Source organism: Streptomyces sp. NPDC001315 (genome assembly GCF_042896175.1).
Classification (GTDB): Bacteria; Actinomycetota; Actinomycetes; order Streptomycetales; family Streptomycetaceae; genus Streptomyces.
Genome location: NZ_JBIAWZ010000032.1, coordinates 1 through 57,401 on the forward strand (window position 1 = coordinate 1; position 57,401 = coordinate 57,401).

Consider the following 57,401-nt stretch of genomic DNA (forward strand, 5'->3'; position numbering starts at 1 on the left):
CGCCGTGTCCATCGCGCCGCACTGGCGCACCGCCCCTATCAACCCACCGACCAAGATCCCGTGAAGCTGAGACCCTTAAATCACTGGTATTGAGGTTAACCTGGGTCGTGCTATGTGTTACCTTCGCCCGCTGCAGGGAAATCCCCCGGCACTACCGTTTCGCCTGTTCCGTGCATCCGTACCAGTCGATGAAGACGCAGGGGCTTTCGCCCACCACCCACGCATCGTGGCCCGGCGGGACGCTCAGGAGGTCGCCTGGAGTGAAGTCCTGCTCTTCGCCGTCGTCCATGTGGATCCGCAGCGTGCCCGTGATGACGTAGCCGAGGTGGGGGACCTCACAACTGTCAGTGCCCATATGAGGCTTGACGTGTTTCGACCACTGCCAGCCGGGTTCGAGCGCGGCGCGCACCGCCGTCCCGGACTCGCTTTCGACGAAGTCAAGCCGGCCCATGTCCCCCGAAGCGCGGCGGACATCTTCCGGCGCGTCGAAACTCTTGCGGACGAGACCAGCCATGTCATCAACCTCATGGGGAAATGATCGAGTGCCGTTCCGGAACGCCTCAGGGAAATGCGAGAGGCCTCTCCATGTCACCGCAGTTCACGATCGGGCGGTTCTTACAGGAAAGCAGTACCGGTCGCGTGGATCAAGCAGAGACACGCGGGGGGGGGGGGGGGGGGAATTGCCGCCGATGCCTCACCATGGATTCACTGGCTTGAGGCTTGTGGATAGTTTCTCCGGAAACGAAGAAGTGCCTTGTGACCTGCAATGCCGGTGAGTTACCCTCAGTCTTTCTCGACGGTCCGCCGACGGATTCGGTGGACCGTGCGGCACGCTCCCTGTCGGTCAACCCGCCCTCATGCGCGTATCTCACGACACATTCACATAGCGCACCGGCCAGTCGGCCTGCAGCCGAACCGAGACGCATCCGACAAAGCTTTCACCGGACTTGGATCCCTGGTGGTGATCGTGGTGGTAGCGGCCAGCGCGGGCCCCGCGGCGGTGGCCAGGACCGCAGCCGCGACCACCACACCCCGGCGACCCTGGCAGTCCACCTTGCCGCAATACTTCTACGCAGGACCCGACCGAGGCGGCCTTGCCTGCGTCGGATTGCAGGCCCATCTCCGGTACCTTCAACACCGCATCTCGTCGAGCGCGCCCAGGAAATGCCGTGCAGAGCTTAGGGGCTGACATGTCGTTGATTCATCCCGCGTACAAGGTCGCCGCAGTTCAGGCGGCGCCGGAATTCCTCGATCTCGACGCCGGAATCGACAAGTCGATCGCCCTGATCGGTGAAGCGGCCCGTAACGGCGCGTCGCTGATCGGTTTTCCGGAGACCTTTCTCCCCGGGTATCCCTTTCACGTCTGGCTGGGGGCGCCGATCTGGAGTCTCCAGTTCACCCGGCGCTACTTCGACAACTCGCTTCACTACGACACACCCGAGGCGGATCGACTCGCCACTGCCGCGCGGGACAACAACATCGCCGTCGTCATGGGCATGAGTGAACGCGCCGGTGGGAGTCTCTACATGGCGCAGTGGCTCATCGGCCCCGACGGACAAACGATCGCCAAGCGCCGCAAGCTCAAGCCCACTCATGCTGAGCGCACCGTCTTCGGCGAGGGCGATGGATCGGATCTCGCTGTCCACGACACCCCGCTCGGTCGGCTGGGTGCCCTGAGTTGCTGGGAGCATCTGCAGCCGTTGTCGAAGTACGCCATGTACTCCCAGGACGAACAGATCCATGTCGGATCATGGCCGAGTTACTCGCTTTACCCCGGCACGGCTTACGCCCTGGGCGAGGAGGTCAACACCTCGGTCGGCCGGATCTATGCGGTCGAGGGAAGCTGCTTCGTCGTTGTGTCGTGCGCGACCACCTCCCAGGAGATGGTCGACCTGCTCTGCGCCGACGACACGCAGCGGTCGATGATCACGGCCGGTGGCGGCGGCGCCCGCATCTTCGGCCCGGACGGCCAGATGCTGGCCGATCCGCTGCAACCGGACGCTGAAGGCATCCTCTACGCCGACATTGACCTCGGTGCCATCGCGGTCGCCAAGGCCGCTGCCGATCCCGCCGGACACTACTCACGTCCGGATGTCACCCGCCTCTGGTTGGACAAGGCGCCGAAATCTCGCGTGATCACCGCTGGCAGCGCTCTGCCGCGCACCGAGTCGCCCGAGCTGGTCGATGACCCGTCGCTGGAGACCGGCGGTTTGTGACGAATCATCGGAGTCGAGCCGTCCCCGAGCAGCCGGCCTCGATCATTCAGCGGGGTCGCTGACCGTCTGAGGTGGTGGCTTCGCCCTGTTTGTGCCGTTGGTGGGCGAGCGGGGTCAGCTCACGGATCAGCAGCGTCATCACTCAGGCTTTACGCTTCCCGTTCCTGCACCCGCTCAAGAAGCAGTCGGGCCAGCGCCTCCGGATCGGTCAGCATGACGTCGTGCGCACCGTCAAGCGCCTGCGTCCGGTACCCGACGGCCTCGCCGAACCGGTCGAAGGGATAGGTCGTCGGCCTGCAGAAGATGGCCGTTCCGGGGATACGGTCCACGGCACCGCTCAAGCGCGTGGGCTCGGTGAACGTACGCAGTGGTTGGGGAAGCAGGCGCTCGGCCAGCCAGGCCGCGTCGTCGGCGTCGTCGACGCCGAACGAGGCCGGGGGCAGGGCCGGGATGCGCCCGTCACCACGCCTCCGTGCCGCGGCAACCATGGCGACGAATGCCTCGGGGGCCAGGCTGAACATGCTGTCGCCGTCCGATCCCGCCCATCCGTCCACAAGGACGACGTGGCCGACCACGTCGGGCCGTACATCGGCCGCTTCCCGTACCACCAGGGCCGCGTAACTGTGCCCGACGAGCACGAGGTCGTCCTCCTCCGCAACGGTGTCGAGGGCGGCGGCCACCACCTCGGCATGGTCGTGGAGGCCGCAGTCCCCGATGGCAGTGAGGTCGGGCGTGAGTGTGCCTGCCCCGGCCGCGTGCAGCAGCGGGACGACCCGATCCCATGCCCACGGGCCGTGCCAGGCGCCGTGGACGAGTACGAACGTCGTCATCGGTGATCCTCCGCGTGCAGCAACGGCAGAACTGGTCGGCGAACTCCTCAGTGCCGTTCCATAATGAACGCCTCGACGGACGTGACGCTGCTGTCGTTCGTGCTGAACAGGGCCCTCAGATCCCGGCCGCCAGTCACGTCCACCCCCGAAAGATGATCACTTGGGACCCAACCTACGCCCGGCCGGGGGTTGTTGGGGAACAGGCCTCATGCGAGCCGGCGTGCGGCGACGGTTTCCGGCCTTCCGGACTCAGTCCACTGGCCCGGACCTGCTGAAACACGGCCGCATGCCGCGAGGGATCCCGTGAATGAGGAACCAGTCTGCTCACACGGAGCGCTCGCAGAAGCCGTAGCCGCCGCAACTGACGCATGCCGCTGCGCGTCCAAGGGAGCGTGACCGCACCTTCCTGGCCGTACTGCGGGCTCGACGCCGCAGCGGACGGCGTCGGCTGTCAGGGGCGCAGCGTTGAGCCACACACCGCTTGCCTGGCCCATCTCAGCGACGCCGACCGCTCCGCCTACTTTGCAGGGCTTCGGCCCGGTGCTGACCTCGATCACAGCGGCACCCACTTCACCGAGGAACTGCTTGGCGAACTGCTCGCCGCTGTCATAGACCCGGCAACAGACTTGCCCTGGTTGGGCCAGGCCGTGTTCGTTAAGGCGCGATTCAGCGGCGACGCCCGGTTCGGCAGAGCTCAGATCGATGGCGACGCCCGGTTCGACGGAGCGCAGATTAGCGGCAACGCCCAGTTCTCCGGAGCGAAGATCAATGGCGATGCTCTCTTCCCCGAGGCGAAGATCCACGGCGAGTGCGCGTTCAACGACGCGGAGATCGGCTGCTTCACGAAGTTCGACGACGCGGAGATCGGCAGCCACGTCTTCTTCAACAACGCGAAGCTCGGCCACGTCCTCTTCCACAACGTGAAGATCGGCGGCAACGCCTACTTCTTCCGGGCGACGATCAGCGACGACGCCTGGTTTGAAATGATGGAGTTCGGCGGCGACGCCCGGTTCGACTGGGTGAATTTCGGCGGCAACCTCCGGTTCGTGAGAACAGTGTTCGCGCGCACTGCCCATGTGGGTCCGCTGGTGTGCGCGGGGGTGTTGGATGTTTCGGAGGCGGTATTCCAGGGTGCCGCGACGATAGAGGCGGCGGCTGTGGCCGTGGAGTGCTGGAGGACGCGGTGGGCCTCCACTGCCGCGCTGCGGCTACGCCACGCCGTCACGAATCTGAGCGACGCAGTCCTGGAATACCCGGTGAGCCTGGCCGCCCACGCACGGCCCTTCACCTTGCACGGAGTGCAGATGCTCGAGGCTGGTCTGACGGATCCCCGGGTACGAGTTGTATCGCTACGGGGGGTGGATGCGGCGCACCTGGTGCTCACCGATGTCGACCTGACTGCCTGTCTGTTTGCAGGGACCATTCACCTTGACCAGCTGCGCCTGGAGGGCCGATGCCTACTGGCCACCACGCCTTCGGGTCTGCGGCGGCGCGGAGTGTGGCCGGTGCGCTGGACGTCACGTCGGACGCTGGCTGAAGAACAGCACTGGCGGGCTGCGCGGTCCCAAGACACAGACGGGTGGATGCCAGTACCTGAGGGAGAGACGGCGCTGGAGCCAGCCGCACTGGCGCCTGTGTACCGACAGCTCCGCAAGGCCTTCGAGGACGGCAAGGACGAACCGGGAGCAGCCGACTTCTACTACGGCGAGATGGAGATGCGCCGCCACGACCACGGTGCTCCGCGCGCTGAGCGGGCCCTGCTCGCGGTGTACTGGGCCCTGTCCGGGTACGGACTGCGGGCCTCCCGTGCCCTGGGCTGGCTGCTTGCGGCCATGACCGCCACCGTGCTGGCGATGATGCTGTGGGGCCTTCCGCGGGACGCCCCGACCCCGAAGAGCGTCGGTACTCTCACCGGCCGCAGTATCACGATGACCACCGACACTCCCGATCCGGTGAACCCCAACGAGTCGTACGCTGTGCGCCTGTCGAGTGAGCGGTTCGAAGAATCCCTGCGGGTGGTCATCAATTCGGTGATCTTCCGCTCCTCCGGCCAGGAGCTGACCACCGCTGGCACCTATACCGAGATGGTCTCCCGCCTGGCGGAGCCAGTCCTGCTCGGCTTCGCCGTTCTTGCGATCCGCGGCCGGGTGAAACGGTAACTGCCCACACAGGCGCCAGCTGAACGTTGCCGGAGCGACCGCGCTGCCGCTGCTCCGTTGTGTCGCTTGCCCCTTCGTCCCGCAGTGGAAGCGGGGAGAATGGCCACTTCCTTTAAACGATCAAGATTTAGGGGGTTGCCGTGCCAGGTACACCAGATGACCCCGACTTCTCCAGCCTGGACGGGGGCGAGGACCAGCAGGCTGACGACATCGTGCGAGAGGTGGTGGGCTGGTACAACGCTCAGATCGTCGCGGAACGCCGCGCGCCGGTGCCCGACGATGAAGGGATTGAGGCGCTGAAGGCCGGCCGTGAGGCCGCGCTCGCTGACCAGGCGCAGCTGGCCACCGCCGATCCGGAGGAGGCGGCCCGGATCGCCGTCGTCTACGCGGCTCGGCTGAGGGAGCTCAAGGAGTTGTAGCCGGAGGTCTGCTGCCGTACGGGCAGGGGCCAGACGGGCGGGTGCGGCCGATCGATGCGTGCCGGCTGCATGTGGGGCAGCATCAGGGGCCGGGCGAGCGCGGCGATGTCGTCCAGTTCGCCGCGGTGGCGGGGCAGCGCCCGGCGCAGCGCGTGGTGGAGCTGGAGGAATGCCATGGCCTCCTGTTCGGTGTACGGGCGCAGCCGTTCCGCGGCGAGCGCCCACGATGCCCGGCCGGAGCCGTCGGCTTCGTGGCGCAGCAGGGCCTGCCCGTCACGGCGGATCACGGTGATGGCCGCGATCTGCGGGTGCCGCTCGGCGACGGCGAGGATATCGGCGAGCGTCCTAAGAATTCCTAATAGAATGCTGCAATTCACCTTGGAAGGTTGGCACCTGACGGGAGGTTAGCCTTCACATGAGAAGGGGTGAGCAGCTGCCGTGGATCGTGTCCGATGAGTTGTGGGCACGGATCGAGCCGTTGCTTCCGGTCGTACCGCGCCGCACGGATCACCCGGGGCGCAAGCGTCTGGACGACCGTAAGGTCCTGTCCGGCATCCTGTTCGTGCTGTACACGGGCATTCCGTGGGAGTTCCTGCCCCAGGAACTGGGGTTCACCGGATACGGCTCAGGGCTGGGCGTCCACCGATGGGTGGTCGAGCAGAGTTTCGCACTACTGCATTAGTTCCGCCGGTTACGCATCCGATGGGAGATCCGCGATGACATTTACGAAGCTTCCTCATGTCGACGACGGCGCAATTCCCCAGGGCTGAGTTCACGTAATTCCCCAGGGTCTGTCCGCTTCATCTGTCGACCGACCACGCTGTGTCGGCAGGTGGGGTGCCTGTGGTGAGGATGTGGTTGACGATCTGCAGTGCCTCTGCGAGAGGCACTGTGTCCTCGTCGGGATACTCGTCGTGCTGGCCGTTGGCGAGGATGAAGCCCTTGCTCCGGCCATCGGCATCGGGGGTGACGGCGTGCTCGCCGGGATCTTCTTCGTCTTCCAGCAGCATCACCATCGCGCGCTCGGTGTTGGTGATCACTGCGAGTGCGCGGCCTTGGGAGCTGGTCAGCCATGTCTCCAGCTGCCCGGCCGCGATTCGTTCGCGAAGCAGTGCCAGCGCCGCGGTGGGCGACGCCAGCACGGCGCCATCGCTGAAGGTCCAGGAGTCGATCACGCGTGTGACCTTCTCACACGCGCATGCGATCGGACTTGTCCGCTTCCGTTTCTGCCACCGCCCGTCGTCTCGCTGCTGCCGTGCTCGCGGCCGGCGCCCTGGTCTCGGTGGCGGCGCTGCCGGCGTCCGCGGCCGACCACGCCCGTGCGCAGCGCCCGAAGGTGGAGATCCCGGCCGTTCAGTACGACTCCTCGGGACGGGACGACCGCTCCAACGGCTCGCTGAACAGGGAGTGGGTGGAGCTGACCAACATCACGCGTCGGGCGGTCGACCTCGACGGCTGGACCCTCGAGGGCGAGTCCGGCCACACCTACACCTTCGACCACTACCGCCTGGACGGCCGCTCCACGGTGCGCATCCACACCGCTGAGGGCCGTGACACCCGCGCCGACCTCTACCAGGACCGCCGCAACTACGTTCGGAACAACGACCACGACACCGCCCCCTGCGCAACGACCGCGGCCGCCTCGTCGACCAGGAGTCCTGGGGCTACGACCGACACCGCCACGGCGACGCCCGCAGCTGAGGCTGCACGCCGCACGGGTGACTGAGCACGTCGTCCGCACACGCACATGAGACGGCGGCGCGCCCGGCCCCAAACGGCCCGGCGCGCCGCTGGCATGAGGTGTGACGGTCCAGTGTGAACCAAACGCCCAGGCGGTGTCACCGGCCGTCGGTAGCGTGACCGCCGTGATGGTGGGCACCGAAGAAACCCGGCTGGTCGTGCTGCGCGGCAACAGCGCCTCGGGCAAGTCGTCCGTCGCGGCCGGCCTGCGCGAGAAGTTCGGCCGCGGCCTGGCCCTGGTCGGCCAGGACAACCTCCGCCGCATCGTCCTGCGTGAACGCGACCGGCCAGGCGCGGCCAACATCGGTCTGATCGACCTGACCGCCCGCTACGCCCTCAACGCCGGATTTCACGTCGTGGTGGAAGGCATCCTGTACGCCGACCGCTACGGCGACATGCTCGCGCAGCTGCGCGCCGACCACGCCGGCCCGACCCACGGCTACTACCTGGATGTACCGTTCGACGAAACCCTCGCTCGGCACGCCACCAAGCCGATCGCCGACGACGTCAGCGACACGCAACTGCGGGACTGGTACCGGGAACGCGATCTGCTGCCCGGCGGCATCGAGACCGTCATCGGCCCCGACAGCACTCTCGTCGCGACCGTGGAGCGCATCATGCTCGACACCGGCCTGGCCGGCCTTCCGGCCCTGGACTGCTAACGCTCCCGGTCCGCATATCTCCAGGCGAGGTGCGCAGTGCGAGTGGTGCGCACCGCGGTGCGCACGATGTGGCGCAGCGTCCGACCCCAGCGCGCATCCGATGCGCGGCCACAGTGGGCGCGTGGGCGACCCGCACGGGCGCAGGGACCGCTACCCCGAGGCCTCCAGTCGCTAGGGCTGCGGACGGCCATAAGCGCGACACGGCCGTGCGAGTGGTGCCGATAAGGCCCGGCAAGGGGAAGGTCGGCTTCGCTCCCGTGGGGGTCGGGGATTCCCCAACTCGGGTCTCGGCGGGCCAGGATGCGTGGCATGACCAAGTTTGGGCGGCGATCGTTGCCGACGTCACCGTTGGTGTCTTCGGTATCGGTGGCGTCCTCGCTGGCATCGACGTCGGCCGCCGCCAGACCACTGACCAAGCCCACGTCGAACGCGGCCAGTGGCTACGCGAGCAATCGTCAAGAGTTGCGGATCAGTAGCGTCAGGGAGTGCTCCGGCGGTAGGTCCACATCTCGGCCATCTGACCGTCGAGGAGTCGGATCAGCCAGATGAGATGGCTGATGTACGCGCCGGGCCTGAGCAGCGGGTAGTCGGGCTGTCCTCACTCCCGGTGTGGGGGCCGCAATGGGCTGCCCGTACGCCGGCCCCGCCCAGGGACCTGAAGCCGGCCCTACAGCCACGAAGGGTGCGCGGTTGACACAGTCGTCGCATCCTCACGAGGCCGGCTCCGTGCCCGGGAGCGGCCCACGACCGCATGCCAAGGAGTGAACATGACTGACCTCGCCACCGCCACCGCGTCCCGCGGCCTTCTGATTGCGGGCAAGGACGTGCCCGCGCTGTCCGGACGTACCACCAACGACCTCAATCCCGTGACCGGCGAGGTCTACCTGACGGTGCCGGCGGCCGGCCCCGAGGACGTCACCCGGGCAGTCGACGCCGCGCACGCCGCCTTCCCGGGGTGGGCCGCCACCGCACCGTCGGTACGCCGCGGGTTGCTCCAGAAGGCTGCGGACCTGCTGGAGGCGAGGGTCGCCGAATTCACCGACATCATGATCAGTGAGACCGGCGGCACCCGGACCTGGGCCGCGTTCAACATCCGTATGTCCGTCGAGCTCATACGGCAGGCGGCGACCATGGCGACCCGGCCCACCGGTTCCCTGCTGGCCAGCGATGTCGCGGGCGAGTGGTCGGTGGCGATGCGCGAACCCGCGGGTGTCGTCGCCGCGTTCGTGCCGTGGAACGGCCCGCTGATCCTGTGCGCCAGGGCCATCGCGGTCGCCCTGGCCACCGGCAACCCGGTGGTGATCCGCCCCAGTGAGGACGCCCCCGTCACCTCCGGGTACTTCCTCGCCGACATCCTCGCCGAGGCGGGCGTGCCCGACGGCGTGGTCAACGTCGTGACCAATGAACGCGCCGACGCGCCCGCCGTGGTCGAAGCGCTCATCGCGGACAACCGGGTGCGCCGGGTCAATTTCACGGGCTCCACCCCGGTCGGCCGGATCGTCGGCCGGCTCGCCGGAGAGCACCTCAAGCCGGTCATCCTGGAACTCGGTGGCAAGAACCCGATCGTCGTACTGGACGACGCCGACCCCGCCTACGCGGCCTCCGGCGTCACCGTCGCCAAGTTCATGAACGCCGGTCAGATCTGTCTGTCCGTCGACCGGGTCATCCTCCAGCGCGGCATAGCGGACGCGTTCGTGGAGGCCTTCCTGGAGAAGGTCCGCACCCTCGGCCAGGGCGACCCGGAGGGCGAGCACACCCTCGTCGGCCCCATGATCAACACACGCGCCGCCGAACGTGTCGCCGCGCTGGTCGCCGACGCAGTCGAGAAGGGCGCGGCCGTGCTGTACGGCGGTGGGCCCGCCCAGGGCGCGTTCTATCCCGCGACCGTCCTCGACCACGTCACGCCCGACATGCGGATCTACTCCGAGGAGGTATTCGGCCCTGTCGCGACGATCTTCCGCGTCGACACCGTGGACCAGGCCGTGGACCTGGCCAACGACACCGCGTACGGCCTGTCCAGCGCGGTCTACACAGAGAACGCCAGTCTTGGTCTCGCCGTGGCCCGGCGGCTGCGGCACGGGAACGTCCACATCAACGACCACTCGGTCGCGGACGAGCCCCAGGCCCCGGTCGGCGGCGTCAAGGACAGCGGCTTCGGCCACTTCGGCAGCGACTGGGGCGTGGAGTTCTTCACGGAGACCCGCTGGGTCACCCTCGCCGACCGGCACTCCGTCTACCCGCTCTGACCCGGCCGACCGTCCGGCGCCACGAGGGTCCTCCCCGACCGTGTTGTGCCGGGAGGGCCCTCCCCCCGGTCGGCCGTTGCCCGTGTTCTCCGTCGCTCATCCCACGCCTCTGCGAGGAATTGGTCTCATGTCCCGCACGCACCCCTTGGGCACCGGCCCCGGGAGCAGGCCGGCGCTGCCGCCTCCCGTGAGTGAAATTCTCGTCCTGCACCCGATGCCCTCCCGGCACCGTAGCGCCACCATCGCCGCCGTCTGCACGGCCGCTCCCGTCCTCGCTGGGCAGGCACTGGGGCAGCCGGTCCTCGGGCTCGTCGCCAGTACGGGCTCCCTGGCCGCCCTGTACGGCGACCGCGGCACCCCCCGGCAGGAGGTCGACGCGGTGGCAGGCGCCGCCCTCGCGCTCGCCATGGGCATGGCGATCGGCAGCTCGCTCGCCGGGCACACCTGGCTCGCCGTGCTGGGCACCGCCCTGTGGGCCACCGTCGCCGCGCTGCTCTTCGCGCTCATCCAGGCCCGGCCGCCGGGCATCGTGATGCCGGTGCTGGTCTGCTCGGTCGGGACCGGGCTCCCGCCCGGACACACCGGGCTGCGGGTCCTGGCCGTGGCCGCAGTCGGCTGCGCCGCGACGGTGCTGTCCTGGCTCGTCGCCAAGTTCTCCGCTGCCGGCGGTTCCTCTCAACCGCCCTCGGCGGAAGACGAGTCGAGGAGCCGCTTGCTGGTGGCCCCGAAGTCCTTGCCGTTCTCTCCTCTGCCCTGGATGGCAGTCAGAACGGGAGCGGCCGTGGGCCTCGCCGGTGTCGCCTCCCTGCTGTGCCAGGTGGGGCGTCCGTACTGGGCCATGGCCGCCGCCGCAGCGGTCCTCGCGCGCGGCAGCCACGCCGTCAGCGCGAACTCCCGGGCCGTGCTGCGCGGCGTGGGAACCACCGTGGGCTGTCTACTCGCTGGCGCGCTGGCCGCGACCCATCCGAGAGGCCTCGCGATCGCCGTCCTGCTCGCCGCGCTCACGTTCGTCATCGAGCTGGTCGTGGCCCGCAACTACGCCATCGCCATGGTCTTCGTCACCCCTCTCTCGGTGCTCCTCGTGACCTCCGCGACCGGCGCGTCCGCGGTCCTCACCATCACCGCCGACCGTCTCCTGGAGACGGTGCTGGGCTGTGTCGCCGCTGCCGTGGCCGGTCAACTGGTGACCCGGCGCTGGGCCGTCCGGCACCGCCGGGAAGCCGTGACCGATGTGCTCACGGTGGCCGCCGGGCTGATCGAGGCCGGGCCCACGCCACGGCGCAGGACGGAACTGCGCGACGCGGTCGCCCTGCTCCGACTGGTGAGCGAGCGCACCGCGGGCGAGCGCCGTGGCGTGCGCGTCGCCGCGGCCGAGCTGGAGGAGGTGGCGGCGGCCACGCTGTCCCTGGCCGAACAGGTACTGGACCAGCCGGACGCCCTGCGCGCGGACGCCGCCGGCACGGCACATGCGCTACGGCGCCTGGCCGGGCTGGTGGACCGCTGCGAGCCGGCCTCCGCCGAGGGGGCCATCCCCGCCGACCGCTCCGCCCCCGCCGTTCCGCCGCCGCTGACCGAGCTGGCGCGGGCACTGGGCGACTGGCTGGCGGCGGACCGGACACCGGTGCCGCGCACCGAGCCGGGGTCCGGCGCGCTGCCGGGCGGGGCGCCGCGGTGAGCGGGGACGATGAGCGCTGCTGTTCCGTGGCCCGGCGCTAAAGCCCGTGACCGTACTCGCCGTCGTCGAGGACGTGCTGCGCCGCGAGGGGGCCGCGACCTGACCTACGGCATGCAGCCGCCCAGGACGGCCGTGACCACGTGGTCCAGACTGTGATCGGTCCGCTCCGGCGGCAGCAGGCCGTGCGGCTGCTCATGAGTAGCGCGTCCACTCCTCGACCGTGCGGAAGCCCAGGAACTCGTATACGGACAGACCCATGTCGGACGAGTGCAGAAAGGCCAGGCGCGCTCCCCGTTCCCGTTCGACGTCCAGGATCGTCGAGGTGAGGGCGGCGCCATAGCCCTGCCTGCGCCGCTCGCGAGGGACCGAGATGTTGAAGATGCCGACGCAGCCCTCGGCGCGCAGTGCCAGCCCCGTCGCCACCACGGTGCCGTCGCGGGAACTGCCAGCATCGGGTCCTCCAGGGCGCAGCGTTCCTGTGCTTTCCAGCAGCGGTGCGGAAGCGCCAGCGATGGGGCCCATCAAAGCGGTCGCCCATATATATGGGAAACACGTGACATCAATACCAGGGACCCGAGTGTATGTATCACGTACACTCGGCAAGTGATGTCTCAGCCCTATGCTCGACGCTCAGCGCGCCGCCGGTGGTCGCGGACGCCTGTTCGGAACTGAGGTAGACGACGACGGCGGTTACGTCGACGCCATCCTGCCCTGAGCCGAGCCGCCGGTACCAGGAGAAGCAGATGCCGGGCGGCCCAGGACGGTGCGGCCTGGTCTCGAACCGGTCGTCGCTGTGTGTCCTGAAAGTCCGCGGCGGTTGAGTAGAGGAGTTCCAGAGTGCAATCGATCCGCATGGTCCTGCCCGCCATCCTGGACAGCGTCTCGCAGGTCGTCTGGGTCGTCGATCACCGGGGGCGCATCCTCTACACCAATCCGGCGGGGGTGGCGGCGCTCGGCTATGACGACGCCGAGGAACTGGTGGGCCTGTCCAGCCATGAGACCCTGCACCCCTACCGTCCGGACGGCACCCCCTTCCCCGCCTCCGAGTGCCCGATGCTCCAGCCGGCGACCACGGGGGTGCCGGCACATGGCAACGACGAGTGGTTCAAGCGGCGTGACGGCTCCTTCTTCCCCGCCTCCTGGTGGGCCGCCCCCATCGATCTGCCGGAAGGACGGGGGGTCGTCTACTCCTTCTTCGACGCGACTGAGAACCGCGAACTGGAGCGCGCCCGCCGGGAGCGGGACGCGGCACGCATCCGCGCCGACGAGTCACGTGCCGCGCAGCGGCGGATCATGCAGAGCATCGAGTCGGTGCGCCGGCAGACGGCACGCGATCTGCACGACGGCGCACAGCAACGGCTGGTCAGCCTGCTGATCGGACTGCGCCTGACCCGCGACCTGCTGCCGGACTCCGCCGCCGACGCCGGGGCCCTCCTCGACCAGGCCATCACCGACGCCCAGCTCGCGATCGACGAGCTGCGCGAGCTGGCCTACGGCGTCTACCCCTCCGTACTCCAGGCCAAGGGGCTGATGGCGGCGGTGGAGTCGCTGGCCGAGCGCTGCGCGGTGCCGACGACCGTGGCGGGGGAGTACCCACACCGGCTGCCGGCCGAGGTCGAGTCGAACGCGTACTTCGTGATCGCGGAGGCACTGACCAACGCGGTGAAACACGCGAACGGCTCGCACATCCGGATAGCGATCGAGCTGAAGGAGGCCCTGCGCATCGAGGTCACCGACGACGGAATCGGAGGCGTGGCCCAGGACGCCGGCGGCAGTGGCCTCACCGGCCTCGGCGACCGGGTGAGCGCCTTTGACGGTGTTGTCGTCATCGAATCGCCGCCGGGCCGGGGCACGTCGGTGCGCGCGGAGATTCCCGTACTGGAATGAACCGCAAACCGTGGGGCAGCCCCTATGGTCCAGGCCGCGCGAACCGGGCATCCTGAATGGCATGTCCGTCAACATCGTGGTCGTCGACGATGACCCTGGCTTCCGGCGCATGGCGAAGACGCTGCTGACGGCGCGCGGTATGCACGTCGTCGCCGAGTCGGAGGACGGTGTTTCGGCCCTGGCGGCGGTACGCGAACATCGACCGGACGGTCTTCTGCTGGATCTGCATCTGCCCGATCACGACGGGGTGGCCGTCGCCCGCATGCTGCGCGTGGAACAACAGCCGCCGCGGATCGTGCTGACCTCCACCGAGCAGTCGTTCTGGTCCGCGGACGAACTGCGGCAGGCGGGAATCGAGTCCTTCATCGCCAAGGACCGGCTGTTCGACGCCGACCTCAAGGCGATCTTCGGCCCGACCGCCTGAGCCCCGGTTCAGGCGGCCCGAGCAGCTGCCGGGGTCCTACTGCTTGAGGTAGCGCAGCACGGCCAGCACCCGACGATGCTGGTCGGACGTCGCCTGGCTGAGACCGAGTTTCATGAAGATCCCCGTCACATGGCGTTCCACCGCGGGCACGGTCACCACGAGCTTGCGGGCGATGCCGGCGTTGGAGTGCCCCTCGGCCATCAGGGCCAGGACCTCCCGCTCCTTCGGCGTCAGCGCCGCCAGCGGATCCTCCTTGCGCTTGCGCCCGACGAGGGTGGAGATCACATCGGGGTCCAGAGCCGATCCGCCGGCGACCACCCGCTGCACGGCGTCGATCAGGACGTGCGGGCTCGCGACCTTCTCTTTGAGGAGATAGCCCACCCCGCTGGGATCGTCGCCGACCAGGTCCAGGGCGTAGGAGGCGTCGAGGAACTGAGAGAGCACGATGACGGCGGTCTTCGGCTGAGCGCTGCGGATCTCCTGCGCGGCCTGCAGGCCGTCCGCGGCCAGGTTGGGCGGCATCTGGATGTCGGTGATCACGACGTCCGGGCGCTCCTCGTTGGCGATGCGGACCAGGTCCACCGCGTTGTCCACCGCTGCGATCACGGTGATGCCGGCGTTGCGCAGGATGGTCGCGATACCCTCGCGCACAATGGCCTGGTCTTCTCCGAGCACTGCTCGCAGGGCTTCACTCATGACGGCATCCTAGTCCGTGGGTGGTTGAGCTGGTGAGAGTAAATATGGTGCACGAGGCGAAGTCATATGACATCAGCATCAGTCATGTCTACGCTCCGCCTGGATATCTTGCCATCCGTCCTCGACGCCCGTGTGGACACTCGGCGTTCGAGGGATCAAAGGCGGCGGTTCTGAAGGACCGTAAGTAAGTGACGTGAGTCATAGCAGGTGACGTACCTGTACATAAGCATCGACGGTGACGTACTAACGGCCAGCGCCATGTGTGTGTCTGCCCTGCATATTTTCCATCGGGTGACTCTCCGAGCCTGGTCGCATGGACAGCGTCACCCAACTCGGCCGCTTCCTGCGCTCCCGAAGCACTCTGACGCGTGTCCGCTTCCGGCGCCCCACTGTTGGGCCAACCCCACGCCGGCGCGTGGGTGGCCACATTCCTGCTCCCCGGTCTGCCCGATGGTGGGTGGAAAGTGCTCACGGAAGACTTGGCCGGGCACCGAGGGACTGGGCCCCTCCCGATCCCCTTGGTGCTGTTATCGATGCTCACATAATTCCGTTGGCATCGCTCGCACTGCGTGTTATCGTCGATCACGTCAAAGCGTCAATGGCGATGACGAAGCACGGCCCGCGTGCCGAGCAGCTGACACATCACTCGAAGGACTGGTCAACATGACGGACACCAACACCCGCGTCGCATTGGTCACCGGCGGCACCGGCGGCATCGGCCTCGCCGTGATCAACCGCCTCGCGAAGGACGGCTACGCCGTCGCCGTGCACTACGTGGGCAACAAGGCCAAGGCGGACGAAGCGGTGGCGGCCATCAAGGCCCAGGGTGGCAAGGCCATCGCCGTCAGCGGCGACGTGGCCGACGAGGAGGCCATGGCCGCGGCCTTCGACGCCACCGAGGCGGAGTTCGGCGGCATCGACGTCGTGATCAACACGGCGGGCATCATGCTCCTGTCGCCGATCGCCACGCTCAACCTGGACGACCTGGACCGCATGCACCGCACCAACATCCGCGGCACCTTCGTCGTCTCCCAGCAGGCGGCCCGGCGGCTGCGCCGCGGCGGCGCCCTGATCAACGTCTCCTCGTCCCTCACCCGGCTCCAGTTCCCCACCTACGGGGCCTACGCCGCGAGCAAGGGCGCGGTCGAGGCGATGACCCTGGTGCTCGCCCGCGAGATGCGCGGCAAGGACATCACCGTCAACGCGGTCTCGCCCGGCCCCACCGCCACCCCGCTGTTCCTGGAGGGCAAGGACCAGGCTGCGCTCGACAACCTCGCCAAGGCGGCCCCGTTGGAGCGCATCGGCACCCCCGAGGACATTGCCGAGGCCATCGTCTTCCTGGCCGGTCCGGCGCGCTGGATCAACGGCCAGACCATCTACGCCAACGGCGGCATCATCTGATCGCAGGGCCCCCTCGCCTGACGGACGGCACCCGCGGCTGAGTCGCCGGCACCTCGCCCGACGGACGCCGGCCCTCCGCGCCACTCTCGCCGGACTCGTCGGCCAACCACTGGCCGACCCACCCACCTGCCAAGACTCGCCGGCACCCGGCCACCCGGTCTGATCGACGCCGGCACCCGGCCACCCGGTCTGATCGACGCCGGCACCCTCGCCCGGCCGCCGGCAACCCCGCGGCCCACTCACCGGCATCGGGCTTCCGACCCTGCCGGCCCCCGGCCCCGCCCGATGGAAACTCCCGGCCGACCCCGCCGATCCCGCAGGCCCGGCCGATCCTCACTCTTCTTCCACCCTCACTCCCTCAGCAACCCGCCTTCGCGGTCAAGGAGATTCCCATGAGCAACATCGTCGTCATCACCGGTGCCTCCAGCGGCTTCGGCGCCCTCACAGCCCGCGCCCTCGCGGACGCCGGCAACACCGTCTACGCCGGTATGCGTGAGACCGCCGGCCGCAACGCGCCGCAGGTGCAGGCCGCGGCCGACTACGCCAAGGAACACGGAGTCGACCTGCGCTCCATCGAACTGGACGTCAACTCCGACGACTCCGTCGGCACGGCGATCAAGCAGGTGATCGAGGAGCACGGCCGTATCGACGTCGTGATCCACAATGCCGGCCACATGGTCACCGGGCCCGCCGAGGCCTTCACCCCGGAGCAGTTCGCCCAGCTCTACGACATCAACGTGCTCTCCACGCAGCGGGTCAACCGTGCCGTGCTGCCGCACCTGCGGAAGGCCGGCCGCGGCCTGGTCGTCTGGGTCTCCAGCTCCAGCGTCAAGGGCGGCACCCCGCCGTACCTCGCCCCGTACTTCGCCGCCAAGGCCGCGATGGACTCCCTCGCGGTCAGCTACGCCGGTGAGCTGGCCCGCTGGGGTGTGGAGACCTCGATCGTGGTGCCCGGCTCCTTCACCAGCGGCACCAACCACTTCGCCCACTCCGGCCACCCGGCCGACGGTGCCGTCGAGGCGGAGTACGAGACTGAGTACCCAGGCCTGCTCCAGCAGGTCTCGCAGAAGCTCGCCGCGCTTGCCCCGGAGGGCGCCGAGGCCTCGCTGGTCTCCGACGAGATCGCCCGCATCGTGGCCCTGCCCTTGGGCGAGCGCCCCTACCGCGTCCACATCGACCCGGCGAACGACGGCTCCGAGGAGGTCTCGAAGGTTGCCGACCGCATCCGCCGGGAGTTCCTCACCCGCATTGACCTGGCGGATCTGCTGAGCGTGCATCCGGCCGGCGCGTGACACGGCGCACCACCGGGCGAGGGGCCGACCCACTGGTCGGCCCCTCGCCTTTTTGGTGTCTCCGAGAACTAAGTCAATGGTAGTGAGTAGGTCAACTAACTGCAGTTTCGTTAGGTGCTGCATGAGCCAGGGGACTCCATGCTGGATCAGAAAGCGGCGCCGGCACGGCTGTTCGGCCGTGACGCGGAGCTGCAAGCGCTCGACGCCTTCTTCTCCCGCGCCCGCCGGGACGGCGCTGTCCTGCTGCTGAGCGGGGAGGCGGGCGTCGGCAAGAGCGTTCTGCTGGACGCGGCGGTGGCCGCTGCGGAAGCCGCCGGGGCCCGGGTCATCCGCGCCACGGGCGTGCAGTTCGAAGCCGACGTCAGCTATGCGGTGCTCAACCAGCTGCTGCTGCCCCTCGCTCCGGGCTTCGCCCGTCTCGCCGAGGACGAGCGCAACGCGCTGATGGTGGCGCTGGGCCTGCTGTCGGGCCGGGTGCCTGACCGCACCGCGATCGTCCAGGCCTGCCTGGACGTGCTGCGGCACGAGGCCGAACAGCGACCGCTCCTGCTCGTCGTCGACGACCTGCCCTGGATCGACCGGCCGACCACCCTCGTCCTCGAACATCTCGCGCACCACCTCGCAGGCAGCCGGATCGGACTGCTCACGGCCTCCCGGACCGGCGAGGACAGCCACGTCGACCCCAGCGGCCTGCCCGCACTGCATGTGACGCCGGTCGACGCCGCCGCCGCCGACGAACTGCTGCGCAGCGCCTTTCCCGAGATGGGGCTGCGGGTGCGGCGGCGCATCCTCACCGAAGCGAGGGGCAACCCACTCGCGCTGCTGGAACTCGCCGAGGCGCTCGACCCCAGCCAGTTGTCGGCCCGCGCGGCGCTCCCCGAAGTGCTGCCACTCACCAAGGGCATCGAGGCGCTGTTCGCCTCGCGCATCACACAGCTGCCCGAGCCCACCCGGGACGCCCTGCTGCTGGCAGCGCTGGAGGGCAGCGGCGACCTGGGGCTGCTGCGGCGCACCGCGACCGCGGTCACCGCGGTCACCGCGGACACCACGGACTCCGCGCTCATCCCGGCACAGGCCGTGAAGCTGATCGAGATCGACCGGACCGCCAACCGTGTCCTGTTCCGTCATCGGCTGGTGCGGTCGGCCGTGGTCGAGTCCTCGACGAACGTGGAACGGCGACGCGTGCACCGCAGGCTCGCCGACTTCTTCACCCGTGACACCGAGCGCCGGGCCTGGCACCTGGCCGAGTCGTCCGTGGAGCCCGACGAGGCGGTCGCCGCCCTCCCGAGGGACTGGCCCTGTCCAAGGCGCACGGCTACGACTTCATCAGCTACTACTTCCTCTTCCACGAGGCGCTGCTCGCCGCGACCCGCGCCGACTGCCCGGCCTGCGCGCAGCTCTGGCATGGCCGGGGACATGCCCCTGACCTGGCCGGATTCTTACTGACGTCAAATGACGGATGCTTTACGTCGGCGCCGGCTGCGACAGTCGTGTCATCAGCGGCGAAGAAGCCGGGCACGACGAATCAGCCGGGCAGCGGGTGTGGCCGACAGCGGGGGACGTGCCTGATCCGTCGCGGCCGTGATCGAGGCACGTTCTCGAAATCCCAAGGGGAAGGGGCAGCGCGATGACGTCAATCGCCGATGAGCTGGGAAATATCCTTGACGTCATTCAGCAGCCGGCCTGGGCGGTGGACGCCGAACACCGGGTGTCCTATGCCAATCCACCGGCTGCCGAGTTGATGGGCTACAAGCGTCCCGCCGACCTGCTGGGCACCGAAGGCAGACCGGCCGAGTACCCCCTCGCGTGGGCGCCGCTTGCCTCCTCCCACCGGCGCGGCACGCTCACCCACGCGGACGGCACCCTCCTGCCGGTCGAGTGGGCCGTGATCCCCCTGACCCGGCCGGGCGCCGTCGCCGTGTACGTCTTCCGCGCGGGCGTCGGCACCCCCGCCGCCACCCAGGAGCCCAAGGAGGCGGGATCACTGCGGGCACTCGCCGCACGGCTCGACACCGGCCGGCACCGCGGCGCCGCGGGTTCGCTGCAGCACGGTGCCCAGGAACGCCTGGCCTCGTTGCTGCTCGGCCTGAACCTGGCGCGTGAGCACCTGGGCGCCGGCCCTGTCCCCTCCCCGGCGGCCGATCTGCTCGACGGCGCGATCCGGGATGCCGAGGAGGCACTGGGCCACGTCAGGGATGTCACGGCCGAGCTGTATCCGGGCGTGCTGCGACTGCGCGGACTCCCGGCCGCGCTCACCGCGCTCGCGGGACAGTGGCCGGTTCCCGTCGGCATCTCCGGCAACCTGCGGGAACGGCTGCCGGACACGGTGGAGATGCACACATACTTCCTGGTCCGGGAAGCGCTCGGCAGGGCGGTGCACGGAGCCCGGGCCAGCAGGGTGCAGGTGGTGACGGACCTTGACCTGGATCTGGTGGTCACCGTGGCGGACGACGGCGCCGCCCCCGACGCGGGACTGGACTCGGAGCCTCTGGCGGCCATGGCCGACCGGGTGGCCGTACTGGACGGGGCGCTCAGCGTGCGGCATGTGTCGGGGGAGGGCACCACCGTGTGTGCCGTCATCCCGGTCCAGTCGCACTGACTACTGAGCCACCCTCAGGGACTTCCTCGGCGACGACTGAACCGGACGCACGTGACAGGAGCATTCCTCACACGTTCATGTGATGCGCGAGCGGCCGGATGACATCAAGCTGAGTCACAGACAATCCACGAAAGGTGTGTGTCATGTCGTTCGTTACGGTGGGACACGAGAACTCCGGCTCGATCGAGTTGTACTACGAGGACCATGGCAGTGGTCGTCCGGTAGTGCTGATCCACGGATATCCGTTGAACGGGCATTCGTGGGAGAAGCAGGAGCGGGTGCTGCTGGAGGCGGGATATCGGGTGATCACGTATGACCGGCGGGGCTTCGGCCAGTCGAGTCAGCCGACGGTGGGCTATGACTACGACACGTTCGCGGCGGATCTGAAGGTGCTGCTGGAGCATCTGGACCTGCGGGACGTGGCGCTGGTCGGGTTCTCGATGGGTACGGGTGAGGTGACGCGTTATCTGGGCCGGTACGGTTCGGAACGGGTGTCGAGGGCGGCGCTGCTGGGTGCGATTCCTCCGTTCCTTCTGAAGACGGAGGACAACCCGGAGGGTGTGGACGCGTCGGTGTTCGAGGGGATCAAGGCGGCGGTTCTGAAGGATCGTCCGGCGTATTTCAAGGATTTCCTGGACAATTTCTACAACGTCGACATGTACGCGGGGACGCGTATCAGTGATCAGGCGTGGCAGAACAGTTTCAATGTGGCGGTGGCGGCGTCGGCGTGGGCGGCGTATGCGTGTGTGGACACGTGGCTGACGGATTTCCGTGAGGATCTGCCGAAGATCGATGTGCCGACGCTGCTGGTGCACGGGGACGCGGACCGGATCCTGCCGTACGAGAACACCGCCAAGCGGCTGCCCGGGCTGATCGAGGACCTGACGTTCGTCACGGTCGAGGGCGGCCCGCACAACATCGCCTGGACCCACCCCGAGGAAGTCAACACGGCCCTGCTGGACTTCCTCGCCAAGTGAGCACCGGACCGGAGCCCACCCAGGGCCGCCGGCCCGGCCGGAGCGGAACCCCCGGCACCTGCTGACCCTCGCGGCCGGCGCGGCGAACGCCTTCGGGTTGCTCGCCCTCGGCGTCTTCACCAGCGTCGTCACCGCCAACTCCGCACCGCTCGGCCTGCTTCTGGACAGTGCCCACCTGGCCGCCGCCGGCTCCGTCGAGGTAGACCCGCTCGGCTACCTCGCCGGGGCGGCGGCCGAGGCCCTGGTGTCGGCGGGCCGGGGCCGCATCCCCGGGACGGGCATCCGGGGCGGACTGCTCCTTTGAACGCGGGAGTGGGGAGTCGCTTTACGTCACCCGTCTCCGAGTCATCCCTCCCGGGCCACGGTCCCCTTCCACAGAGAGAGCGCACGACATGACCGCATCCGAAGTCGACCCGACGCCGAACCCGCAGGACGGCGCCGTTGGCCGCTCGGCCACCGGCGGCGATGGACCGGCCGACGACAAGCAGCCGTCCCACCGTCCCTATCACCACCCCGCCGCCGGCTGGGGCGCCGCCAAGAGCGTCGGCCGGGTGCTGATCAAGGAACGGGCGCTGTTCGAGGGGCCCCGGGCCATCCTCAGGATGAACCACGAGAACGGCGGTTTCGACTGCCCGGGCTGCGCCTGGCCGGACGACACCAAGGGCCTCAAGCTCGACATCTGCGAGAACGGCATCAAGCACGTCACCTGGGAGATGACGTCCAAGCGGGTCGGCGCCGACTTCTTCGCCCGGCACACCGTCTCCGAGCTGTCCGAGTGGTCCGACTTCGCGCTGGAGGACCAGGGCCGGCTGACCGAGCCGTTGGTGTACGACGCCGCGAGCGACCGGTATGTGCCGATCACCTGGCAGGACGCTTTCGACCTGGTCGGCTGCGAACTGCGTGCCCTCGCCGGCCCCGACGAGGCCGCCTTCTACACCTCGGGCCGGTTGAGCAACGAGGCGACGTTCCTGTACCAGCTGATGGCCCGCGAGTTCGGCACCAACAACCTGCCGGACTGCTCCAACATGTGCCACGAGGCGTCCGGGCGGGCCCTCCAGGCGGCGCTCGGCACCGGCAAGGGAACCGCCGACCTCAAGGACTGGGAGACCGCCGACGCCCTGTTCGTCATGGGTGTCAACGCCGCCTCCAACGCGCCCCGCATGCTGACCGCGCTCGCCGAGGCCTACCGCCGCGGCGCGCAGATCGTGCACGTCAACCCGCTTGTCGAGGCCGCCGCGACCAGCACCATCGTGCCGCACGAGTTCACCGACATGGCGCTGTTCAAGGCCACCCGCACCAGCACCCTCAACCTCCAGGTGCGCTCGGGCGGCGACATGGCCCTGCTGCGCGGCATCGCCAAGGCGGTCCTGGAGGAGAGCCGCACCGACCCCAAGGCGCTCGACAAGGAGTTCATCGAGCGCTACACGCACGGTTTCGAGGCCTACCGCGCCCTGTGCGAGGCCACCCCCTGGGAGGAACTGGAGGAGCAGTCCGGCCTCACCCGGGCCGACATCCTCAAGGCCGCCGAGATCTACTCCCGCTCCGACCGCACCCTGATCAGCTGGTGCCTCGGCCTCACCCAGCACGAACACGGCGTGGACACCGTCCGCGAGATCGTCAACGTCCTGCTGCTGCGCGGCAACCTCGGCCGCGAGGGCGCCGGTCCCTCCCCGGTGCGCGGGCACAGCAATGTGCAGGGCAACCGTACCTGCGGCATCGACCACCGGCCCCGGCCGGACTTCCTGGACCGGCTCGCCGACGCCTGCCGCATCGACCCGCCCCGCGAGCACGGCATGGACACCGTCGATGCCATCGAGGCCATGAACCAGGGCCGGGTGAAGGTCTTCGTCGGCATGGGCGGCAACTTCGTGCTGGCCGCGCCCGACACCGCGTACACCTCCCAGGGCCTGCGGAACTGCGAACTGACCGTGCAGGTGAGCACCAAGCTCAACCGCAGCCACCTGGTGCACGGCAAGAAAGCGCTGATCCTGCCGTGCCTCGGCCGCACCGAGAAGGACCACCAGCGGCGCGGACTGCAGTCCGTGTCCGTGGAGGACTCCATGAGCATGGTGCACCTGTCGGTCGGCATGAAGAAACCGGCCTCCCCGAACCTGCTCTCCGAGCCTGCCATCATCGCGGGCATGGCACGGGCCACCCTCCCGAACAGCGCGACCCCTTGGGAGTCATACATCGAGGACTACGACCGTATCCGCGACACCATGGCCCAAGTCCTCGACGGATTCGAGGACTTCAACCGCCGGGTGCGGCTGCCGCTGGGCTTTCGCATCAAGCAGCCCGCCCGCGAACTGGTCTTCCTCACCCCCTCGGGCCGCGCGGAATTCTCCGCCGCGCCGCTGCCCGAGGCACCCCCGCAGGACGACGTGCTGATCCTGCAGACCATGCGCAGCCATGACCAGTGGAACACCACCATCTACTCCGACAACGACCGCTACCGCGGTATCAGCAACCTGCGCACCCTCATCCTGATGAACGGCGACGACATGCGCGCCCGCGGCATCAAGCCCGACAGCCTCGTCGACATCACCGCCACTGCCCGGGACGGCAGCAAGCGGTACCTCAAGCGCTACCGGGCGATCGAGTACAGCATGCCGAGGGGGTGCGCCGCTGGATACATGCCAGAGATGAACGTGCTGATCGCCGTCGGCGACTACAGCCGCCAGAGCAACCAGCCCCTGATGAAGAACATCAAGGTGCGGGTCGCGCCCAGCTCCGAGGGCTGATTCCCGTCTCGCCGGCCGGCATCGGCGGCACGACCTCGGTGGTCGCAGCCAACGTGTGGATGCACCAGCCCGGCGGCATCCCGGTAGAGCAGGGCAAGGTGGTCGCCGTACGGCCCGTGGAGGTGTTCTGCAACCGGCGCCTTCTGGTTGAAGTTCTGGCACATGCTCCTCGCCGCGTACATCGTCGCCGGGTTCGTCGTGGCCGGCGTCCAGGCAGTGGGCATGCTGCGCGGCCGGCGCGACCGCTACCACCCGGTGGGCTTCCTCACCGGGTTCGTCACCGCGGCCCCGGCGCTGCCGGTGCAGATCATCGTCGGCGACACCGTCGCCCGGCAGCTCTTCGACGACGAACCCGCGAAGTTCGCGCCGATCGCACTGCTGCCCGGCACCGGCTCCCATGGGCCCGAGACCCTGGGCGGCGTGCCGGCCGAACTGCTGGCGGTCGTCGCCGCGGCCTTCGACCGGGCGCCGGTGAACCGGGCCGGAGCCGAGACGTCCGGTCGTGGCCCGGCATGCGAACGGTGACGCGCACGCCGTACGGCGGTGACACGCGGGGCGTACGGCGGACGTCTCAGGCCTGGTCCGGGCCCGGTCCGCCGCCCAGGCCCGGTCCGCGGTCCGGCAGGTCCGCGCGTTCTCCTCCCAGTCCCGGTAGAACCGCCGGGCCGCCGGGGCCAGGAAGACGAAGCGGAGCAGGTTTCTTCGAGTGCCCATGGCAGAGAGCAAGGCTTTCGCCGCGCCGTTGGCGGCCAGGATGTCGAACCGCGGACCCAGGATTACCGCCGGAGTGCTCCAGGAGTCGATGAGCCGGACCAGATGCGCGGCAGCGCGGTCGTCCGCCGGCGCACAGCCGCCGCGCCTGCGCAGCCACTGACAGATGGGCGAGGAGTTCGGGATGACCGTGCGCTCCCGGCACATCGGCGCGCAGCTCGGAGCCGGCCCACGACTCGGGCACCGAGATCTGCGCCTACGGCACGACCGTGGTCCTCGCTCCGGCGGCCTGATCCGGAAGGCGTCGGCGCGGCGTCATGGTGGCGTGGGAGGACGACGGTCGTTCCACGCCACCCTCTTTCTTCCCGGAATCACCTGTACCGCTTCGGGAATTGCATTCGGAGACATACCAAGCCTGTGCGTTTTCTGTTTTCGTCGGCAAGCGCTGGGTGTTTTCCGGCCATGCGCCGCTCACCCTGGTCACCTGCCGGGCCGCGCCGTCGTCGCCATCATCCCTGGCGAGAGGCCGTCTCAGACATCGAGATAAAGCTGTCTCGCCTGACGACCTGGAAGAAACATGCTAACTTTTGGACACTGTGTTCGGTTGGTCCATGCAGAGGTAAAGGTCGGAAAGTCCTGACAGCCCCGGTCGCGCCGCCTATTGGGCCGGCATCGCGGGAAGAGACGGGAGCTGCTGGGGGACATGCTGTATGGGCGTGAGGCCGAACTTCGGCTGCTGTCGGAGCTGATGTCCCGAAGCTCCGCTGGGGAGGGCGGCGCCCTGCTGCTGCGCGGAGAAGCCGGCATCGGGAAGACGAGCCTGCTCCAGGCGGCCCGGGAGGCTGCCGTCGCCGGGGGTTGCCGCGCACTGTCGGCGCTCGGCGTGCAGTCCGAGGCGTCCGTCCCCTTCGCCGGACTGCACCAACTGCTCAACCCGGTCCTGCTCGACCACGTCCCCTCCCTCCCGGCGCGTCAGCGTGAGGCGCTGGCCGCGGCCTTCGGGATGGCCGGCGGCCCGGCGCCCGAGATGTTCTCGGTCGGGCTCGCGTCGCTCGAGCTGATCAGCGGTATGGCCGACACATCCCCTGTCCTCCTCGTCGTGGACGACGCGCAGTGGATCGACAGACCGAGCAGTGAGGTTCTCGCCTTCGTCGCCAGGCGGCTGGAGGCAGAGCGGGTCGTCATGGTACTGGCGGTGCGCGACGGGCATGAGACCGTGCTCAACGACGTCGGCCTGCCGGAACTCGAGCTGGAGAGGCTGGACGACGACGCGGCGACGCAGCTTCTCGCGGCACGTGCGCCGAGTCTCGATCGGACCGTCCGTGACCGTCTTCTCGCCGAAGCCGCCGGCAACCCACTGGCGCTGGTCGAACTTCCGGCGGCGCTCAGCGGAAACGCAGACGTCCCGCAGACCCTGAAACCGTGGCTGCCGACCTCCCGTCGCCTGGAGCAGTCGTTCCTGTCCCGTGCCTCGTCGCTGCCGGATTCGGCCCGAACCGTCCTGCTGATCGCCGCGGTTGACGACGAGGACGATGTCACCGAGATCCTGCGGGGCGCAGAGCTCCTGGACGGCACATCTCTCTCGGTCGATTCCCTGGCACCTGCCATCAAGGTGGGGCTGATCGAGTTGAGCGGCCACCGAGTTCGCTTCCGGCACCCCCTCATTCGCTCCGCCATCTACAACGCGGCCCCGCCATCGAGACGACTGGCAGGGCACGCAGCGCTGGCAACGGCGCTGGCAGGGCACCAGGAACGCCGGGCGTGGCACCGTGCCGCCGCCAGCCCCGGTCCGGACGACGAGGTCGCGCTCGACCTGGAAGCGGCCGCGTCCAAGGCGTTGCAGCGGGGCGCTCCGCGCGCCGCGGCTGAGGCGCTGCACCAGGCAGCCCTGCTCAGCACCCCGGACACGCACCAGGGGCGCCTCCTGCTGCGCGCGGCGGAGATCAACTTCGAGCTCGGCGACGCCACCGTCGCAAGACGGCAGTTCGCCCAGGCGCAATCCGCGAAGCTCGAAGGAGGGGAACGCCTGCGACTCACCTTGTGGATGGAGGCGCTCAATGAGGAGAGCTGGTTCGGTCCGGACCGGGTACGGGGCTTCGCCGCCGTGGCGGACGAGTTGGCCGGTGTCGAGAGCGATGGCGCGAGGCTCGCGCTCAGGGCACTGAGTCCTTTGTCCACGGGCTGCTGGTACGGCAACCCGGACCAGGAGACGCGCAGCCTGGTCGTCAGGACAGCCCGGCGTCTCCAGAGGGACGACAGTGACCTTCCTATGGTCCTGTCCATCGCCGCCAGCGCGGATCCAGTCGGAGAGACAGCCTCGATCATCAACGAGGTGGCCCGTATAGGGCCGGAGTCCGTGCCACCCGTCGAACAGCACGCCCTGGGTGCCGCGCTGACGGCCATATGGGCGTTCGAGTTGTCCTGGCCGTACCTGTGCGCGGCCGTCGACAGCCTGCGCCGGCAAGGACAGCTGGGGCTGCTCGGCGAGGCCCTGGCATCGCAGACGTGGGCGGCGATCCACCTCGGCAAGCACCGGCTTGCGAGATCGGCGGCTGACGAGGCCAGACGGCTGTCCCGGGACACCGGCCGGCCGCGCTGGGCACTCGTCGCCGACCTCGCCATGGCCACTCTGGCCGGTGAGCGCGGCGAATCCGAAACCGCGAAAGAGCTCATTCTGGCGGCCGAAACGGAGCTGCTGTCGATCGGTGCCCAGTCCATTCTCAGCTTCGTTCAGTTCACCCGCGGACGCATCGCGCTGGCGAACAATCAGTACAACGAGGCCTTCGAACAGCTGGCCAGGGCGCTGGACCCGTCCGACGTCACCTATCACCCGTTCGTGGGCTACTGGGGGATCGCCGACCTGATCGAGGCGGCGACTCGCACCGGCCGCGACAGCGAAGCCCAGCATTATCTTGCCCAACTCGACGCCCTGGCCGAGAAGACCACCGCGCCCTACCTGAAGGCCATGGCCGCCTACGCCCGCCCTCTCGTGGCCCCCGACGAGCACGCCGAGCCGCTCTACGAGCAGGCGCTGGCCGGCCGACTGTCGCACTGGCCGTTTCACCGAGCGCGGCTGCTATTGGCCCACGGCAGGTGGCTGCGGCGCCAACGCCGCGTCACAGACGCCCGGCGCCCGCTGCGGGCGGCCGTGGAGAGCTTCGACGCGCTGGGTATCAAGGCGATGAGCGAGGACGCCCGCGCTGCGCTTCGTGCGTCGGGCGAAGCAGTCGGCCGACCGACGAGTGACACGCTGGACAGACTCACCCCGCAGGAACTGCAGATAGCCAAAATGGCCGCCACCGGCATGAGCAACCGTGAGATCGGCACACGGCTCTTCATCTCTCACCGCACCGTCGGCGAACACCTCCGCCGGATCTTTCCGAAGCTCGGCATCACATCTCGCGGTCAGCTGCACCTTGCCGATCTGGGCGGCGACTGACGCCCCCTCCGCACGACGCCCGGGGACGGCCGAGGCCGACCCGGTGCAGCAGAGCCAGCGGCACCACGGTGACCGCGGCGCCGGCCCCCGCCGCCGGCGTGTGCCCGCCCCGCGTAGGCCAGGCGCGGCACCGCGGGATCCTCGGGCGGCAGCCCGAACATCGAGCGTGCGGGCCTGACCTGAGGCCCGCACGGCCTCTTCCGTCAGACCGTCACGCCGCCGGCGGCACGTACGGGAAGGTCTTCGAGGGCTTGGCAGTGATCGACTCCTTGCCGATCCCGAGGGTCACCGGCGTGTTGCTCGCGAAGGAGAACATGACGTCCGGTGCGTTGTCCGTGAGCGTACGGCCGTTCCACTGGGCGAACCCGTAGGAGGCCGGGGTGCCGACCACGTAGGGCAACACATTGGGGAGGATCCTGTCCACGACCGTCTGCGCGTAGGCCTCGGGGTCCTCGGCGGTGCCGTAGGCGCGGACCACACCGGCCACCGACTCGGTGAGCGCCTTGCCGTACAGCTCGACGTCGCGGGCCGGCGTGTTCTCGTTGAGACGGTCGCCGAGGGACTCGTTGTACTGGGTGAAGAGCGGGTGGATCATCGGCAGGCCGGCCCGGTTGATCGGGCGCCAGCCACCGGCGTCCGTGGCCAGGAACGCGACGGCCCATACGTCGACCTTGCGGTCCGCACCGGCGATCGGCAGCAACTCCTCGTCGGCGACCTCCAGGACGATGGAGTGGACGGTGTGGCCCGCGAACAGGTTCGTCGCCTGCTTCGGGTCCCAAGCGGAGAGATCGACCTTGGTGCCGTCCTGGAAGGCGTGGCCGACGGCGTGCAGGACGTCCGGCTCGATCCAGAAGGGGTCGCCCGCCTTGCCGACCCAGGCGCGGCTGCCACCGGGGAGTTCCAGGGTCTCGCCCGTGCGGCCCCGTCCGATGACCGTACCCTCGGCGAAGTCGTCCCGGGCGTCGGGACCGGTCAGGCGACGTACCTCGTAGGTCTGGACGCCGCTCGCGTCGGCCTCGGCGAAGGTGAAGCGGTAGGTGACGTCCTCGACGGCGTCACCATTGGAGTCGATCTTGAACTCGTACTTGCCCTCCGGGTGCAGACCTCGGGGGATGTCCTCGCCGGCGAGCGAGTGGCTGTGGTCCGTGACGAACGCGGTGCCCTGCTCACCTCGGAACACGTACAGGTCCGTGATGTCCAGGCGGGGGTCCTGGCGGGCGATGGGGGAGTCGAGGTGGTGGGACATGGTGTTCTCGCTTTCGTGTCGAAGCCGTGCTCCACAGTCTGGTGAGATGACGTATCGCCATCTGTCGAGAGCGCTCCAGAGTTGGCTGAGCGCGACCCACACGGCTGGTGTGGGGTTAACCCGACAGCGTCGGTGGAGCGGCGCTGTGCGGGTCAGGAGGCGAATTCGGCGGGCTGGTCGACTTCCTGGAGGTAGAGGCGCGCCAGCTGAACCCGCGAGCGGATGCCCAGCTTCTCGAAGGCGTGGCGCACATGGGTGTTCACGGTGTGTGGTGACAGGAACAGCCGTTCCGCCGCCTGCCTGTTGGTCGCCCCGTGAGCGATCAGGCGTACGACGCCCAGTTCGGACGGCGTCAGTCCACGCCATCCGGCGTCCGGTGCGGCGGCGGCCGCGGTGGGCTTGACGCCCAGCTTGCGCAGTCGGCTGCGCGCGCGCCGGCTGTCCCGCTCGGCGCCGCAGGCCTCGTACCCCTCCAGTGCCCGCTCCAAGCAGGCCCGTGCTTCGGCGGCGTCGGTCGTCGTCAGGAGTGCCCCCGCGTCCTCCCAGGCCTGTGCCCTGAGCAGCGGTCGTGCGCTCCCGTATCGCTCGGCCGCATCCCTGAGCCGGGCCCGGTCGCTGTCGAGGACACCGCGGGCATGCGTGGCCGCTGCCTCGAAGAGGGGGAGAGGGGCGTTGCGTCGGGCCCGGTGCTCGGCGAATTCGACGGCGGACTCCGCGATGTCACGCAGGTCGCAGGCCAGTGCCACCCGGACGAGCAGGACGGTGTCTCCGGGGTCGATGGCGGCAGCGTGGGTGAAGCCGCGCATCAAATGCCGTGCTGCCTCGATGAGTTGATCTGACGTCAGGTATTTTCCGCGGTAGACCGCGGCGAGCAGGGCGATCCATGACCCGGTGCGGCGCTGCTGCGGATCGTCGCTCGACAGGAAGTCGTCGGCCCGTGCCGCGCAGGCTTCGATTCCCGCGTCGTCTCCGGTGTGGAAGGCCACCCGCGCCCTGATGTGCAGGGCCGTCGGCTCTCCGGTGAACGGCAATCCGGTGGCCGCGATCACCTCGTCGGCGGCCGCCAGTTCGCGTGTCGCCGCGGCCAACTGCCCGCCGTCCAGCAGCAGCCGGGCGTGTCCGGTGCGCCACAGGGGCAGCAGTGCCTGCCGACCGCGCTGCTCCGCCTCGTCGATCGCCCCCTCGACCAGGTCCCGCGCTCCTCGGTCGTCCCCGGACAGGCTCAGCAACGAGGCACGCCAGCTCGTGGTGAGGGCGACCTCGGGAAGGGCGGCGGCGCGAGTCGGGTCGAGCCGCGCGATGCCCGCTGCCGCCATGTCACCGTGCCGGATGGCATCCGCCCAGTTCTGCCGGCGGGCGGCCCCCATCGACTGCAGGGTCCGGTGTGTCAGTTCACTGACCGGGTGCACACCGCGCGCCCTCATCAGGGATTCCGCGACGGCACCGCCGGCCTCCTCCACCTCGCCCGCCAGCAGACGGTTGAGCATGGTGATCGACAGCAACTGGTCCTTCACGGAGACCGGAACGTCCCGCCGGCGATGGACATGGCGGACGTGGACCTCCGGCTGGTGTACGCCGAACTGGCTGCCCATACGGGCCAGTTCGAGACAGATTCGGGCGTGGGTGACGGGATCGGGCGGTGCCTGGAGCACGTCGCCGGCCAGGTCACGCGCCTCGGCGACCTCGCCGGTCTGCCACAGCAGGGGGACGAGTTCCGCCGACAGGCGCTGACGCTCGGGGCACACGCCCTCGGTGAGTTCCACGGCACGCCTGAGGTAGCGGGCGGCGGTGCCCGGCGCGACGGAGGCAAGCTCCTGTGCGGCGTCCCGCAGGATGCGTCCCGCCCAGGCGTCGCCGGGTTCGGCGATGCCGATCAGCTCGGCGGCCAGTGACACCGTTGGCACGCCCGCCTTCACCCGGACCTCGACCGAGCGCCTGCGGAGGGACAGGTGCATGGGCCGTGGGAGTGTCCCGGCGACCGCCTCACGCAGCGGGGCGTGCGGGAAGGACAGACGGTCGTCTCCGGCGTGCAGCAACCGGGCGGCCAGGGCCTCACTGAGGGGCGCGAGCAGTGCGGGTTCGGGGCGGTCGAGTACCTGGGACAGGTGCTGAACGGTGAGCCTGTCACCCAGCACCGAGGCGATCAGCACCAGTTCCCGCGCGTCTTCGGAAAGCTGGTCGAGACGGCGGGTGACCAGCCAGGTGAGCACCGCCTGTACGTCGGCCGGGCCCGCCGGTGCGCACGGGTCGGTGGGGGAGACGTCCCGGAGGTACGCGCACAACTGCCCTACCGTTCCCGGGAGTCCGTCGAGGTAGCGCAGGTACGGCGCGGCGACGGCCGCGTGCGGGCCCAGAAGGTCCCGCGCCATCTGCCGTACCGCCTCCGGGGCGAGCGGGGGCAGCGCGAGCTGGGTGGCCTGCCGGGTGAACAGGTCGCGGCGCAGGGCCTGCACGGCCGGTGCGTCCGGGTGTGTCCGGGAGGTGAGCACCCACAGCAGCGGAAGCCCGGCGAGCTGGACCGTGAGCGTGCGCACCGCGAGCAGGGTCAGGTCGTCGCAGTCGTGTACGTCGTCGACGAGCAGGACGACCGGCCGGTCACGGGTGAGTTCGCGCAGCCGGGCGGCGACTTCCCGCAGCAGCCAGTAGGAGCTGCCCTCCCCCTGGCGGGCGCGGGCGCTCAGCCCTTGGGCGAAGTCGTCCGCCTCGACGGTGAGCGCGTCCAGCAGCGGTGCCAGGGGAGTCATCCGCCCGTATGCCACCGCGGCGCCGGTGAGCACCCGCGCTCCCGCCAGAGCCGCTTCGTTCCCGGCACAGGCCAGCATGCGGGACTTTCCGGCTCCGACCGGCCCCTCGATCCACAGGACTCCGCCGCCGTTGCGGTGGACGTGCCGGCGTACCCATTGGGTGAGCCTTTCCTGCTCCGCTCTGCGCCCGCGCACGGGGAGCGAGGCCACTGAATCGACGGCGCCGGACGTCGTCCGCAGGGCGTCAATCGCGTGGCTCAAGGCAACCTCCAGGGGTCCGTGTTCGCTGCGAGTCGACGGGGGCGCGAAACCGCAAGGCGTCAGTGCCGGGGGAGCCGGCAACCGACGGCCGGCCACGGGACACACGACGCCCCGTGGCCGGCCGACCGGGCACAAGGCCGCCATTCCCCCTGCCAGGGGCGCAGCCTTCCCCGCGTCATCCGACATAGTGGGCAATCCGTCGCCGCTCTGGCTGTCGAGACCGCCTGAGAGGTGGTTCGGGAGCTCCCCATGGCAGATGTCGGGACAACCCCACAGGGTGGCCCCGCACGGGGATTTGGGGCCCGTCGACCGAGAGGGGCGGGCGCTTTCCGGCATGTGCGTTCCCACAGGTCCCGCCGTGTGGTTGTGGGGTCCTCCCCAGGACGGCCGCCGGGACGTCCCGTGGGCGGTGTCCGGGCCGCACTACAGCCGGGGCGGCGGATCCGTCGCGACACTTGAGGCGGCGTACACCGGAACGTGACCGTGACATGGCGGACGGTGGTCGGCCGGCCCGGCGGCACGACGATGACGTCGGATGCCGATGAGGACACTGCCGGGTGCGCTGGGCGCACCCGGCCGGGAGAAGCGGGAAGTGAACAGATGGCACAGCTGCACACCGCACGGTTCGAGGATCGGTCTGTTCCTCACCGGGCGATGGTGAGTGCGGTCGGCGGGATCCGTGTGGGCCGCCGCGCGCCAGGCCGGCCGGAGCCCTGATCTCGGTGAGCGTCGGCACCACCCTGTTGGCCTGGTGGAGGCTGTCGGCGCCTCGCGTCGCCGCGGCAGGGTGCTGCTTCTGTGCCCGCTGCGCTGAATCAAGCGGCTACCGCAGTACGCGGTTTTCCCGGGGCGATGCGCCACATTGCGTCGGGGCAATTCCCAGCACGGTACGGCGGGCGATCCGCTCGGTCCACAGGAGGACTCAAATGGCGAAGTGCAGCCTCACAATCCACATCACCCATTGGGTCGCCCGGCGTCTGCCCATGTCGATTGCGTGTGAGTTCTCGTTCAACTCCGCCGATCCGCTGGCCGTCACCCTGATCTTCGACTCCGATGGGGAGTATCCGCTGCGCTGGGTGTTCGCACGCGAGTTGGTGACCGAGGGGCTTACCACCCGATCGGGCCAGGGCGAGGTGAAGATTTGGCCGGTCCACTGCGAGGGCCGGCGTTCCCTGTGGGTGCAGGTGGGGAACCTCCGTACCGGTCACACGGCACTCTTCGAGCTGCCCGCTCAGCCGGTCGCCCAGTGGCTCGCCCGCTCCTACGCCCTGGTTCCGCGGGGCCGGGAGATGGAGGACGCGGACTGGAGCGAGCTGACGCAGCTGATCCAGTGATTCCGTACAGGTTTCATCAATCGCAAGTCGAGTAAGTCATTAACGCAGGCACATGTGCCCGGGTAAGTCAGGTGACTTCTCGAAGCCAAGTGAGGCACTTGGTTCACTTTCCCTCTGTGGTAACACAGTGCGAGGTCGGTGCGTGAGACCGGACCAGCCACGGCACTGGGACGAGGCGTAGTATCTGTGGGAGCGACTGAGCCACGCCCCCTCAGTAACCGCATGACATACATCGACATAGAGCCTTCGTCCGAGAGCCGAACCAAGGAGGGTCTGCTGCATGCCTGACGCCAGCCTGACCACCACTGAGCTGTTGACGCATTACAGTTCCCAGTTGACACAGGACCTTGAACGCAATGTGCAGGAACAGGACCAGGTTCGAAACGAGATCCAGGCACTTCAGGCTCGCCTGCTGACTCTCCAGCACGACCACACCGTGCTCGCGACCATGCAGCAGGCACTGGAGAGTGGCATCCCGCTCCAGCAGGTCCCCACGTCGTCCCCTTCGCAGGGCTACGACCTGCCCGCCGTCTCCGCAGCGGGTGCCACGCGGAGGAGGCAGCAGTCACCGACCCTGGTGGCCCTGATCCGCGCGTACCTCGCCGAGCAGTCGGAGCCGTGTTCCGCGGCGGAGGTCGCGACCGCGCTGAGCGAGGCGCACCCGGACCGTGTCATCAAGACGACCGTGGTGCGCACCACGCTGGAAGGGCTTGTCGCCCGGAGCAGCGCGCAGCGTCTCAAGCAGGGGCACTCGGTGTTCTACCTGGGCCTCGAGAAGGGCGGGGAGAAAGCGGACGGCAGCGATGCGGGTGACGACATCCCCGCCGGGGGCTGAGGGCGCTCGCTCCGCGTGCCGCGGGGACCACGTTCCGCCGACCGGGCCGAGCGGGGTCCCCGTGCCCACGGCGAAATCGTTGGGCGGAGTGTCATGCGCATGACATACCCGGCACCGGCTGACGTTGCCCCCTGTGAGCAACTGGTGAGCGCTGACCCCGGCGGAGGCCGCCGCCGAGGCCGACGTCATCATGATCCTCATCCCGGACCCGATCCAGGCCCAGGTCTACGAGGAGTCCATCGCCCCGAACCTGAAGGACGGCGACGCGCTGTTCTTCGCCCACGGCTTCAACATCCGCTTCGGCTTCATCAAGCCCCCGGCCGGTGTCGACGTCGCCCTGGTCGCCCCGAAGGGCCCGGGCCACCTGGTCCGCCGTCAGTACGTGGAGGGCCGCGGTGTTCCGGCTCGACCGCCTGGGCGTGACCAGCACTCAGTTCGCCTGCCGGTTCCACTCCGGGGGCGTCACACACGCGTACGGACGGCGGGTGATCGTCAAGATCGATCCGAAGACCGCCGCACCGGAGCCGTGGACGGAGAAGATCCGCGCAGTCCTGGAGTCGGAACTGCTGAGTCCGCGCTGACCCGCGGCGTGGCCAGCCGGTGCGTGGCGTAGATGAGGAAGGACAGGCTGAGTGCCGCCAGAATCACGTACGCGGTGTCGCTGTTGAAGCTGTCCCAGGCCGCGTGCAGCGCCACCGCGACGGCGTACACCAGGAAGAAGACGGCGATCGCCCGCTTGCGGTGGTGGCGCTGGGCCGCCGTCGCGGACCACAGCGCGGCGGACGTGAGCCCGGTCCAGGCCATGTGGGCCGCGGGACTCAGCAGGCCCCGGACCACGAGCAGATGGTCGACGGTCGTCAGGTCCCCGTTGGAGTTGAGGAGTTCGACGAACGCATAGCCCATGGTCTCGAACACGGCGAACCCGGCGCCGGAGGCCACTCCGATGAGCAGTCCGTCACCGGGGTGCCGGGCACGGATGATCAGCACGAGGAGGAACGGGACGATGAGCTTCGCGGCCTCCTCGATCAGGCCCACGGCGACCATCGGCAGGAAGTCCATCAGCAGCAGGGTCCGGTACTCCAGGAACCCGGCCGTGGTCACCCCGATCGCGCCGCCGGCCAGCGCGGTGGCCCCCACGACGCCCATGCCGACGCCGAAGTCCAGGCGCCGGCCCGCGACGAATGCGACGAAGGCCGCCGGGACCAGGGCCGCGCCGAAGAAGATGAGGGCCGGGACCAGGTTGGGGTTACGGGTGGAGACCAGTGCCGCGTGGATCAGCCAGAACAGCAGCAGGCCCGCCAGCAGGACGGCGAGCCATCCCCAGCGACGGCCGAACAGGAGCAGTCGGCTGCACCGCTCGGTGCGAGCCGGCTCTTGTGCGAGGGACACGGACACGATTCCTCCCCGGACAGATGGCGATGAGCCCGAGGGTGCCCCGACACCTGACCGTTGGCATCACACGTTCATGTGAAGATGACCGGCACGCCGAGGCGTTCGGTGGCTTCGGTCGCTTCGGTGTCGGGGTGGAGGGCAGAGAAAAAATGAATGCGCAGGCGATGGATACGGGCGCGCGTTGAGCGGAGAGCCGCACCGCTGTCCGCACCCGCCGGTCGGATTGCCGCTTGAGCGCACTGGCCTGTGCATAGACGCCCCTACGACAGTGCCTGACCCAAGTGGAACAGGCGGAGCCGCCGCGGACGACGATGCCGCTGCCCATCACCGAGGCGTACCAGTTGGGACCGAGGTTGCGGAACAGGTCGGCGGGGCGGTCGAGATCCCGCAGGAACCGGCGGGAGACGCGATGCGCGCGGCGCGTGGGCGAGGGGCGTGAGAGACGTGGTCATGTAGGAAACATGCTTCAGGGCGCGGAGCGCCGGTAGTGGGTTCCCATGTATCGGGTCGGAAGCATGATCTATGGCTGAGGTGTCCCCATGTGAGAAGGCGTGGGAGTCACCTACTGAGTTCCTTATCGCGCGAATGTGTGATGTTCGCCCGGCGGCGGCACGACAGCATGGGGTCCCGGACAGCAGGAAGGAGGCCCCCGATGTCTGGCTATCCGCACCGCAGGGACGACATGGCGGACCATCCGGACGCCTTCGAGATGCGCGAGCGCTACGCCCGTGTGCTCGGGGCGCACGCCGTGGCCCTGGTCAACGGCCCGGTCTTCCTGGTCGGCCTGTTCTTCACCACGTCCCCGTGGATCCTGCACTTCGCCGCGCGCAGGAGAAGAAGCCTGATGACCGATCCCGTTCCGTCGCGCCACGATCCCCGTCAGGGCTGGCGCACCGAAGGAGTGCAGGGCGGATCGTCGCCAGGTCGGGATCTGCCGGTCGGAGGCGGCATCGCACGGTGCGGCCGCGGTGTGCGGCCGGCTCGCAGCGATTCCGGGACGGCGGGTGGGGCTCGGCTGTCCTGTTGTCGCGGTGGCGTCGCCGTGGGAGGGCGTGGGGGAGTGGTCCGGGGCCGTGGCCCCGCGCCGGAAGCCGGGGCCAGCGCGGGTGGGGGGCGGGCTAGTCGGTGCCGCCGGGGACCGTGCTGGAGGCGAGACGGGTCAGCCACTCCGTCAGCAGCAGATGCTCGCCCGGGGTGAAGGGACGGTCGTCCTCGGCCTCGTCGAGCAGGGCCTTCAGGGCCACGGCGTGCCGGGCACCGTGGGCGGCTCGGGTGTCCTCGGCCGGAGCGGTGGGCTCCGCCTCCGTGACCAGGGCCGCCAGCACGGCCTCCCGTGTGTTCCGCGACAGACCCTCGTGTTCGGAGAGCCGCCCGGCCTCCTGGGCGCCGATCAGCGTGACCGTCACGCCGATGCCGGTGGCATGGATCATCTCCGCTGCCGCCTCCACGCCCATGCACAGCCGGCCGGACTCGGCGACCCGGGTCACCAGTTGCAGAAGGATGTCGTACGCCTCGTTCATCGCCGCGGCGCCCTCGCCGGGCCGGTGGGCGGTGTACAGGAGCCGGTACAGGGCCGGGTTGGCGAGGCCGAAGGCCACGTGCAGGTCCCAGCCCCGGCGCAGTTGCTCAAGTGGGTCACCGGAGGCGAGGTTGGCCTGCTTGTCGGCGAGATAGGCCGCGAGGCCGCGCCGGGCGACCTCGTCGAGCAGGCCCTGCATGTCGCCGAACTGCCGGTAGATCGTCTGTGCCTGTACCCCTGCGGCCGCGCTGACGGAACGGGTGGAGACCGCCTCCCGTCCGCCCTCGGTCAGCAGGTCCGATGCTGCCCGCAGGATGCGTTCGCGCGGCTGCGCGGTCGTGTCGATCGCTGTCATGCAATCAATGATAACGCTTGACCGTGATCGCCGTTATGTTATCGTCGATGTATCAAATGGGTGAGCGATGATTCGGTCGAAAGGTCGGCACGTCAGCGCCAGGGCGCCGCCGAGGAACTGCGGCTGCGCCTGGCCCGCCGGATGGGCGTCACCCGCCTGCTCGACCGCATCTGAACCGCCCCGCCCGCGTTCCCCGCGGCAGGAATCCCTCACCTTCGTCCCATCCTGAACGCACCACGTTTCCTAGAAGGAGAACCGTCATGACTGTCAGTCGGCGCAAGCTCGGCACGTTCGGCCCCGAGGTTTCCACCATCGGCCTGGGCGCCATGGGCATGTCGGACCTGTACGGTCCGGCCGACGACGCGGAGAGCATCGCCACGCTGCACGCCGCGATCGACGCGGGCGTCAACCTGATCGACACCGGCGACTTCTACGGCTCGGGCGCCAACGAGATGCTCATCGCCCGCGCACTGCGCGAGCGGCGGCGCGAGGACGTCGTGCTGAGCGTCAAGTTCGGCTCCCGTCGCACCCCCGACGGCGCCTTCCAGCCGGTGCCCTACGACGTATCGCCGGAAGCCGTCAAGGACCGCCTCGCCTACTCCCTGCGGCGCCTGGAGACCGACTACATCGACATCTACCGCCCGGCCCGGCTCAACCCGAACATCCCGGTCGAGGAGACCGTCGGCGCTCTGGAGGAGATGCGCCAGGCCGGCTACATCCGCCACATCGGCCTGTCCGAACTGGGCGCCGAGACCATCCGACGCGCGGCGGCGGTGGCCCCGATCAGCGACCTGCAGATCGAGTACTCGCTGATCTCCCGCGGTCCCGAGGAGTCGATCATCCCGACCCTGCGGGAACTGGGCATCGGCCTGACCGCATACGGCGTCCTCTCCCGCGGTCTGCTCAGCGGCCACTGGTCGTCCTCGCGCGAGCTCAGCGGCAACGACTTCCGCGCGCACTCGCCGCGCTTCCAGGGCGAGAACCTGGAGGCCAACCTGCGCCTGGTCGAAGCCCTCGGCCGGGTGGCCGAGCGCCTCGGCGCCACCACCAGTCAGGTGGCCATCGCCTGGGTCGCGGCCCAGGGCGACGACATCGTGCCGCTCGTCGGAGCCCGTCGCCGGGAGCGCCTGACGGAGTCGTTGGGCGGCGCCACCCTGACCCTCGACGCCGATGCGCTGAAGGAGATCGAGGAGGCGATCCCGTCCGGTGCCGCGGCCGGTGAGCGGTACGCCGCCCCCCTGCTGGCCACGCTGGACAGCGAGCGCTGAACCGGGTGCAGTACCTGCCTGTCACGGGCGCGGCCCACCTCCGCCGGGCCCGAGACAGACACCTGCGGGACACAGCCGGGCCCGTGCCAGTCACCCGGCCTCCCATGTACACAGTCAATGACACACACATGGCTGCCCGCACCGGCGGCAGGAGGCGGGCAGGGCGGATGAGGAGGCGGGCGCGGATCTGGACCCGGAGCCGGGCTCACTCCTCGAAGGTCTCCCAGGCCCGTTCGAATTGGTCCACCTCTGTTTCGAGGAGCGCGACCAACTCGACGGCCCGCCGCGCCACGGTGCTCCCGAGCGGGGACAGGCTATAAGTGACTTTGGGTGGGACGGAGGCCTCGACGTGCCGGTTGACCAGGCCGTCCCGGCGCAGTGTCAGCAGGGTCTGCGACAGCATCTTCTCGCTGATGCCCTCAATACGGCGTCGCAGTACGTTGAATCGGCATTCCCGCTGGTACAGGGCAGCCAGGACGAGGATGCCCCACCGGCCGGTCACGTCCAACAGCACCTGGCGAGAGAGGCAGTCCTTCGAGAACACACTGACTGTAGACCCGTCCTTCGTGGTCGTCATAACTCAGACACTATCCGGCCGAACCATAGTCATAAACTTACTCTATATCCAGGAACACATGACTGTCAGCCCTGAGCAGCCTGCACGGAGAAGGGCAGCGCTGACGCACGTGCCGACCTGGGCCGGGGAGTACTCCAGGGTGGGGCCGGTGAATCCGCCCTGCCAGCAGGTGACGTAATCACCAGCCGGGGCGTGGGGCAATCCCCCACAAGGTGCCGACGCGCCCGTCTCACATGGTGTCTCTCAGCGGGGCGGCCCCGCGCTGCCCGCCCCGCAAGTCCGGCCGGAAACCACGGAAGGCCAGGGCTGGGGTGCGGCCCTCGACGTCAGCGCCCTCAACGACGTGGTCCTGGAGGAGCTCGCCTGCGACCGGCAGGTCGGCGTCGGCGTCTACCTCGCGGGCCGGCTGCCGGCGTCCCACTCGGTGGGCGCGCTGACCGTGGCCACGCCCACCGGGTCCACCGCCTACAGCTTCGCCGCCGGGGGGCCCGGTGCTGTCCCTGCACATGGACGCGGTCGTCTTCACCTCCATCGCCCCGCACATGACCTTCAACCGCAGCATCGGCGCCGCGCCCGACGAAGTGGTCGCCCTGCGCATCCTGCTCCACTCCGGACAGGCCGCGGTGAGCGTCGACGGCCAGTTGGTGCGCGGGGTGCTCGACCCCGGTGACTGGATCGGGGTGTTCCGCGCTCCCGACCGAGTGCGGCTGATCCGGCTGCACCCCATCGACTTCTACGGCCAGCTCCGGGACCGGTTCCATCTGACCGACGCCCCCGCCACGGCCCCGGACGGACCGTCGGCGCTGTTCTTCCAACCCGAGACGCCGATCCCGCCCGACCTCGTCGGCATGCGGCTGCCCCCGCCGCCCGCCGCCCGCCCACCGCGGCTCAGCTGATGCGGAGGCTCGCGATCAGTCCGTCGCGCAGCTGGAAGTCCATGGGCCCGGTGCCGTTGTAGCCGTTGCCCGAGACCTTCAGCGTCACCAGATAGCGGTCGTCCTCGGACCCCTGCCGCGCCGAGACCAGGTCGAAGTGCGCATGTACGCCGACGTTGTCGGTCCGGTTCCACTCGCTCACCCCGCGGCGGCCATGGAACTCGCGCCCCCAGTCGTTCAGGTACGCGTCCGGCGCGAAAGCGGCCACGAAGGCCTCGGAGTCACCGGCGTTGGTCGCCTCGATGAACACGCGGATGGCGTCGGGCAGTTCGATGTCCGTCATGGGGATCGTCCCTCACAGGTGAAGAGCTGACACCAAGGTGTCAGGCGGTGGGTCCGGAGAAGAGGTGATACTCGGAGACGGCCGTGAAACCGAAGCGGCGGTACAGCGGCTCGCCCATCGGGCTGGCCCCGAGCGCGGCCAGCCGCATCCCGCGCTCCCTGCCCGCCCGCAGGGCCGCCGTCGTCAGCGCGCCGCCGATGCCACGCCGGCGATGCTCCTGTGCGACATGGACCAGGAAGATGCCGGCCACCTCGTGCGCCATCATGACGACCGTCGTACCGACCACCCGGCCGTCGAGCACCGCGGCGAGCCGGACCACGTCCGCGTTGTCGGGCCGCCCGGCCTCGACGCGCACCATGCCGTCCTCCAGGCCCGGGGACACTCCCATCGAGGCGCTGTAGGTACGGACCAGTTCCCTCAGCCGGTCCGCGTCCCGCACCTCCTCGACCCGCGGGCCGGCCGGGGGATCCTCGGTCTCCTCGACCCTGTCGAGGGACCGGGTCATCAGGGGTACGGCGCCCAGGGACACCGCGCCGAGCGAGGACAGCGCGGAGACGGTCTCCGCCGGGCTGTCCGGGCCGACCCACCACCACCAGGGCACGCCGGCGAGGTGCACACGCGCCGTGGCCAGCGACTTCTCCACGACGTCCAGCGACCTCAGCCGTACGACACCGTTGAACTGCGCCTGGGACAGCCCGCTGCGGTAGCAGTCGAAGTCTCCCTGGGTGTTGTCCTGCGCGCCCCAGCCCATGAGGTACTGGCGGAAGTTGGCGGTGACCTGCGCCAGATCCCCGGTGCCCGCCCCGGCGGACAAGTGGTCCGCGCCCTCCGCGGTCGACGTAGCTGCCATGTGCGTCACCCTTGTGATCCTCGAACCGCATGTGTGCTTCGTTCCGTACGCTGACGGATATATGACTCATACTCTACCGGCTCATGACATCAGGTGTCTGATGGGGAGGTGGCTTGTCTGTCGACCGACCGGCGGACAGGAAGGGGGACGCGCGGCCACGCTCCGCGGCCGTCGGTGGGCGTGCGGGGCGTGCGGTTCAGTCGGCCCCGTGCGACCTGAGAGCACGTCTTCGCCAGCCCGGAGCGGGCCGCTCGGCGCCCCGCGTACCGGTGTCCCGCTCCTCAGCATGATGCTGACCGCGGTGATCTGCGGCGAACCGGCCGCCCCACGCCGCAGACCGGACACGAGGTGTCCGCCGCGGTGGCCCCGGCCATCGCGGCGGTCTTCCAGGAGTCCCAGGACGATGCGCCGGAGCATGGCGGTGCGTCAGCTCGTGCGCAGCAGCTCCGCCGCGCGCTCGGCGATCGCGTAGACGGTGGCGTTGGTGTTGGCGGACACGATGGTCGGCATGACCGACGCGTCGGCCACCCGCAGCCCCTCCACGCCGCGCACCCGCAGTTCCGGATCGACCACGGCGCCCTCGTCGGTACCCATGCGGCATGTACCGCTGTAGTGGGAGTAGGAGCGGATGTTCCTGCGGACGTAGGCGCGTAGGGCCTCGTCGTCCTCGACGCCCGCGCCGGGCAGGGCCTCCTCGTCCCGCCAGTCGGCCAGCGCCTCGGTCTCGCCGATTGCCCTCACCACGCGCAGCCCGTGCACCAGGGCGTCGACGTCCCGCGGGTCGGTGTAGTAGCGCGGGTCGACGACGAGCGCGCTGCCGGGAGTGGCATCGGCCAGCCGGACCGTGCCCCGGCTGAACGGCCGCATGAGCGCCGCCATGAGCATGTACCCCTGGTTCATCTCGGGACCCGGCAGGGTGTCCTCGCGCAGTGGCACGTCCACCATCTGCAGCTGGACGTCCGGGCCGTCCAGGGAGGGGTCGGTGCGGATCAGCCCCGCGACCTCGCCGTGGTTGCCCGGGGATGGCGGAACCAGACGGGCGGACCGGTAGACGACACCCGTGAAGGGGTGGTCCTGGAGGTTGGCGCCCACGCCCGCAAGGTGCAGCCGCGGCTCGACGCCGACCTCGCGCAGGTGGTCCTCCGGGCCGATGCCGGAGAGCATCAGCAGCTGGGTGGTGCCCAGGGCGCCCGCGGTCAGCACCGTTTCCCGCGTCGCCAGCGCACTGTGCGGCTGCTCGCCGGTGCCGTACTCGACGCCCGTGCACCGTCCGCCGTCGAAGGTCAGCCGGTGGGCCAAGGCGTCCGTCACCACGGTCAGGTTGGGGCGGTCGAGGACGGGCCGGAGATAGGCGGTCGCCGCGTCCAGTCGGCGCCCGTCGACGATGGTCAGGTCCTCCCAGCCGAACGCCTCCTCCACGCCGCTGGTGAAGTCCTCGGTGATCGGGTGGCCGGCCTCCCGCACCGCCTCGAAGAAGGCCTCGGACAGCGGGTGGGGCTGCGCGGCCGGAGCGACCCGCAGCGGTCCCTCCATGCCCCGGTAGCGGGGGTCCCGGCCGGGCACGCCCGTCAGGTTCTCGCTGCGCTTGAAGTACGGCAGGAGTTCGTCGTACGTCCAGCCCGTCGCGCCGGCCTTCTCCCAGGCGTCGTAGCTGGAGCGGTGTCCGCGCAGGAAGGTCATGGCGTTGATGGACGAGCTGCCTCCCAGGGCCCGCCCGCGTGGCAGGGGGATCACCATGTTGTCGGCGCCCTCCTGCGGGACGGACCGGTCGGCCCAGTCGGCCTTGGAACCCATCAGTGCCGGCCAGGCCGGAGGGGCGGCCATCAGATCGAGCGGTTCGGAGGCGCCCGCTTCGAGGAGCAGGACCCGGACCTCGGGGTCCTCCGACAGTCGTGCCGCCAGAACACATCCGGCCGTGCCTGCCCCGATCACGACGTAGTCATAAGTTTCAGTTCGCATCATACATCCTTGTCTGCGCCAACACATGTGACGCCTCATGACTCTTCGATACGCAAGAAACGTTACTTCATATGTCTTGTGATGTGTTCAGGGAGAAGTCATGACCGTTTGATACCCCGTTGCGCTGTGCCGGGGGGCCCGACCCGGCCCGCATGGCCGGGTCATCAGCGTCAGATGACGTATGGGAAAGCAGTGCGGCGGCCCGTCATGATGAAGAGGCGGTACGGGGTGGTGCGGGGCGACCCTGTCCCAGGAACGGGAAGCGAGCAGATGAGCCAGCCGGAAACAGTGAATTACGACCCTCTTTTCGTATTCATGCAGGGGTGGACGGAATGAGAAAAGCGCACCTCACGTCCGCCGCCACCTATTGGGTCGCCAAACGGCTTCCGGTAATGATCTCCTGCGAATTCTCCTACGACGTGCGGGACCCCTATGCCGTCACGCTGATCCTCAATTCGGAGGGCGAGCATCCGGTGCGGTGGGTCTTCTCCCGGGAACTGCTCGCCGACGGACTGGCGGGCAGCGTCGGCGAGGGCGATGTCACCGTGCGGTCGGAGAGCGACGGGGCCGGCGGCTGGTTCCTGTGGCTCGAAGTGGGCCGTGCCCCCCACACCGCTCTCTTCGAGATGCCGGCCGAGCCCGTCACCGAGTGGCTTCTGGAGACCTATCGCCTTGTCCCCGCGGGACAGGAAGCGGCATGTGTGGAGTGGGACCAGCCGGCTCACCTGATCGAATGAGACGCCAGGTTCTTGTTCCGTACTACTGAACATTTCCACAAGGAATGCCACTGAGTTCTACTGACGGCGTGAACCAAGGTCTTGGTCATGTGTCAGCTTTCGATTAAGTGTTACTGCGATGCTTCTTCCTGAAGGGTTCTCTGCTGCGACAGCGCGTCCCTGAGCGCAGCGCGGGAGGTGATGCCGAGCTTGGGGAAGATGCGGTACAGGTGGGTGCCCACCGTGCGGTGGGAGAGGAACAGCCGCTCACCGATCTGCTTGTTGGTCAGGCCCCCGGCGGCGAGCAGGGCGATCTCCACCTCCTGGGCCGTGAGGCTCCCGGTCCCCGTGCTCTCGGCGGCCGGGAGAGAGTGCTTGCGGCCGGCGGCCCTCAGCTCGGTGCCCGCCCGGTTCGCCCAGGGCATGGCCCCGAGACGCTTGAAGACGCTGAGTGCGGTGCTGAGATGGGAACGTGCCTCGGTCACGTCGCCCATGCGCCGCAGACGCTCACCGTAGAGGAACTGCATACGCGCATAGTCGAACGGCCAGTGATGGGCGCCGGGGCCCGATATGGCACGGTCGAAGAGCGCCGGGGCCTCCTCGTCCGGGGCTACGAGCGCTTCGGCGGCCAGGGTGAACAGGGAGAGGCGGGAGGACAGCTCCGGCAGCCGGGCCTCGCGCATCGCCCGGGCGTGCGCCGCCGCCTCCGCAGACCGTCCGGTACGCACCGCCGCTTCCACCAGGTCCAGGGCCACCCACAGGGCGTGGGAGGTGTGAGGGGCCAGCCGGCCCGCCGGGCTGAGCCGGGAGGCGTGCTGGTAGGCCGCCTCCCAGTCGCAGCGTCCGGCGGCGGCCAGCGCCCTGGGGTGCTGTGCGGTCAGCTCCGCGCCATGGGCCTTGCGGGCGCTGGTCACGCGGACGAGTTCAGCGGCCCATCGACGCACCTCCGGGTCGCCACGAACCGCGGCCAGCAGGGCCTTGTGCAGGAAGTAGAACCAGGCCGTGAAGTCGTACCCGTGCTCCGCGCAGAGCTCCAGGCCCTCGTCGGCCAGCCGTTCGACCTCTTCCCAGCGGCCGACAGCGAAGTCGTCGAAGCACAACAGTGCCACCCCGGCCAGCGCGCTGCCGACGGCGAGGCCCGCCCGTCCGCTCTCGACGAGCCGCCAGGCCCCCGTGCGGCAGCCGCTGAGCAGGTCCAGATAGATGCCCGCCGTGCTCAGGCGGACCAACCGGGTGGGGTCCCGCTGCTCCTGCTGGCGGTGGATCAGTCCGGCCAGGCGTCGCCGCATCTCGGGCGCGGTGCGGGCGGCGTCGGGGAGCATCCTGCTGACGAGCAGCAGAGTGTCGGGCGGTTGCGGCTGGAGCCGCTCGATGGCGGCGTGCAGCGGCGGCCAGTAGTCCTCCCGGCCGCCCAGCCAGGAGTTCATCATCATCGCGTAGAGCGCCTCGACGAGGTCGCCGCGCGACGCCTTGTAGCCGTGGTCGCCCTTCTCGATGGCGTCGACGAGCACGGTGTGCGCCATTTCGGTGTCCCCGTCGCCGTTGATCAGCACGTAGGAGCAGGCCGCCGCGTGCAGCGCGCCGCTGAGCCGTGGGTCGAGGGGGCCGATCTCGTCCAGCAGATGGGTGGCGGTGTTCAGGTCCCCGGTGACATAGGCGGCCAGGTAGGAGGCCTCGGCCAGACGACGGCGGCGGTCGCCGGCGCCGTCGCTGAGCCGGGCGGCGCGGACCAGTGCGGCCAGGGCTCCGGTCGCGTCGCCGCGGCGGAGCTTGTGGTGCGCGGCCTCCTCCAGCGGGGCCGCGACGGACTCGTCGGCGCCGCTCGCCGCTTCGGCGAGGTGCCAGGCATGGCGCTCCGGATCGTCGGTGAACAGGTCGGCGAGCAACCGGTGGGTCCGGCGCAGCTCGGCCTCCCCGGCGGACTCCACCACCGCCGAGCGCACGAGGGGGGTGGCGGAAGTCCACGCGCCGGGAGGCGAGGTCCACCTTGATCAGCTTCGTACCCTCGGCCGGCGCCAGATGATCGAGGACGGATTCGGCGCCGGCGGCCTGCTGCAGTGTCCGCAGGTCCCCCGTTCCCTCCTGCGCCAGGAGAAGGAGGGTCTGGCGGGTCTGGACGGGCAGCAGGGCGATGCGCGCGGCGAACGCCGACTCGACGTGGCGGGTGAGCGGGAGTACGTCGGGCAGCACCCCGACGCCGGAGAGTTGGTCGGCGTCCAGGGCGACGGGCAGTTCCAGCAGGGCCAGCGGGTTGCCGCGGGCGTCGGCGACCAGGCGGTGCCGCACAACGGTCGCCATGGCGGGGAAGGTGGTGCGGACCAGGGTGTTCGAGCTGTCCTCGTCGATCGGTCTGATCTGGAGTTCCGGAAGCCCGCTCCGCTCGAAGTGGTCGCGTTCATCGGTGCGCGAGGCCGTGAGCAGGCCGACCCTGCTGTCGGCCAGTCGCCGGGCGACGAAACCGAGCGCGACGGCGCTGGGGCCGTCGGTCCAGGGCAGGTCGTCCACGACGAGCAGCAGCGGGCGTCTCGCGGCCGCCTGGCGCAGCAGCGTGAGGCACGCGTTGAGGATCATCAGACGGGGCGGGACGGGCCCCCTCCGCATGCCGAGGGCCGCCATCAGGGAGTTGCGTAGATCAGTGCCCAGCTCGTCCAGCTCCGCGGCCAGCGGCAGGAACAGCTCGCCGAGTACCGCGTAGCTGACGTCCGCCATGTACTGGACGCCGGCTGCCCGGATGACACGCGTCTCCTGCGCCGACGCCCGCTTCACGGCGGCCTCAAGCAGGCGCGTCTTGCCCACGCCCGGCTCGCCGTACAGGAAGAGGGAGTCGCCCTGCCGCCGGGCCCGCTCCAGGAAGGTGTCGATCCTGCGCAGCTCTTCATCGCGGCCGAAAAGCGTCAAAGCGGGAGTCGGATCATCCATGGGCACACCTCTGAAGAGTCCCGCTGTCGCCGTGGGCAGCCCTGTGGAGACATTAGTTGGGTTTTGGAAACTGACTGACTCTGTTCACTAATGACTAACATACATGGGTAGAGGTGTTGGGGAACATCACATCAAGGAAGGTATTTACATGAGTTACCTTCGATGCGGTACGGACATCCCGATGCTGACGGGTGATTACATGATCGACCAGAGCACACCATGATCGGCGTTGTGGTACTGCACGCTGTGGTCACCCATGTCGAACCGTGGTCACCCACCTCAAGCCTGCGTCCCCCATCGAGCCCGACGGCGTCGTGGCCCGCAAGGCGAGCTCGTCGACGGTGCGGGTCACGATGTCGACTCATGGCTATTACGGCGTAATGCGTTCGGCCCCGTGTGCATCGCCCGACGGCTGGGACGGTCCCCGGCTTCGTGACCTCGGCGGATGCCGTGCCTGCCGAGGGATGTCCCAAGCCCTGGCTCAGGTGGTCTGCGGCCAGGCGCGCAGCGGGCCTGGTGTTCGTCGAGGAAGCGTCGCGCGGCGTCGAGTCCGCGCTGCCGCAGGCCGTCGGCGTCCTCCCGTACGAGGCAATGCAGGGCATGAGTCATGGCTTTGGGTCGGCGAGGTAGAGGCCGCAGGCGCAGTCCATGCGTCCTCAGGGGAGCAGACGAGGGTGCCGGTGGGTAGGGCGGGCGCGATATGGCGGCCCTGCCTCTCGGGTCGGCGCCCGGACTGCCCAGCGCCACGGCCGTCTCCCGGGCTCGCCGCCTTCCCGGACGATCCTCAGGAGCACAAGGCGCGCTCGGCAGTGCTGGCCAAGGTCGCGATGACGCGGTCGGGTTGCAGCGCACGGCCGGTATAGAGCAGGTCAAAGCTGTCAAAGCTGGTCAGTAGCCATAGCACATGAGTGGCCTGGGCGGCGGTGAGGTCGTCGCGGAGCACGCCTTGCTCGGCCAGTCGGCCGGCGAGGCCGCTCATGCCTTCGGCGCGTCCGCGTTCCAGGCGTTGGACCGCTCCGCCGACCGCTTCGGCGTCGAGCTGGGCCATCGAGAACAACGCACGCAGCACGTCCCGGTGCGCCGCGTACATCAGCACGTTGCCGCGGATGCCGCCGCGCAGACCCTCCCGGGCATCCGGGTGGAGCACCGCGCGCACCATGTCGGTGAATCCGCCGCGTTCGAGCAGGTCCATGCCGAGCGCGTCGAACAAGCCCGAGCGTGAGCCGAAGACGGTGTAGACGGTGGAGCGCGACACCTCCGCGAGCTTGGCGACCTTGTCAAGGCTGACCGGTTCGGCCGGCGCCTCACGCAGGCGCTGATAGACGGCGTCGAGGATTCGGCGTCTTGTCTCCTCCGCGGCCCGGGCGCGCAGGCGCTGCTCGTACTTCCGAGTCGGGGGCATGGCTCAGCATCCTACCATTCGCTTGACAGCATGTCTTTTGAAAGACATGCTGTCCGATGAAATGCGGGATGACCCATGCACTGCAAAGAAGGGGGCAGCGTGCGCGTGATGATCCGGTACACCGTCAGGCCGGAACGAGTGGGGCAGAGCATGGTGTTGCTGCATGCCGTCTACGCGGACCTTCAACAGGCCCGCCCGCGTGGCCTGCGCTATGACACCTTCCGGCTCGACGGCGGCGGCAGCTTTCTGGCCCTGATCGAGTCCGAGGGCGACCCGGTGGCGGCCCCCCACCACCGGCTGGCCTCTTTTCAGCGCTACCGCGCCGCCCTAAGCGAGATCTGCACGGAGCCACCCATCGTGACCTACCTGGATGAAGTCGGCTCCTACCGATCCGAGTGACCGCGGCCAGCACAGCCACCACCTCACCACCCCGACAAGGAGATAGAGCGCATGATCCGGATTGCCGTCATCATCGGCAGCACCCGTCCCGGACGCCGGGCCGAGGCCGTGGCCCGGTGGGTCGCCGACACCTCGGTTCACCATCCCGCGGTCGCCGCCGGCCAGGCGGCCGTCGAGGTGGTCGACATAGCCGCATACGCACTCCCCCTGCTGGACGAGCCCGTGCCCGCGGCCTTCGCCCGCTACGCCAACGCGCACACCCGCCGATGGGCGGAGACCATCACCGCCTTCGACGGGTTCGTGTTCGTCACCCCGGAATACAACCGCTCCGTCCCCGCCGCGCTGAAGAACGCGATCGACTTCCTCTACGCGGAATGGCACCACAAGGCCGCCGGGTTCGTCGGCTACGGCGTGCACGGCGGCATCCGCGCGGTGGAGCAACTGCGGCAAGTGATGGCAGAGGTGAAGATCGCCGACGTGCAGACTCAGGTGGCCCTGGCGATGTTCACCGACTTCACGTTCACCGACCCCACCGATCCCACCGACCCGGGCACCTGCACACCGAGCACCCGCCAAGAAGCGACCCTCGCCACCATGCTCGACGAGATCATCTCCTGGTCCCAAGCGCTCAAGCCGCTCCGCGCCCCGTCGACGGCACCCGAACCGCTACCCGCCTGACCCGGCCATCGGGCCGCCCGGTCCCCCGTCTCCCGTCGAGAACCGACTGCGTGGACCGGGCCGCTCCACCGCCGCCCTGCAGGCACATGTCTCGCAGAAATGAGTAGTTCTGCCAGCCCACGACCAGCGGTCGAGAGGTGTCCGTGCCCGTTGCCGCCGCATGCCCGACAGCTCTGGCCGCCGGCGAGCGGCACCGGCTGAAGAAGATGGCCTGGGGCCACAAGACCGAGTACCGGCTGCGCCTCCGCGCGCAGATCGTCCTGCACGCGGCACGTGGGCTGGCCAACGCTCGAATCGCGCAGCAGGTCAGTGCGCACGTAGACACCGTGCGCAGGTGGCGGGGCCGCTTCGCTGAGGAGAGGCTGCCCGGCCTGGCGGACCGCAAGCGCATCGGCCGCCCACCCTCCTTCACCGCACTGCGGACGGCTCAGGTCGCGGCGTTGGCCTGCCAGTTGCCGGCCGAGACCGGCGTGCCGCTGTCCCGCTGATCGTGCCCGGAGCTGGCCCGCGAGGCCGTCGAGCGCGGCATCGCGCCCTTCCTGTCGGCCTCCACCGTGCGCCGCTGGCTGGCGCGAGACGGCCTCAAGCCCTGGCAGCACCGCTCCTGGATCTTCATCACCGACCCCGGCTTCCGCGCCAGGGCCGAGCGCGTGCTGGACCTGTACGCCCGCACCTGGCAGGGCCAACCGCTCGGCGAGGACGAGTACGTCATCAGCTCCGACGAGAAGACCTCCATCCAGGCCCGCTGCCGCTGCCATCCCACCCTCGCCCCGGCCAGGCCAGCGCCATGCGCGTGAACCACACCTACAAACGCGGCGGCACGCCGGCCTACCTCGCCGCCTACGACGTCCACCGCGCGAAGGTGTTCGGCCGCACCGAACCCCGCACCGGCATCGCCCCTGCGCGGCACCAGACGAGGGCAACATGCACTTGCTCGAGGTGGTGGCGACCGAGCGACAGAAGGAACGCCTGCTGCGCCTGTCGGCATCCGGTGCGGTGCCGCTCCTGTTTCGCGAGGACCGAGCCGGCGCCCGGCGCCGGATCCAACCTGCGGGCACTCGGTGCCGGGCAGAGGCCCCCTCCATGGCCCCGGGGCTTCGTACGCGGCCTACGGCCCGGGGCGCTGTCCCTTCGGGCGGGTTCATCCGCTGCGTCGCGTTTATCTGCCGAGCCCTCGCGGTATTTCCACCGAACCGCCGCCGATAAACCCCACAGAACCCTCTGAAACTTTTTGGCTCCCCATCGGATCAGCGAACCGACCCGTAGAGTCATCGAGAGTGAGGGCGAATTCCGCAAAACCCTTCCCCGGCAGAAATCGGCCACACTCGTGTAACACACACCAATGAATGTCTAAAAATGATCGACCACGCCCTGTCCGCTACCGGAAAGATGCTGGCCACTATCACCCCGGAAGGTTCGGAGGGGTGTCCGGCCGTCGCCAGGTGGCCGAATCGGACCCTTCCTTCCCTGGCAGGCTTCGACCAACTCACCTTGCATAGAAGCAGATTGAGGCGGCAGAGGTACAGACCACTGTCGTCCGGTACCAGACGATTTCATCCGGAGTCTGGATAATGTCGCGAAATGCCCAGGTAATCGACACCGAACGGGCGCCACCTTTCTCTCGACTTGATCAGGAATAGCCCGTTTTGGCGTTGCAAAGAAATAAATCATTAACAGCGGCATCGTTGACAGATCTCTCCCTGGTACCGACCAATTAGTGAACGGCGAATACAATTCGTCGTCGACCTGAAAAAAGTGTGGTCGACCCGTGCAACACATGGGAGACACGCAATTGAGAGTCACCGGCATATCCAGACCGGCCACCAGACGAAGGAGACCGGTCCGGACTGGGCTGACCGCCCTGGCCAGCGCCGCGGCCATCGCCGTACTGGGGCTCACCGCCCCGGCGGCGAACGCGGCGACCTCCGCGACCTCCGACGACACCACCAAGCCCTCCGTAGAGGCCTCGTGCGCCGAGCCCGGCCCCGGTGAGGTGAGCTGCTTCGCGCTGCGCCGCACCGATGTGAAGTCCGAGCAAGGCGTCCAGCCCAGCGACACCACCCCGAGCGGCTGGGGCGCCACCGCGCTGCAGGACGCCTACAACCTGCCGGCCGGCGGCGGCGCGGGCCAGACGGTCGCGATCGTCGACGCCTATGACGACCCGACCGCCGAAGAGGACCTGGCGGTCTACCGGGCCCAGTACGGACTGCCCGCCTGCACCACGGACAACGGCTGCTTCAAGAAGGTCGACCAGCGGGGCGGCACCGACTACCCGGCCGCCAACAGCGGCTGGGCCGGTGAGATCTCGCTCGACCTGGACATGGTCTCGGCGGCCGCCCCGTACGCGAACATCGTCCTGGTGGAAGCCGACTCCGCAAGCTTCGACGACATCGGCGCCTCGGTCGACCAGGCGGTCGCGCAGGGCGCCAAGTTCATCTCCAACTCGTACGGCACGGGTTACACCAGCGCTCCCGGCAGTGGTGAGGACCCGTCGGAGACCACCGACTTCGACGCCCACTACAACCACCCGGGTGTCGCCGTGGTCGCCTCCTCGGGCGACGACGCCTACGGAGTCGCCTACCCGGCGGCCTCGCAGTACGTGACCTCCGTGGGCGGCACCGCGCTGGAGCAGGACTCCTCCACCAGCCGCGGCTGGTCCGAGTCGGTCTGGTACAACAGCTACGGCGGTCCGGGCTCGGGCTGCTCGGTCTACGAGCCCAAGCCGGCCTGGCAGGAGAGCGTCACCACCGGCTGCGACATGCGTGGCGTCGCCGACGTCGCCGCGGTCGCCGACCCGCTCACCGGTGTCTCGGTCTACCAGACCTACGGCGGTGGCGGCTGGGCCGTCTACGGCGGCACCAGCGCCTCCTCGCCGATCATCGCCGGCGCCTACGCCGCGGCCGGCACCCCGACCGCCGGCACCTACCCCGCCGCCTACCCCTACGCGGCCGACGGCAGCGGTCTCAACGACGTCGTCGACGGGGACAACGGCTCCTGCACCCCCGCCAAGCTGTGCACGGCGGGCGACGGCTGGGACGGTCCGACCGGCCTCGGCACCCCCAATGGCGTCCAGGCCTTCCAGAACGGTCCGCACGGCGTGCTGAGCGGCACCGTCACCGACAGCACCACCGGTGCCCCGATCGCCGGCGCGGAGATCACCGCGGGCGACTCCAAGGCCAAGTCCGCGGCGGACGGCAGTTACTCGCTGACCCTGGCGGCCGGTACCTACGACCTCACGGTCGACGCCTACGGCTACACCACGGCCACCCTCTCCGGGGTCGAGGTCGCCGACGGGGGCAAGGTGACCAAGAGCTTCGCGCTCACCCCGGTCCCGACCGAGACCGTCTCCGGAAAGATCACCGACGGCTCCGGACACGACTGGCCGCTGTACGCCGCGATCACCGTCGACGGAGTGTCGGGCGCGCCCATCCAGACCGACCCGCTCACCGGCACCTACTCGGTGAACCTCCCGGCCGGCAAGACGTACACGCTGAAGGTCACCAGCAACTACCCCGGCTACCAGAGCGCCACCAAGGACATCACCGTGGGCGACTCCGCGGTCTCCGCCAACGTGAGCCTCCCGGTGGACGCATGGTCGGGCACCGCGGCCGGTTACACGACAACGGACGACGGCACCACCGAGCCGTTCGACTCCACCACCTCCGCCCCCGAGGGCTGGAGTGTGGTCGACGCCGACGGCACCACCGGCGGCTGGGAGTTCGACGACCCGGGCCAGCGTAAGAACACCACCGGCGGCACCGGCGCCTTCGCCATCGTCGACAGCGACAAGGCGGGCAGCGGCAAGACCCAGAACTCCACGCTGACCAGCCCGTCCTACGACTTCTCGGGCACCGACCTGCCGGAGCTGAGCTACCGGACCACCTACAAGTCGTACACCGGGCAGACCGGCAAGGTCGAGGTCAGCTCGGACGGCGGCACCACCTGGACCGTGGTCTCCTCGCTCACCACGTCCGTGACCGGCTCCAAGGTCACGATTCCGCTGGCCGACTACGCGGGCCAGTCCGACGTACGGGTGCGGTTCCACTTCACCGGCAAGTACGGCTGGTGGTGGGAGGTCGACGACGTGTTCGTCGGGGCCCGCGACCTCTCGACCGTCCCCGGCGGCCTGGTCGTCGGAGAGGTCAAGGACGCCAACACCGGCGACGGCGTCACCGGAGCCACCCTGACCGGCACCGGTGGCAGCGCCGTGAGCACCATCTCGGCCGCCACCCCGGACGACGCGGCCCTCGGTGACGGCTTCTACTGGGCCTTCGCGCCGGCCGGCCAGCAGACCCTGACCGCCGCCAAGTCCAAGTACACCTCGGCCGCCAAGGCGGTGACCTTCGCCGCCGACTCCACGGTCCAGAAGAACTTCTCCCTCAAGGCCGGGCAGCTGAAAATCACGCCGGCCTCGGTCGACGCCCCGGTCGCCTGGGGCGGTTCGGCGTCCAAGACCGTCACGGTCAAGAACACCGGTGGCGCCGACGCCACCGTCAAACTGTCCGAGAAGACCGGCAGCTTCACCCAGGCGACCTCGGGTGCGCCGCTGATCAGCGTGAAGGGCGACTACTCGCCGCTGTCGGCGAAGAGCCAGGCCGGCACGTCCGGTGACAGCACGGCGGCCCCGGCCGAGGGCGGCGACGCCTGGCAGACCGTGGCCAACCTGCCCGACACCATCCAGGACAACGCCGTGGCCGCCGACGACGGCAAGGTCTACTCGGCGTTCGGCTACGACGGTTCGGACGACATCAAGTCGCTGTACTCCTACGACGCCGAGAGCGGCTGGACCCAGCTGGCCGACGCGGCCGACACTCGGGAGGCGCCGGCCCACGGCTTCATCGACGGCAAGCTGTACGCCGTCGGCGGCTGGGGCGCCAGCGGCAGCACGGACGCCAAACTGGAGATCTACGACCCGAGCTCCAACACCTGGACGACCGGCGCCTCGTCGCCGACACCGCTGGCGGGCTCGGGCTCCGCGGTCCTGGACGGCAAGCTGTACGTGGTCGGCGGCTGCACGGACACCTGCGGCTCCACCTCGGTGACGGTCTACGACCCGTCGAACGACTCCTGGTCCACCGCGGCGAACTACCCGGTGAGCATCTCCTGGGAGTCCTGTGGCGCCATCGACGGGCTGCTGTACTGCGCCGGCGGCTCCGGGGGCTCCAGCGACCTGAAGTCCGCGTACGTCTACGACCCGGCCGCCGACTCCTGGTCCGCCCTGCCGGACATGCCGAAGGCCCTGTGGGGCTCCGCCCACACCGTGGCCAACGGCATGCTGCTGATCAGCTCCGGTGTCAGCAGCAACGCCCTCACCAACGCGAGCTACGCCTACGACCCGGCGGCCGGGACCTGGTCGTCGCTGCCCAACGCCCAGACCGCCACCTACCGCGGCGGCGGCGCCCCCGGCTTCTACAAGGTCGGCGGCGCGATCGGCAACGCCACCCCGGTCAAGACGGTCGAACTGCTCCCCGGCTACGACCAGGTCGGCGGTTCGGACGTCAGCTGGATGTCGCTGGACACCTCGCAGGTCACGCTCGCTCCGGGGGCCAGCGTCACGGTCACCGTGTCGGTGACGTCGTCGGTCGATGAGATCACCCAGCCCGGTGTGTTCACCGCCAAGATCGGCATCGCTTCCGACACGCCGTACTCGGTGGCGGCCGTCCCCGTCACCATGACCGTGGCCCCGCCGAACACCTGGGGCAAGATCACCGGCACGGTGTACGGCAAGGCGACCGACGGCACCACGGCAGCCCTGAAGGGGGCCACCGTCCAGGTCGACTCGTGGGCGCAGTCGTTCACCCTGATCACCGACAAGGACGGCCACTACGCCCTGTGGCTGGACGTCCGCAACAACCCGCTCACCATGATCGTCGCCAAGGACGGCTACGCACCGACGGTGGCCACCGTCAAGGTCGTCAAGAAGGGAACGGTGACGACGAACTTCACCCTGAAGAAGGTCTAGCAACGATCCCGTAGGCGTGGCGGGCCCGGCCGGAAGCCGGTCCCGCTCCGCACCGGACGTCCCCGGGGCCGCGCTCACTATGCTGAGCGCGGCCCCGGCCGGTGTCAGGCCGGTCGCATCGGCACGCCCGGCCGGCGAAGCCTCCACTCCGAGGCCGTACGACGCAGGTGTGCCGTCACCGCCCACCACTGGTCCGGACGGTCCACCACCACGGCGTCCGGGCCGATCTCCAGGAACCGACCTGGGCGCAGCAGGTACGCCGCTACGTCCGCCGCATCCTGCATCCCCCTGGTTGTCACCTGGAAGGCGGGCTATTTGTCACAGACGCTCGGTGCCTTTCGATCCCTCACCTCGTGGTCCGCCGCCGGCGGCTCGGGCTCGGCGGCCGTACCGACACAGCGTGACGGCGCCGGTCACGAGGACGCGCATGCGCCGTCTCCCCCGAGTGGCGCGGGCCGAATGTGCGTCACCAGGGCACCTCTCCCTCGTCGTCGAAGAAGCGGCCCGTCGGCCCGTCGGCCGGCACGGTGGCCAGCCGGATCGCGGCGGCTGCACCCTGCTGGGGGGTGCGCACTCCCCGGAAGCCGTTGAGGTCGGTCGCCGTGAAGCCGGGGCAGACGGCGTTGATCAGGATGTGGGTGTCGGCCAGTTCCTTGGCGTACTGCACGGTGACGGCGTTGAGGAACGTCTTCGACGGCGCGTAGGCGATGGAGATGGGGCCCGTCTCGGCGCCCGGCGTGGTCTGCAGCGTCAGGGAGCCGACGCTGCTGGAAACGTTCACGATCCGCGGCGACGGCGAGCGGCGCAGCAGCGGCAGCAGGGCGTTGGTAACCCGGATGACGCCGATCACGTTGGTCTCCACGGCCGCCCGTACCCGGTTCACGTCGACCGTGGTGGGCTCCTGCGGTCCGCCCCCGGTGATCCCCGCATTGTTGACGAGCGCGTCGAGCCGCCCGGCCCGATCCTCCATCAGCCGGGCCGCCGCTGTCACGCTCGCGTCGTCGGTCACATCCAGCGGCACGCCGAACGCGTCGGCCCCGGCCGCGCGCAGCTTGTCGACAGCGGCCTCGCGCCGCTCCTCGTTCCGCGCGCCGATTCCGACGGACCAGCCGAGGGCGCCGAGCCCGGCGGCGATCTCGTACCCGATGCCCTTGTTGGCTCCGGTCACCAGCGCGACCTTGTGGTGGTTCACGGTGTTCGTCTCACTCATGACATCGATACTTCTCCCCCGCCGGGCAGGGCGTCCAAGACCGACTGGGTGGACGGCGATACCGCCCGGGTATCGCTCCTGGCCGTCCCGGTTAGGCTGGCGGGGTGGAGACACGTGAGCTGCGGTACTTCGTCGCGGTCGCCGAAGAGCTGCACTTCGGCCGGGCCGCGCAGCGGCTCGGGATCGCCCAGCCCCCGCTGTCGCGGGCGATTGCCGGGCTCGAACGGCGCCTGGGCACCGTCCTGTTGGAGCGCGGCAGCCGGGGCATCGCCCTGACGGGGGCGGGGGCGGTGCTGCTGCGGGAGGCGCGGGCGGCGCTGGACGCCGTCGAGGCCGCCGAACGGCGCACTCGCCGGGCCGCCCTCGCCGCGACCGGCCGCCCCGCCGTGGTCCTGGCCGCGAAGGCGGGCGCCTCCGGTGAACTGCTGGCGAAACTCCTCGAC

Annotated in this window: 45 protein-coding genes and 6 pseudogenes (1 of these 51 running past the window's edge); 31 read left to right on the forward strand and 20 right to left on the reverse strand. The window is 69.3% G+C overall.

The window, feature by feature from the left end; all coding sequences use genetic code 11:
* Window positions 1-151 precede the first annotated feature (151 nt).
* Window positions 152-514 carry a cupin domain-containing protein gene (locus ACFY16_RS40330; RefSeq protein ID WP_390652220.1) on the reverse strand — a complete coding sequence of 121 codons (363 nt, stop codon included), beginning with the start codon at window positions 512-514 and terminating at the stop codon, window positions 152-154.
* A 676-nt stretch (window positions 515-1,190) separates the two neighbouring features.
* On the opposite strand from ACFY16_RS40330, the gene ACFY16_RS40335 reads away from it, so the two are divergent.
* Window positions 1,191-2,216, forward strand: coding sequence for a carbon-nitrogen hydrolase family protein (locus ACFY16_RS40335; RefSeq protein ID WP_390652221.1), 1,026 nt, complete (start codon window positions 1,191-1,193; stop codon window positions 2,214-2,216).
* A 149-nt stretch (window positions 2,217-2,365) separates the two neighbouring features.
* On the opposite strand, the gene ACFY16_RS40340 is transcribed toward ACFY16_RS40335, so the two are convergent.
* A complete protein-coding gene (locus tag ACFY16_RS40340) occupies window positions 2,366-3,046 on the reverse strand; it encodes an alpha/beta fold hydrolase (protein ID WP_390652222.1) in 681 nt (226 codons plus the stop codon).
* 368 nt (window positions 3,047-3,414) lie between these two features.
* Here ACFY16_RS40340 and ACFY16_RS40345 point away from each other — a divergent pair, with 368 nt between their 5' ends.
* Window positions 3,415-5,205 carry a pentapeptide repeat-containing protein gene (locus ACFY16_RS40345; protein WP_390652223.1) on the forward strand — a complete coding sequence of 597 codons (1,791 nt, stop codon included), beginning with the start codon at window positions 3,415-3,417 and terminating at the stop codon, window positions 5,203-5,205.
* 140 nt (window positions 5,206-5,345) lie between these two features.
* Window positions 5,346-5,624 (forward strand): hypothetical protein, encoded by a 279-nt coding sequence (locus tag ACFY16_RS40350; RefSeq protein WP_390652224.1) that lies wholly within the window; start codon window positions 5,346-5,348, stop codon window positions 5,622-5,624.
* On the opposite strand, the gene ACFY16_RS40355 is transcribed toward ACFY16_RS40350, so the two are convergent.
* Window positions 5,588-6,001, reverse strand: a complete 414-nt coding sequence (locus tag ACFY16_RS40355) for a hypothetical protein (RefSeq protein WP_390652225.1) — start codon at window positions 5,999-6,001, stop codon at window positions 5,588-5,590. The genes ACFY16_RS40350 and ACFY16_RS40355 overlap by 37 nt on opposite strands.
* 38 nt (window positions 6,002-6,039) lie before the next feature.
* Here ACFY16_RS40355 and ACFY16_RS40360 point away from each other — a divergent pair.
* A pseudogene (locus ACFY16_RS40360) lies at window positions 6,040-6,255 on the forward strand (transposase); the annotation flags it as partial.
* Between the two features lie 169 nt (window positions 6,256-6,424).
* Here the strand turns inward: ACFY16_RS40360 and ACFY16_RS40365 are convergent.
* Window positions 6,425-6,799 (reverse strand): hypothetical protein, encoded by a 375-nt coding sequence (locus tag ACFY16_RS40365; RefSeq protein WP_390652226.1) that lies wholly within the window; start codon window positions 6,797-6,799, stop codon window positions 6,425-6,427.
* Between the two features lie 23 nt (window positions 6,800-6,822).
* On the opposite strand from ACFY16_RS40365, the pseudogene ACFY16_RS40370 reads away from it, so the two are divergent.
* From ACFY16_RS40370 to ACFY16_RS40385, 4 genes and pseudogenes are all read left to right on the forward strand, one after another.
* A pseudogene (locus ACFY16_RS40370) lies at window positions 6,823-7,325 on the forward strand (lamin tail domain-containing protein).
* Between the two features lie 167 nt (window positions 7,326-7,492).
* Window positions 7,493-8,026, forward strand: coding sequence for an AAA family ATPase (locus tag ACFY16_RS40375; protein WP_390652227.1), 534 nt, complete (start codon window positions 7,493-7,495; stop codon window positions 8,024-8,026).
* Window positions 8,027-8,793: 767 nt separating this feature from the next.
* Window positions 8,794-10,272: an aldehyde dehydrogenase family protein gene (locus tag ACFY16_RS40380; RefSeq protein WP_390652228.1), complete on the forward strand. Its 1,479-nt coding sequence runs from the start codon at window positions 8,794-8,796 to the stop codon at window positions 10,270-10,272.
* 187 nt (window positions 10,273-10,459) lie between these two features.
* The gene (locus ACFY16_RS40385; RefSeq protein ID WP_390652229.1) at window positions 10,460-11,947 is read left to right on the forward strand and encodes an FUSC family protein; all 1,488 of its coding nucleotides are present in this window, start codon (window positions 10,460-10,462) and stop codon (window positions 11,945-11,947) included.
* A 192-nt stretch (window positions 11,948-12,139) separates the two neighbouring features.
* Here the strand turns inward: ACFY16_RS40385 and ACFY16_RS40390 are convergent, their stop codons facing one another.
* Window positions 12,140-12,469 carry a GNAT family N-acetyltransferase gene (locus ACFY16_RS40390; RefSeq protein ID WP_390652230.1) on the reverse strand — a complete coding sequence of 110 codons (330 nt, stop codon included), beginning with the start codon at window positions 12,467-12,469 and terminating at the stop codon, window positions 12,140-12,142.
* A 315-nt stretch (window positions 12,470-12,784) separates the two neighbouring features.
* Here ACFY16_RS40390 and ACFY16_RS40395 point away from each other — a divergent pair, with 315 nt between their 5' ends.
* Complete coding sequence (locus ACFY16_RS40395) at window positions 12,785-13,834, forward strand: PAS domain S-box protein (protein ID WP_390652231.1); 1,050 nt, start codon at window positions 12,785-12,787, stop codon at window positions 13,832-13,834.
* A 61-nt stretch (window positions 13,835-13,895) separates the two neighbouring features.
* On the forward strand, window positions 13,896-14,258 hold the full coding sequence (locus ACFY16_RS40400; RefSeq protein WP_390652232.1) for a response regulator: 363 nt from the start codon (window positions 13,896-13,898) through the stop codon (window positions 14,256-14,258).
* A 36-nt stretch (window positions 14,259-14,294) separates the two neighbouring features.
* Here the strand turns inward: ACFY16_RS40400 and ACFY16_RS40405 are convergent, their stop codons facing one another.
* Entirely contained in the window at window positions 14,295-14,954 is a 660-nt protein-coding gene (locus tag ACFY16_RS40405; protein WP_390652233.1) for a response regulator, read from the reverse strand.
* Between the two features lie 663 nt (window positions 14,955-15,617).
* On the opposite strand from ACFY16_RS40405, the gene ACFY16_RS40410 reads away from it, so the two are divergent.
* From ACFY16_RS40410 to ACFY16_RS40445, 8 genes are all read left to right on the forward strand, one after another.
* Window positions 15,618-16,355 carry an SDR family oxidoreductase gene (locus ACFY16_RS40410; protein WP_390652234.1) on the forward strand — a complete coding sequence of 246 codons (738 nt, stop codon included), beginning with the start codon at window positions 15,618-15,620 and terminating at the stop codon, window positions 16,353-16,355.
* A gap of 392 nt (window positions 16,356-16,747) precedes the next feature.
* On the forward strand, window positions 16,748-17,647 hold the full coding sequence (locus ACFY16_RS40415) for an SDR family oxidoreductase (RefSeq protein WP_390652235.1): 900 nt from the start codon (window positions 16,748-16,750) through the stop codon (window positions 17,645-17,647).
* 138 nt (window positions 17,648-17,785) lie between these two features.
* Window positions 17,786-19,093 (forward strand): AAA family ATPase, encoded by a 1,308-nt coding sequence (locus tag ACFY16_RS40420; RefSeq protein WP_390652236.1) that lies wholly within the window; start codon window positions 17,786-17,788, stop codon window positions 19,091-19,093.
* Window positions 19,094-19,274: 181 nt separating this feature from the next.
* A complete protein-coding gene (locus ACFY16_RS40425; RefSeq protein WP_390652237.1) occupies window positions 19,275-20,246 on the forward strand; it encodes a histidine kinase in 972 nt (323 codons plus the stop codon).
* A 143-nt stretch (window positions 20,247-20,389) separates the two neighbouring features.
* On the forward strand, window positions 20,390-21,223 hold the full coding sequence (locus ACFY16_RS40430) for an alpha/beta fold hydrolase (protein WP_390652281.1): 834 nt from the start codon (window positions 20,390-20,392) through the stop codon (window positions 21,221-21,223).
* Window positions 21,224-21,320: 97 nt separating this feature from the next.
* Entirely contained in the window at window positions 21,321-21,527 is a 207-nt protein-coding gene (locus ACFY16_RS40435) for a hypothetical protein (RefSeq protein WP_390652238.1), read from the forward strand.
* 88 nt (window positions 21,528-21,615) lie between these two features.
* The gene (locus tag ACFY16_RS40440) at window positions 21,616-23,964 is read left to right on the forward strand and encodes an FdhF/YdeP family oxidoreductase (RefSeq protein ID WP_390652239.1); all 2,349 of its coding nucleotides are present in this window, start codon (window positions 21,616-21,618) and stop codon (window positions 23,962-23,964) included.
* 162 nt (window positions 23,965-24,126) lie between these two features.
* A complete protein-coding gene (locus ACFY16_RS40445; RefSeq protein ID WP_390652240.1) occupies window positions 24,127-24,489 on the forward strand; it encodes a cytochrome ubiquinol oxidase subunit I in 363 nt (120 codons plus the stop codon).
* 75 nt (window positions 24,490-24,564) lie between these two features.
* Here the strand turns inward: ACFY16_RS40445 and ACFY16_RS40450 are convergent.
* Window positions 24,565-24,882: pseudogene (locus ACFY16_RS40450) on the reverse strand (hypothetical protein); the annotation flags it as partial.
* Between the two features lie 541 nt (window positions 24,883-25,423).
* Between ACFY16_RS40450 and ACFY16_RS40455 the strand changes: the two are divergent.
* A complete protein-coding gene (locus tag ACFY16_RS40455) occupies window positions 25,424-28,114 on the forward strand; it encodes an ATP-binding protein (protein WP_390652282.1) in 2,691 nt (896 codons plus the stop codon).
* A 211-nt stretch (window positions 28,115-28,325) separates the two neighbouring features.
* Here ACFY16_RS40455 and ACFY16_RS40460 read toward each other — a convergent pair whose 3' ends face one another.
* Complete coding sequence (locus ACFY16_RS40460) at window positions 28,326-29,360, reverse strand: DUF4331 family protein (protein WP_390652241.1); 1,035 nt, start codon at window positions 29,358-29,360, stop codon at window positions 28,326-28,328.
* Window positions 29,361-29,512: 152 nt separating this feature from the next.
* Window positions 29,513-32,365: a LuxR C-terminal-related transcriptional regulator gene (locus tag ACFY16_RS40465; protein WP_390652242.1), complete on the reverse strand. Its 2,853-nt coding sequence runs from the start codon at window positions 32,363-32,365 to the stop codon at window positions 29,513-29,515.
* Window positions 32,366-33,348: 983 nt separating this feature from the next.
* Here ACFY16_RS40465 and ACFY16_RS40470 point away from each other — a divergent pair.
* From ACFY16_RS40470 to ACFY16_RS40480, 3 genes and pseudogenes are all read left to right on the forward strand, one after another.
* Window positions 33,349-33,699, forward strand: coding sequence for an SsgA family sporulation/cell division regulator (locus ACFY16_RS40470; RefSeq protein WP_390652243.1), 351 nt, complete (start codon window positions 33,349-33,351; stop codon window positions 33,697-33,699).
* Window positions 33,700-33,979: 280 nt separating this feature from the next.
* Window positions 33,980-34,534, forward strand: a complete 555-nt coding sequence (locus ACFY16_RS40475) for a hypothetical protein (RefSeq protein WP_390652244.1) — start codon at window positions 33,980-33,982, stop codon at window positions 34,532-34,534.
* Window positions 34,535-34,685: 151 nt separating this feature from the next.
* Window positions 34,686-34,937 (forward strand): annotated as a pseudogene (locus ACFY16_RS40480) (ketol-acid reductoisomerase); the annotation flags it as partial.
* 89 nt (window positions 34,938-35,026) lie between these two features.
* Here ACFY16_RS40480 and ACFY16_RS40485 read toward each other — a convergent pair.
* A complete protein-coding gene (locus ACFY16_RS40485; RefSeq protein WP_390652245.1) occupies window positions 35,027-35,923 on the reverse strand; it encodes a PrsW family intramembrane metalloprotease in 897 nt (298 codons plus the stop codon).
* A gap of 1,121 nt (window positions 35,924-37,044) precedes the next feature.
* A complete protein-coding gene (locus tag ACFY16_RS40490) occupies window positions 37,045-37,800 on the reverse strand; it encodes a TetR/AcrR family transcriptional regulator (protein ID WP_390652246.1) in 756 nt (251 codons plus the stop codon).
* Window positions 37,801-38,060: 260 nt separating this feature from the next.
* Here ACFY16_RS40490 and ACFY16_RS40495 point away from each other — a divergent pair, with 260 nt between their 5' ends.
* Entirely contained in the window at window positions 38,061-39,068 is a 1,008-nt protein-coding gene (locus tag ACFY16_RS40495) for an aldo/keto reductase (RefSeq protein WP_390652247.1), read from the forward strand.
* A gap of 205 nt (window positions 39,069-39,273) precedes the next feature.
* Here the strand turns inward: ACFY16_RS40495 and ACFY16_RS40500 are convergent, their stop codons facing one another.
* Window positions 39,274-39,645 (reverse strand): winged helix-turn-helix transcriptional regulator, encoded by a 372-nt coding sequence (locus ACFY16_RS40500; protein ID WP_390652248.1) that lies wholly within the window; start codon window positions 39,643-39,645, stop codon window positions 39,274-39,276.
* Window positions 39,646-39,898: 253 nt separating this feature from the next.
* On the opposite strand from ACFY16_RS40500, the pseudogene ACFY16_RS40505 reads away from it, so the two are divergent.
* A pseudogene (locus tag ACFY16_RS40505) lies at window positions 39,899-40,541 on the forward strand (NAD(+) kinase); the annotation flags it as partial.
* Here the strand turns inward: ACFY16_RS40505 and ACFY16_RS40510 are convergent.
* The 3 genes from ACFY16_RS40510 to ACFY16_RS40520 all read right to left on the reverse strand — a co-directional run bounded on the left by ACFY16_RS40510 (window position 40,534) and on the right by ACFY16_RS40520 (window position 43,675).
* Window positions 40,534-40,863 (reverse strand): nuclear transport factor 2 family protein, encoded by a 330-nt coding sequence (locus tag ACFY16_RS40510; RefSeq protein WP_390652249.1) that lies wholly within the window; start codon window positions 40,861-40,863, stop codon window positions 40,534-40,536. The pseudogene ACFY16_RS40505 and the gene ACFY16_RS40510 sit on opposite strands and share 8 nt — an antisense overlap.
* Before the next feature lie 40 nt (window positions 40,864-40,903).
* Window positions 40,904-41,713: a GNAT family N-acetyltransferase gene (locus ACFY16_RS40515; protein WP_390652250.1), complete on the reverse strand. Its 810-nt coding sequence runs from the start codon at window positions 41,711-41,713 to the stop codon at window positions 40,904-40,906.
* A gap of 426 nt (window positions 41,714-42,139) precedes the next feature.
* Window positions 42,140-43,675, reverse strand: coding sequence for a GMC family oxidoreductase (locus tag ACFY16_RS40520; protein ID WP_390652251.1), 1,536 nt, complete (start codon window positions 43,673-43,675; stop codon window positions 42,140-42,142).
* Window positions 43,676-44,004: 329 nt separating this feature from the next.
* Between ACFY16_RS40520 and ACFY16_RS40525 the strand changes: the two genes are divergently transcribed.
* Window positions 44,005-44,409 (forward strand): SsgA family sporulation/cell division regulator, encoded by a 405-nt coding sequence (locus ACFY16_RS40525; protein WP_390652252.1) that lies wholly within the window; start codon window positions 44,005-44,007, stop codon window positions 44,407-44,409.
* Window positions 44,410-44,519: 110 nt separating this feature from the next.
* Here the strand turns inward: ACFY16_RS40525 and ACFY16_RS40530 are convergent, their stop codons facing one another.
* The 3 genes and pseudogenes from ACFY16_RS40530 to ACFY16_RS40540 all read right to left on the reverse strand — a co-directional run bounded on the left by ACFY16_RS40530 (window position 44,520) and on the right by ACFY16_RS40540 (window position 48,709).
* Window positions 44,520-46,331: a LuxR C-terminal-related transcriptional regulator gene (locus ACFY16_RS40530; protein WP_390652253.1), complete on the reverse strand. Its 1,812-nt coding sequence runs from the start codon at window positions 46,329-46,331 to the stop codon at window positions 44,520-44,522.
* Window positions 46,332-46,881: 550 nt separating this feature from the next.
* Window positions 46,882-47,307 (reverse strand): annotated as a pseudogene (locus ACFY16_RS40535) (ATP-binding protein); the annotation flags it as partial.
* Window positions 47,308-48,091: 784 nt separating this feature from the next.
* Entirely contained in the window at window positions 48,092-48,709 is a 618-nt protein-coding gene (locus ACFY16_RS40540; protein ID WP_390652254.1) for a TetR/AcrR family transcriptional regulator, read from the reverse strand.
* A gap of 108 nt (window positions 48,710-48,817) precedes the next feature.
* Between ACFY16_RS40540 and ACFY16_RS40545 the strand changes: the two genes are divergently transcribed.
* From ACFY16_RS40545 to ACFY16_RS40565, 5 genes are all read left to right on the forward strand, one after another.
* Window positions 48,818-49,108 (forward strand): hypothetical protein, encoded by a 291-nt coding sequence (locus ACFY16_RS40545; protein WP_390652283.1) that lies wholly within the window; start codon window positions 48,818-48,820, stop codon window positions 49,106-49,108.
* Window positions 49,109-49,159: 51 nt separating this feature from the next.
* Complete coding sequence (locus ACFY16_RS40550; RefSeq protein WP_390652255.1) at window positions 49,160-49,786, forward strand: NADPH-dependent FMN reductase; 627 nt, start codon at window positions 49,160-49,162, stop codon at window positions 49,784-49,786.
* A gap of 143 nt (window positions 49,787-49,929) precedes the next feature.
* On the forward strand, window positions 49,930-50,274 hold the full coding sequence (locus tag ACFY16_RS40555; protein ID WP_390652256.1) for a helix-turn-helix domain-containing protein: 345 nt from the start codon (window positions 49,930-49,932) through the stop codon (window positions 50,272-50,274).
* A 66-nt stretch (window positions 50,275-50,340) separates the two neighbouring features.
* Entirely contained in the window at window positions 50,341-50,583 is a 243-nt protein-coding gene (locus ACFY16_RS40560; protein ID WP_390652257.1) for a hypothetical protein, read from the forward strand.
* A 980-nt stretch (window positions 50,584-51,563) separates the two neighbouring features.
* Window positions 51,564-55,748 (forward strand): carboxypeptidase regulatory-like domain-containing protein, encoded by a 4,185-nt coding sequence (locus ACFY16_RS40565; protein ID WP_390652258.1) that lies wholly within the window; start codon window positions 51,564-51,566, stop codon window positions 55,746-55,748.
* 104 nt (window positions 55,749-55,852) lie between these two features.
* Here ACFY16_RS40565 and ACFY16_RS40570 read toward each other — a convergent pair whose 3' ends face one another.
* Both ACFY16_RS40570 and ACFY16_RS40575 read right to left on the reverse strand, forming a co-directional pair.
* The gene (locus tag ACFY16_RS40570) at window positions 55,853-56,032 is read right to left on the reverse strand and encodes a hypothetical protein (RefSeq protein WP_390652259.1); all 180 of its coding nucleotides are present in this window, start codon (window positions 56,030-56,032) and stop codon (window positions 55,853-55,855) included.
* 182 nt (window positions 56,033-56,214) lie between these two features.
* The gene (locus ACFY16_RS40575) at window positions 56,215-56,958 is read right to left on the reverse strand and encodes an SDR family oxidoreductase (RefSeq protein WP_390652260.1); all 744 of its coding nucleotides are present in this window, start codon (window positions 56,956-56,958) and stop codon (window positions 56,215-56,217) included.
* Between the two features lie 104 nt (window positions 56,959-57,062).
* On the opposite strand from ACFY16_RS40575, the gene ACFY16_RS40580 reads away from it, so the two are divergent.
* Window positions 57,063-57,401, forward strand: partial view of a LysR family transcriptional regulator gene (locus ACFY16_RS40580; RefSeq protein WP_390652261.1) — the 5' portion only. It continues 507 nt past the right edge of the window; the window shows 339 of its 846 coding nt (coding positions 1-339); the start codon lies at window positions 57,063-57,065; its stop codon lies off the right edge, out of view.

Excerpts from the sequence above, each read along its gene's own strand:
- ACFY16_RS40330 (WP_390652220.1), bottom strand. The coding sequence starts at position 514 with ATGGCTGGTCTCGTCCGCAAGAGTTTCGACGCGCCGGAAGATGTCCGC.
- ACFY16_RS40335 (WP_390652221.1), top strand. The coding sequence starts at position 1,191 with ATGTCGTTGATTCATCCCGCGTACAAGGTCGCCGCAGTTCAGGCGGCG.
- ACFY16_RS40340 (WP_390652222.1), bottom strand. The coding sequence starts at position 3,046 with ATGACGACGTTCGTACTCGTCCACGGCGCCTGGCACGGCCCGTGGGCA.
- ACFY16_RS40345 (WP_390652223.1), top strand. The coding sequence starts at position 3,415 with ATGCCGCTGCGCGTCCAAGGGAGCGTGACCGCACCTTCCTGGCCGTAC.
- ACFY16_RS40375 (WP_390652227.1), top strand. The coding sequence starts at position 7,493 with ATGGTGGGCACCGAAGAAACCCGGCTGGTCGTGCTGCGCGGCAACAGC.
- ACFY16_RS40380 (WP_390652228.1), top strand. The coding sequence starts at position 8,794 with ATGACTGACCTCGCCACCGCCACCGCGTCCCGCGGCCTTCTGATTGCG.
- ACFY16_RS40390 (WP_390652230.1), bottom strand. The coding sequence starts at position 12,469 with ATGGGCCCCATCGCTGGCGCTTCCGCACCGCTGCTGGAAAGCACAGGA.
- ACFY16_RS40400 (WP_390652232.1), top strand. The coding sequence starts at position 13,896 with ATGTCCGTCAACATCGTGGTCGTCGACGATGACCCTGGCTTCCGGCGC.
- ACFY16_RS40405 (WP_390652233.1), bottom strand. The coding sequence starts at position 14,954 with ATGAGTGAAGCCCTGCGAGCAGTGCTCGGAGAAGACCAGGCCATTGTG.
- ACFY16_RS40410 (WP_390652234.1), top strand. The coding sequence starts at position 15,618 with ATGACGGACACCAACACCCGCGTCGCATTGGTCACCGGCGGCACCGGC.
- ACFY16_RS40415 (WP_390652235.1), top strand. The coding sequence starts at position 16,748 with ATGAGCAACATCGTCGTCATCACCGGTGCCTCCAGCGGCTTCGGCGCC.
- ACFY16_RS40420 (WP_390652236.1), top strand. The coding sequence starts at position 17,786 with ATGCTGGATCAGAAAGCGGCGCCGGCACGGCTGTTCGGCCGTGACGCG.
- ACFY16_RS40425 (WP_390652237.1), top strand. The coding sequence starts at position 19,275 with ATGACGTCAATCGCCGATGAGCTGGGAAATATCCTTGACGTCATTCAG.
- ACFY16_RS40430 (WP_390652281.1), top strand. The coding sequence starts at position 20,390 with ATGTCGTTCGTTACGGTGGGACACGAGAACTCCGGCTCGATCGAGTTG.
- ACFY16_RS40440 (WP_390652239.1), top strand. The coding sequence starts at position 21,616 with ATGACCGCATCCGAAGTCGACCCGACGCCGAACCCGCAGGACGGCGCC.
- ACFY16_RS40445 (WP_390652240.1), top strand. The coding sequence starts at position 24,127 with ATGCTCCTCGCCGCGTACATCGTCGCCGGGTTCGTCGTGGCCGGCGTC.
- ACFY16_RS40455 (WP_390652282.1), top strand. The coding sequence starts at position 25,424 with ATGTCCCGAAGCTCCGCTGGGGAGGGCGGCGCCCTGCTGCTGCGCGGA.
- ACFY16_RS40460 (WP_390652241.1), bottom strand. The coding sequence starts at position 29,360 with ATGTCCCACCACCTCGACTCCCCCATCGCCCGCCAGGACCCCCGCCTG.
- ACFY16_RS40470 (WP_390652243.1), top strand. The coding sequence starts at position 33,349 with ATGTCGATTGCGTGTGAGTTCTCGTTCAACTCCGCCGATCCGCTGGCC.
- ACFY16_RS40475 (WP_390652244.1), top strand. The coding sequence starts at position 33,980 with ATGCCTGACGCCAGCCTGACCACCACTGAGCTGTTGACGCATTACAGT.
- ACFY16_RS40490 (WP_390652246.1), bottom strand. The coding sequence starts at position 37,800 with ATGACAGCGATCGACACGACCGCGCAGCCGCGCGAACGCATCCTGCGG.
- ACFY16_RS40495 (WP_390652247.1), top strand. The coding sequence starts at position 38,061 with ATGACTGTCAGTCGGCGCAAGCTCGGCACGTTCGGCCCCGAGGTTTCC.
- ACFY16_RS40500 (WP_390652248.1), bottom strand. The coding sequence starts at position 39,645 with ATGACGACCACGAAGGACGGGTCTACAGTCAGTGTGTTCTCGAAGGAC.
- ACFY16_RS40510 (WP_390652249.1), bottom strand. The coding sequence starts at position 40,863 with ATGACGGACATCGAACTGCCCGACGCCATCCGCGTGTTCATCGAGGCG.
- ACFY16_RS40515 (WP_390652250.1), bottom strand. The coding sequence starts at position 41,713 with ATGGCAGCTACGTCGACCGCGGAGGGCGCGGACCACTTGTCCGCCGGG.
- ACFY16_RS40520 (WP_390652251.1), bottom strand. The coding sequence starts at position 43,675 with ATGATGCGAACTGAAACTTATGACTACGTCGTGATCGGGGCAGGCACG.
- ACFY16_RS40525 (WP_390652252.1), top strand. The coding sequence starts at position 44,005 with ATGAGAAAAGCGCACCTCACGTCCGCCGCCACCTATTGGGTCGCCAAA.
- ACFY16_RS40540 (WP_390652254.1), bottom strand. The coding sequence starts at position 48,709 with ATGCCCCCGACTCGGAAGTACGAGCAGCGCCTGCGCGCCCGGGCCGCG.
- ACFY16_RS40545 (WP_390652283.1), top strand. The coding sequence starts at position 48,818 with ATGATCCGGTACACCGTCAGGCCGGAACGAGTGGGGCAGAGCATGGTG.
- ACFY16_RS40550 (WP_390652255.1), top strand. The coding sequence starts at position 49,160 with ATGATCCGGATTGCCGTCATCATCGGCAGCACCCGTCCCGGACGCCGG.
- ACFY16_RS40565 (WP_390652258.1), top strand. The coding sequence starts at position 51,564 with ATGGGAGACACGCAATTGAGAGTCACCGGCATATCCAGACCGGCCACC.
- ACFY16_RS40570 (WP_390652259.1), bottom strand. The coding sequence starts at position 56,032 with ATGCAGGATGCGGCGGACGTAGCGGCGTACCTGCTGCGCCCAGGTCGG.
- ACFY16_RS40575 (WP_390652260.1), bottom strand. The coding sequence starts at position 56,958 with ATGAGTGAGACGAACACCGTGAACCACCACAAGGTCGCGCTGGTGACC.